The organism is Rhodoplanes azumiensis (assembly GCF_042682915.1).
Taxonomy (GTDB): domain Bacteria; phylum Pseudomonadota; class Alphaproteobacteria; order Rhizobiales; family Xanthobacteraceae; genus Rhodoplanes; species Rhodoplanes azumiensis.
Genome location: NZ_JBHUIW010000001.1, coordinates 113755 through 168628, shown reverse-complemented (window position 1 = coordinate 168628; position 54874 = coordinate 113755). Strand labels below are relative to the sequence as shown.

General features: G+C 71.4%; 54 protein-coding genes and 3 riboswitches (1 of these 57 cut by a window edge). Of the genes, 29 read left to right on the top strand and 25 right to left on the bottom strand.

Going from position 1 to position 54874, the window contains the following annotated elements; genetic code table 11:
• Positions 1-12 precede the first annotated feature (12 nt).
• Entirely contained in the window at positions 13-429 is a 417-nt protein-coding gene (locus ACFSOX_RS00775; RefSeq protein ID WP_378475888.1) for a DUF3830 family protein, read from the bottom strand.
• 188 nt (positions 430-617) lie between these two features.
• Between ACFSOX_RS00775 and ACFSOX_RS00770 the strand changes: the two genes are divergently transcribed.
• Positions 618-1325: a Crp/Fnr family transcriptional regulator gene (locus ACFSOX_RS00770; RefSeq protein ID WP_378475887.1), complete on the top strand. Its 708-nt coding sequence runs from the start codon at positions 618-620 to the stop codon at positions 1323-1325.
• A gap of 231 nt (positions 1326-1556) precedes the next feature.
• Positions 1557-1760, top strand: a complete 204-nt coding sequence (locus ACFSOX_RS00765; RefSeq protein ID WP_378475886.1) for a YgaP family membrane protein — start codon at positions 1557-1559, stop codon at positions 1758-1760.
• Positions 1761-2028: 268 nt separating this feature from the next.
• Here the strand turns inward: ACFSOX_RS00765 and ACFSOX_RS00760 are convergent, their stop codons facing one another.
• Together ACFSOX_RS00760 and petA are read right to left on the bottom strand one after the other, a co-directional pair.
• Positions 2029-2448 (bottom strand): NifB/NifX family molybdenum-iron cluster-binding protein, encoded by a 420-nt coding sequence (locus tag ACFSOX_RS00760; protein WP_378475885.1) that lies wholly within the window; start codon positions 2446-2448, stop codon positions 2029-2031.
• A gap of 1 nt (position 2449) precedes the next feature.
• Entirely contained in the window at positions 2450-2986 is a 537-nt protein-coding gene (gene petA / locus ACFSOX_RS00755; RefSeq protein ID WP_378475884.1) for a ubiquinol-cytochrome c reductase iron-sulfur subunit, read from the bottom strand.
• A gap of 236 nt (positions 2987-3222) precedes the next feature.
• On the opposite strand from petA, the gene ACFSOX_RS00750 reads away from it, so the two are divergent.
• Both ACFSOX_RS00750 and ACFSOX_RS00745 read left to right on the top strand, forming a co-directional pair.
• Entirely contained in the window at positions 3223-4203 is a 981-nt protein-coding gene (locus ACFSOX_RS00750) for a sulfurtransferase (protein WP_378475883.1), read from the top strand.
• Positions 4204-4275: 72 nt separating this feature from the next.
• Positions 4276-5469: a YbfB/YjiJ family MFS transporter gene (locus ACFSOX_RS00745; RefSeq protein WP_378475882.1), complete on the top strand. Its 1194-nt coding sequence runs from the start codon at positions 4276-4278 to the stop codon at positions 5467-5469.
• A 134-nt stretch (positions 5470-5603) separates the two neighbouring features.
• Here the strand turns inward: ACFSOX_RS00745 and ACFSOX_RS00740 are convergent, their stop codons facing one another.
• Together ACFSOX_RS00740 and ACFSOX_RS00735 are read right to left on the bottom strand one after the other, a co-directional pair.
• Complete coding sequence (locus ACFSOX_RS00740; protein ID WP_111357509.1) at positions 5604-5954, bottom strand: carboxymuconolactone decarboxylase family protein; 351 nt, start codon at positions 5952-5954, stop codon at positions 5604-5606.
• A 62-nt stretch (positions 5955-6016) separates the two neighbouring features.
• Complete coding sequence (locus ACFSOX_RS00735) at positions 6017-6220, bottom strand: YgaP family membrane protein (RefSeq protein ID WP_378475881.1); 204 nt, start codon at positions 6218-6220, stop codon at positions 6017-6019.
• 83 nt (positions 6221-6303) lie between these two features.
• Here ACFSOX_RS00735 and ACFSOX_RS00730 point away from each other — a divergent pair, with 83 nt between their 5' ends.
• The 3 genes from ACFSOX_RS00730 to ACFSOX_RS00720 are packed head-to-tail and all read left to right on the top strand — an operon-like array spanning position 6304 to position 11125.
• A complete protein-coding gene (locus tag ACFSOX_RS00730) occupies positions 6304-6699 on the top strand; it encodes an ArsR/SmtB family transcription factor (protein WP_378475880.1) in 396 nt (131 codons plus the stop codon).
• Positions 6696-7853 (top strand): efflux RND transporter periplasmic adaptor subunit, encoded by a 1158-nt coding sequence (locus ACFSOX_RS00725; RefSeq protein ID WP_378475879.1) that lies wholly within the window; start codon positions 6696-6698, stop codon positions 7851-7853. Before ACFSOX_RS00730 ends, ACFSOX_RS00725 begins: the two co-directional genes overlap by 4 nt.
• Before the next feature lie 32 nt (positions 7854-7885).
• Positions 7886-11125: an efflux RND transporter permease subunit gene (locus ACFSOX_RS00720; protein ID WP_378475878.1), complete on the top strand. Its 3240-nt coding sequence runs from the start codon at positions 7886-7888 to the stop codon at positions 11123-11125.
• A 151-nt stretch (positions 11126-11276) separates the two neighbouring features.
• Here the strand turns inward: ACFSOX_RS00720 and ACFSOX_RS00715 are convergent, their stop codons facing one another.
• Genes ACFSOX_RS00715 through cbiE form a run of 4 tightly spaced genes read right to left on the bottom strand, consistent with a single transcriptional unit; the run spans position 11277 to position 14978 of the window.
• Positions 11277-12596, bottom strand: a complete 1320-nt coding sequence (locus ACFSOX_RS00715) for a cobyrinate a,c-diamide synthase (protein ID WP_378475877.1) — start codon at positions 12594-12596, stop codon at positions 11277-11279.
• The gene (cobM, locus tag ACFSOX_RS00710) at positions 12593-13354 is read right to left on the bottom strand and encodes a precorrin-4 C(11)-methyltransferase (protein WP_378475876.1); all 762 of its coding nucleotides are present in this window, start codon (positions 13352-13354) and stop codon (positions 12593-12595) included. The genes ACFSOX_RS00715 and cobM overlap by 4 nt, the downstream gene beginning before the upstream one ends.
• On the bottom strand, positions 13351-13752 hold the full coding sequence (locus tag ACFSOX_RS00705) for a cobalamin biosynthesis protein (RefSeq protein WP_378475875.1): 402 nt from the start codon (positions 13750-13752) through the stop codon (positions 13351-13353). Before ACFSOX_RS00705 ends, cobM begins: the two co-directional genes overlap by 4 nt.
• Positions 13731-14978, bottom strand: coding sequence for a precorrin-6y C5,15-methyltransferase (decarboxylating) subunit CbiE (gene cbiE, locus ACFSOX_RS00700; protein ID WP_378475874.1), 1248 nt, complete (start codon positions 14976-14978; stop codon positions 13731-13733). The genes ACFSOX_RS00705 and cbiE overlap by 22 nt, the downstream gene beginning before the upstream one ends.
• Positions 14979-15143: 165 nt before the next feature.
• Positions 15144-15340: riboswitch (cobalamin riboswitch) on the top strand.
• Between the two features lie 335 nt (positions 15341-15675).
• Here cbiE and ACFSOX_RS00695 point away from each other — a divergent pair.
• The 5 genes from ACFSOX_RS00695 to ACFSOX_RS00675 all read left to right on the top strand — a co-directional run bounded on the left by ACFSOX_RS00695 (position 15676) and on the right by ACFSOX_RS00675 (position 21595).
• Positions 15676-16584: a methyltransferase domain-containing protein gene (locus ACFSOX_RS00695; protein ID WP_378475873.1), complete on the top strand. Its 909-nt coding sequence runs from the start codon at positions 15676-15678 to the stop codon at positions 16582-16584.
• Complete coding sequence (locus tag ACFSOX_RS00690; protein WP_378475872.1) at positions 16581-18770, top strand: TonB-dependent receptor; 2190 nt, start codon at positions 16581-16583, stop codon at positions 18768-18770. The genes ACFSOX_RS00695 and ACFSOX_RS00690 overlap by 4 nt, the downstream gene beginning before the upstream one ends.
• Positions 18771-18931: 161 nt before the next feature.
• A complete protein-coding gene (locus ACFSOX_RS00685; protein WP_378475871.1) occupies positions 18932-19756 on the top strand; it encodes an ABC transporter substrate-binding protein in 825 nt (274 codons plus the stop codon).
• Between the two features lie 91 nt (positions 19757-19847).
• Complete coding sequence (locus ACFSOX_RS00680) at positions 19848-20840, top strand: FecCD family ABC transporter permease (protein WP_378475870.1); 993 nt, start codon at positions 19848-19850, stop codon at positions 20838-20840.
• On the top strand, positions 20837-21595 hold the full coding sequence (locus ACFSOX_RS00675; RefSeq protein WP_378475869.1) for an ABC transporter ATP-binding protein: 759 nt from the start codon (positions 20837-20839) through the stop codon (positions 21593-21595). Before ACFSOX_RS00680 ends, ACFSOX_RS00675 begins: the two co-directional genes overlap by 4 nt.
• Before the next feature lie 2 nt (positions 21596-21597).
• Here ACFSOX_RS00675 and ACFSOX_RS00670 read toward each other — a convergent pair whose 3' ends face one another.
• Complete coding sequence (locus ACFSOX_RS00670) at positions 21598-22113, bottom strand: bifunctional adenosylcobinamide kinase/adenosylcobinamide-phosphate guanylyltransferase (protein ID WP_378475868.1); 516 nt, start codon at positions 22111-22113, stop codon at positions 21598-21600.
• A gap of 164 nt (positions 22114-22277) precedes the next feature.
• Here ACFSOX_RS00670 and tcuA point away from each other — a divergent pair, with 164 nt between their 5' ends.
• Together tcuA and tcuB are read left to right on the top strand one after the other, a co-directional pair.
• Positions 22278-23615: an FAD-dependent tricarballylate dehydrogenase TcuA gene (gene tcuA, locus ACFSOX_RS00665; protein ID WP_378475867.1), complete on the top strand. Its 1338-nt coding sequence runs from the start codon at positions 22278-22280 to the stop codon at positions 23613-23615.
• Positions 23602-24723 carry a tricarballylate utilization 4Fe-4S protein TcuB gene (gene tcuB, locus ACFSOX_RS00660; protein ID WP_378475866.1) on the top strand — a complete coding sequence of 374 codons (1122 nt, stop codon included), beginning with the start codon at positions 23602-23604 and terminating at the stop codon, positions 24721-24723. The genes tcuA and tcuB overlap by 14 nt, the downstream gene beginning before the upstream one ends.
• On the opposite strand, the gene ACFSOX_RS00655 is transcribed toward tcuB, so the two are convergent.
• Positions 24694-25737 carry a threonine-phosphate decarboxylase gene (locus tag ACFSOX_RS00655; RefSeq protein WP_378475865.1) on the bottom strand — a complete coding sequence of 348 codons (1044 nt, stop codon included), beginning with the start codon at positions 25735-25737 and terminating at the stop codon, positions 24694-24696. The genes tcuB and ACFSOX_RS00655 overlap by 30 nt on opposite strands.
• A gap of 184 nt (positions 25738-25921) precedes the next feature.
• Positions 25922-26166, top strand: a riboswitch (cobalamin riboswitch).
• A 77-nt stretch (positions 26167-26243) separates the two neighbouring features.
• Between ACFSOX_RS00655 and ACFSOX_RS00650 the strand changes: the two genes are divergently transcribed.
• From ACFSOX_RS00650 to ACFSOX_RS00635, 4 genes are read left to right on the top strand one after another with little or no spacing between them, the layout of a single operon-like run.
• Positions 26244-26942, top strand: coding sequence for an energy-coupling factor ABC transporter permease (locus tag ACFSOX_RS00650; protein ID WP_378476089.1), 699 nt, complete (start codon positions 26244-26246; stop codon positions 26940-26942).
• Positions 26939-27241 (top strand): energy-coupling factor ABC transporter substrate-binding protein, encoded by a 303-nt coding sequence (locus ACFSOX_RS00645; protein ID WP_378475864.1) that lies wholly within the window; start codon positions 26939-26941, stop codon positions 27239-27241. Before ACFSOX_RS00650 ends, ACFSOX_RS00645 begins: the two co-directional genes overlap by 4 nt.
• Positions 27225-27956 carry a cobalt ECF transporter T component CbiQ gene (cbiQ, locus tag ACFSOX_RS00640; RefSeq protein ID WP_378475863.1) on the top strand — a complete coding sequence of 244 codons (732 nt, stop codon included), beginning with the start codon at positions 27225-27227 and terminating at the stop codon, positions 27954-27956. Before ACFSOX_RS00645 ends, cbiQ begins: the two co-directional genes overlap by 17 nt.
• Entirely contained in the window at positions 27953-28813 is an 861-nt protein-coding gene (locus tag ACFSOX_RS00635; RefSeq protein WP_378475862.1) for an energy-coupling factor ABC transporter ATP-binding protein, read from the top strand. Before cbiQ ends, ACFSOX_RS00635 begins: the two co-directional genes overlap by 4 nt.
• Before the next feature lie 32 nt (positions 28814-28845).
• Here the strand turns inward: ACFSOX_RS00635 and ACFSOX_RS00630 are convergent, their stop codons facing one another.
• Positions 28846-30348 carry a cobyric acid synthase gene (locus ACFSOX_RS00630; RefSeq protein ID WP_378475861.1) on the bottom strand — a complete coding sequence of 501 codons (1503 nt, stop codon included), beginning with the start codon at positions 30346-30348 and terminating at the stop codon, positions 28846-28848.
• A 117-nt stretch (positions 30349-30465) separates the two neighbouring features.
• On the bottom strand, positions 30466-31089 hold the full coding sequence (cobO, locus tag ACFSOX_RS00625) for a cob(I)yrinic acid a,c-diamide adenosyltransferase (RefSeq protein ID WP_378475860.1): 624 nt from the start codon (positions 31087-31089) through the stop codon (positions 30466-30468).
• Positions 31090-31207: 118 nt separating this feature from the next.
• A riboswitch (cobalamin riboswitch) is annotated at positions 31208-31434 on the top strand.
• A 104-nt stretch (positions 31435-31538) separates the two neighbouring features.
• Between cobO and ACFSOX_RS00620 the strand changes: the two genes are divergently transcribed.
• From ACFSOX_RS00620 to cobJ, 6 genes are all read left to right on the top strand, one after another.
• Entirely contained in the window at positions 31539-32078 is a 540-nt protein-coding gene (locus tag ACFSOX_RS00620; RefSeq protein ID WP_378475859.1) for a DUF1636 domain-containing protein, read from the top strand.
• 5 nt (positions 32079-32083) lie between these two features.
• Positions 32084-33124 carry a cobalamin biosynthesis protein CobW gene (gene cobW / locus ACFSOX_RS00615; protein ID WP_378475858.1) on the top strand — a complete coding sequence of 347 codons (1041 nt, stop codon included), beginning with the start codon at positions 32084-32086 and terminating at the stop codon, positions 33122-33124.
• Between the two features lie 2 nt (positions 33125-33126).
• Positions 33127-36438, top strand: a complete 3312-nt coding sequence (gene cobN, locus ACFSOX_RS00610; protein WP_378475857.1) for a cobaltochelatase subunit CobN — start codon at positions 33127-33129, stop codon at positions 36436-36438.
• Positions 36439-36582: 144 nt separating this feature from the next.
• The gene (locus ACFSOX_RS00605) at positions 36583-37209 is read left to right on the top strand and encodes a precorrin-8X methylmutase (protein ID WP_378475856.1); all 627 of its coding nucleotides are present in this window, start codon (positions 36583-36585) and stop codon (positions 37207-37209) included.
• Between the two features lie 214 nt (positions 37210-37423).
• Entirely contained in the window at positions 37424-38149 is a 726-nt protein-coding gene (locus ACFSOX_RS00600; RefSeq protein WP_378475855.1) for a precorrin-2 C(20)-methyltransferase, read from the top strand.
• Complete coding sequence (cobJ, locus tag ACFSOX_RS00595) at positions 38146-38928, top strand: precorrin-3B C(17)-methyltransferase (RefSeq protein ID WP_378475854.1); 783 nt, start codon at positions 38146-38148, stop codon at positions 38926-38928. The genes ACFSOX_RS00600 and cobJ overlap by 4 nt, the downstream gene beginning before the upstream one ends.
• Here the strand turns inward: cobJ and ACFSOX_RS00590 are convergent.
• Both ACFSOX_RS00590 and ACFSOX_RS00585 read right to left on the bottom strand, forming a co-directional pair.
• Positions 38889-39680, bottom strand: coding sequence for a cobalt-precorrin-6A reductase (locus tag ACFSOX_RS00590; RefSeq protein WP_378475853.1), 792 nt, complete (start codon positions 39678-39680; stop codon positions 38889-38891). The two genes, cobJ and ACFSOX_RS00590, sit on opposite strands and share 40 nt — an antisense overlap.
• Positions 39681-40772, bottom strand: a complete 1092-nt coding sequence (locus ACFSOX_RS00585; RefSeq protein WP_378475852.1) for a cobalt-precorrin-5B (C(1))-methyltransferase — start codon at positions 40770-40772, stop codon at positions 39681-39683.
• Between the two features lie 76 nt (positions 40773-40848).
• Here ACFSOX_RS00585 and cobA point away from each other — a divergent pair, with 76 nt between their 5' ends.
• Positions 40849-41625: a uroporphyrinogen-III C-methyltransferase gene (gene cobA, locus ACFSOX_RS00580; protein ID WP_378475851.1), complete on the top strand. Its 777-nt coding sequence runs from the start codon at positions 40849-40851 to the stop codon at positions 41623-41625.
• Positions 41626-41835: 210 nt separating this feature from the next.
• On the opposite strand, the gene ACFSOX_RS00575 is transcribed toward cobA, so the two are convergent.
• The 8 genes from ACFSOX_RS00575 to soxY all read right to left on the bottom strand — a co-directional run bounded on the left by ACFSOX_RS00575 (position 41836) and on the right by soxY (position 50137).
• On the bottom strand, positions 41836-43098 hold the full coding sequence (locus ACFSOX_RS00575) for an FCSD flavin-binding domain-containing protein (RefSeq protein ID WP_378475850.1): 1263 nt from the start codon (positions 43096-43098) through the stop codon (positions 41836-41838).
• Between the two features lie 167 nt (positions 43099-43265).
• Complete coding sequence (locus tag ACFSOX_RS00570) at positions 43266-44534, bottom strand: FCSD flavin-binding domain-containing protein (protein ID WP_378475849.1); 1269 nt, start codon at positions 44532-44534, stop codon at positions 43266-43268.
• A gap of 161 nt (positions 44535-44695) precedes the next feature.
• Complete coding sequence (locus ACFSOX_RS00565; RefSeq protein ID WP_378475848.1) at positions 44696-45016, bottom strand: c-type cytochrome; 321 nt, start codon at positions 45014-45016, stop codon at positions 44696-44698.
• A gap of 113 nt (positions 45017-45129) precedes the next feature.
• Positions 45130-45909: a c-type cytochrome gene (locus ACFSOX_RS00560; protein WP_378475847.1), complete on the bottom strand. Its 780-nt coding sequence runs from the start codon at positions 45907-45909 to the stop codon at positions 45130-45132.
• Positions 45893-47185: a sulfite dehydrogenase gene (gene soxC, locus ACFSOX_RS00555; RefSeq protein ID WP_378475846.1), complete on the bottom strand. Its 1293-nt coding sequence runs from the start codon at positions 47183-47185 to the stop codon at positions 45893-45895. The genes ACFSOX_RS00560 and soxC overlap by 17 nt, the downstream gene beginning before the upstream one ends.
• A gap of 216 nt (positions 47186-47401) precedes the next feature.
• On the bottom strand, positions 47402-49102 hold the full coding sequence (gene soxB / locus ACFSOX_RS00550) for a thiosulfohydrolase SoxB (protein WP_378475845.1): 1701 nt from the start codon (positions 49100-49102) through the stop codon (positions 47402-47404).
• Between the two features lie 200 nt (positions 49103-49302).
• A complete protein-coding gene (gene soxZ, locus ACFSOX_RS00545; protein ID WP_378475844.1) occupies positions 49303-49638 on the bottom strand; it encodes a thiosulfate oxidation carrier complex protein SoxZ in 336 nt (111 codons plus the stop codon).
• A 43-nt stretch (positions 49639-49681) separates the two neighbouring features.
• Positions 49682-50137: a thiosulfate oxidation carrier protein SoxY gene (gene soxY, locus ACFSOX_RS00540; protein ID WP_378475843.1), complete on the bottom strand. Its 456-nt coding sequence runs from the start codon at positions 50135-50137 to the stop codon at positions 49682-49684.
• A gap of 468 nt (positions 50138-50605) precedes the next feature.
• Here soxY and soxA point away from each other — a divergent pair, with 468 nt between their 5' ends.
• A complete protein-coding gene (gene soxA / locus ACFSOX_RS00535; protein ID WP_378475842.1) occupies positions 50606-51529 on the top strand; it encodes a sulfur oxidation c-type cytochrome SoxA in 924 nt (307 codons plus the stop codon).
• An 8-nt stretch (positions 51530-51537) separates the two neighbouring features.
• The gene (soxX, locus tag ACFSOX_RS00530; protein ID WP_378475841.1) at positions 51538-52227 is read left to right on the top strand and encodes a sulfur oxidation c-type cytochrome SoxX; all 690 of its coding nucleotides are present in this window, start codon (positions 51538-51540) and stop codon (positions 52225-52227) included.
• Positions 52228-52318: 91 nt separating this feature from the next.
• On the opposite strand, the gene ACFSOX_RS00525 is transcribed toward soxX, so the two are convergent.
• A complete protein-coding gene (locus ACFSOX_RS00525; protein WP_378475840.1) occupies positions 52319-52903 on the bottom strand; it encodes a thioredoxin family protein in 585 nt (194 codons plus the stop codon).
• 120 nt (positions 52904-53023) lie between these two features.
• Between ACFSOX_RS00525 and ACFSOX_RS00520 the strand changes: the two genes are divergently transcribed.
• Complete coding sequence (locus ACFSOX_RS00520) at positions 53024-53611, top strand: hypothetical protein (protein ID WP_378475839.1); 588 nt, start codon at positions 53024-53026, stop codon at positions 53609-53611.
• Between the two features lie 149 nt (positions 53612-53760).
• On the opposite strand, the gene ACFSOX_RS00515 is transcribed toward ACFSOX_RS00520, so the two are convergent.
• A complete protein-coding gene (locus ACFSOX_RS00515; RefSeq protein WP_378475838.1) occupies positions 53761-54498 on the bottom strand; it encodes a cytochrome c biogenesis CcdA family protein in 738 nt (245 codons plus the stop codon).
• Positions 54499-54801: 303 nt separating this feature from the next.
• On the opposite strand from ACFSOX_RS00515, the gene ACFSOX_RS00510 reads away from it, so the two are divergent.
• On the top strand, positions 54802-54874 hold the start of the coding sequence (locus ACFSOX_RS00510; protein WP_378475837.1) for a thioredoxin domain-containing protein. Its footprint extends 326 nt past the window's final position; the window shows 73 of its 399 coding nt (coding positions 1-73); its start codon is at positions 54802-54804; its stop codon lies beyond the right edge, outside the window.

The following is a 54874-nucleotide window of genomic DNA, read 5'->3' as shown; positions in this document are numbered from 1 at the left end:
GCCGCGTCGCGATCACGCCTTCTCGAAGCGGATCGCCTGGGCGCCTTCCCACAGGGCGAGACGGCCGAGCTTGGGCAGGTCGTCGAGGTTCGACGTGATGGTGATGAAGTGGTTGCCGGCGAGCTGGCCGACCTTGCTGGCGAAGCGCACGCCGCCATAGGCGAGCAGAATCTCGGTCTCGCTGAGGCCGCCCGGATAGAGGATGAACTGGCCCGGCGCCGGGAAGCTCGTGTGGTTCTCGTAGTCGACCCCGAACGAGTAGTCGCCGAGCGGGATCCACACGCCCTCGCCGCTCCAGCGCACATGCACGACCTTGCTGACATAGGGCATGCGGCTCTCGAAGGCCGCGCAGGTCTTCGGCGCGGCGGCGCGCTCGAAGCGGGCGTCGAACGTGAACGGGCCGGCGGTGATCTTCAGGAGGTCGCTCATCGTCGCTAAAATCCGTGGAGGTTCTTTTTGCGGGGCGAGGCCGCGGGTGACGCCGCGGCCTCGCTTGGTAGCGGACCTTTCGGCCGGTTTCCAGCCCGGGGCGGCGGCGCCGACGGTGTCGGGTCGACCGGCGCGCTTGAGAGCGGCCGGGCCACACTGCTAGATCTGCGACCATGATGGACCGATCCGTGACCGACCGATCCGTGACCGACCGCGCCTTGCACCGGGACGACGCCGGCTGGATCACCCTGTTTCCGCCGCTCGCCGGCCTGCCGGCGGCGGAGCGCGAGCTGGTGGTGGCGCGCGCGGTCCCGGCGGCGCTGCCGGCCGGCACCACGGTGTTCGAGCCGCACCAGGCCTGCGGCGCCTTCCTGTTCGTCACCGGCGGCAGCGTGCGGGTCTACCAGCTCGACCAGGACGGCAACGAGATCGTGCTCTACCGGCTCGGGCCGGGCAGCATCTGCATCCTCACCACGATGGCGCTGCTCGCCGCCGAACGCTACAGCGCCTTCGCCGTCACCGAGACGCCGGTGACCGCGGTGGCGCTGCCGGGCGGCACCTTCGACGAGCTGATGGGGCGCTCCGGCGGATTCCGCAGCTTCGTGTTCCTGGCCCATGCCGAGCGGATGGCCGACCTGATGCGGGTCATCCAGAACGTCACCTTCGAGTCGATCCCGTCGCGCCTCGCCGCCCGCCTGCTGGCGCTCGCGGCCGACCGCAAGGCGTTGTCGATCACGCATCAGCAGCTCGCCGCCGAGATCGGCAGCGCCCGCGAGGTGGTGAGCCGGCATCTGAAAAGCTTCGAGAAGCGCGGCTGGGTGTCGCTCGCCCGCAACCGCATCGAGGTGCGCAACGCCGCCTCGCTGCGGGCCGCGGCCGGCGGCGCACCGGCCTGACGGGCCGGCGCCGGCGGGACACCGGTGGGGCGCGCGGGCGATTTCGTCGCAGCACCCGAAAAGCTGCCGCCGAAGGCGCCGATCTGCGCTAGACTATCGCCGTCGGAGAGATCACCGTCACGGTGGTTCGCCGGGTTCCCGACGTCACCGTGACTTCGTCACAGACGACAGGCGTGTTGCGCGCCTACGTCTCGGTCATCGAATTGCGTCGAACCGAGCGAGGGATACGACATGACGAAAAACATCGGAATGATGGACCGCGCCGTCCGCGGGATCGTCGGCATCGCCCTGATCTACTGGGCGTGGAAGGGCGGCGGCCCGACCTGGGCGTGGATCGGCGTGCTGCCGCTGGCGACCGCGCTGATCGCCTACTGCCCGGCCTACCCGCTCTTCGGGATCAACACCTGCGGCACCAAGGAGCCGGCCAAGCGCTGAGCCGTCCGCTGCGACGCGGTTTGCCACGAGCCGGCGCCGCAGACCCACGATCGCCGGGCGGGACCATCCCCCGCCCGGCGATTGTCGTTTCCGGGCCGCGTTGCCGGTCGTCCCGAAGCGGCGCGCAAGCACCGAGCCCGGGCTCCACCCCCTGTCTACCGTGAAGCGCCTGTCCAGAGCACATCGATTCCGGGCTCGCGAACCTGACGGTCCGCGGCCCGAAATGACGAGTGTTCAAAGTCGGGTTGGAGATCGATGTCCGGTCGCCTCACCCGCAGGTGCAGCCGCAGCCGCCATGACCGTCATCGTGATCGTGATCATGATCATGATCGTGATCACGGCCGCCGGCCGGCGCGAGCGTGCCGGACGCCCAGCGCGCGACCGCCGTGACCGGATCGCGCTCGGCGGTGAGCACTGCGGTAACGCCGTGCTCGGCGAGCCGGCGCACGAGGCCGGCGCCGGCGCTGCCGGCGGTCACGGCCTCGACCGCGAACAGCGGATGCGGGCCGTCGCAGGCGAACTCGTGCACGGTCAGCTCGGCCGGCAGATCGAGCCGTGCCACCTCGCGGGGCGGCGCATCGCCCTGCGTCTCGAACACCAGGAAGCGCCGCGCCTTGCCGGCATGGCCCGTCACGGTCGCGTAGTCGTCGCTCGCGACCGCGACGCGGGTCGTCGTCACTGCCGTCATCTCACGCCACCTCGCCGATGCGGATCGTCGTGTCGTTCACGAACGCATAGGGAGGCACCGGGAGGTTGAGCTGCGCCGGTCCGTGGCGGACGCGGCCGGAGGCGTCGTATTGCGAGCCGTGGCAGGGGCAGAACCAGCCCCCCCATTCGCCCTGCTTGCCGAGCGGGATGCAGCCGAGATGCGTGCAGCTCGCGAACACGACGAGCCACTGCTCGCGCCCCGCCTTCACGCGATCGGCGTCGGACTGCGGGTCCATCAGCTCGGACGGCTTCGTCGCCTGCTCCTTGGCGATCTCGTCGGGGGTGCGGTGACGGATGAAGATCGGCTTGCCGCGCCAGAAGATGCTGATGATCTGGCCCGGCGCGATGGCGGCAAGGCCGATCTCGATCGGCACGCCGGCCGCGATCGTCGAGCGGTCGGGATTCATCTGGTCGACGAGCGGCCACACGGCGGCGCCGACGCCGACGGCGGCGACGCCCCCGGTGGCGAGATAGAGAAAGTCGCGACGATTGGGATCCGAAGCGGCAATGCTGGTCATGAGGATGTCCTCGTCGGCGCACGCTCTTGCGCGCGCGGCAATAGGTATCGAATGTCTGTTATGTAATAACGTGAATATGTTCCGTCAACCGCAACGGTCGTTATGGATCATATCCCAGTACGGACCTTTATGGGCCATATCCGCGACGACTCGGCTGATCTCGATCAACGACCGGGCGCCGCGACTGCGTCATGGCTCGCCCCACTCTCCACAGCACGAGGATCGTCGTGCATTCGATGACGCGCTTCCCTCTCCTCCTCGCATCGGTGCTTCTCGCGTCGCTCGTCCTCTGCTCGCTGCCGGCCTCGGTCGTCCGGGCCGACCCGGTGGTCGTCGACGCGCCCGAGGTCGTCGCCGCGATGGCGCGCGGCGCGATCGTCTGGGACGCGCGTGACGCGGCGGCGTTCCGCCAGGCCCACCTGCCCGGCGCCGTCCACGTGCCCGAGGCGGAGCGCGCGCTGCGGCTGCCGACCGTGCAGGAGTTCGCGGAGCTCGTCCGGGTCGAGCGCAACTTCTCCGAGGCCGGGCTCGACCTGACGCGCGAGATCGTCGTCTATGCGCATCGCGGCAGCCCGCTGGCCTATGCGGCCTTCGCGGCCGCGCAGTATTTCGGTGCCCGCAAGGTCGTCGTGTTCCACGACGGCATCGATGGTTGGCACGAGGCGGGCCGGCCGCTCGAAGCGGGCGACGTGCGGCGCCCGCCCGTCGCGGTTCGGATCGCCCCCGACCCGCGGCTGTCGGTGACCACCGACGAGCTGAAGGCGCGGCTCGGCCGGCCCGACGTGCAGATCGTCGACGCTCGCACGCCGGCCGAGTTCGCCGGCCGCGATGTTCGCGCGCCGCGCGGCGGCCACGTGCCGGGCGCGGTCAGCATTCCCTACGAATGGAACTGGGTGGATCCCGACACGGCCGTGAAGCTGGCGCGGCGCCAGGCGAGCGACACGCGCGGCATGGCGCTCAAGCCCGTCGACGACCTGAAGCGCCTCTATGCCGGGCTCGATCCGGACAAGGAGACGATCGTGTATTGCCAGACCGGCGGCCGCGCCTCGGAGACCTTCGGCCTCCTCAAGGAGCTCGGGTTCCGGAACGTGCGATTGTACAAGCTGTCGTGGTCGGCCTGGGCGGCGCGCCCCGACACCCCGGTCGAGACCGGCGAGGGCCCGCAGGTCTGCTGCGCGACCGGCCTCCTGCCGGCGGACCAGCGTCCGGTGCCCTGAGCGCCGGCGACAATCGGGTTCCAGGTTAGCCGAGTCTCCCCTACAGTCCCGGCCCCGCCGGCCGGAGACCGCATGACCGAGACGCCCCCCGCACCGCCGCCACGCACCGCGTCGGCGATCCTCGCCGCGCTCGCGGCCCTGTTCGTCGGAGTGGGGCTCGCGCGCTTCGCCTACACGCCGCTGCTGCCCGCCGTGGTGGCGGCCGGCTGGTTCGGGCCCGACCAGGCCGCTTATCTCGGCGCCGCCAATCTCGGCGGCTATCTTCTGGGCGCGATCGCCGGCCGTCGTCTGATGGCGCATGCGTCGCGCGCCGCCCCGCTCCTGATGCTCGCCACCGCCGCCACCTTCCTGGCTTGCGCCGCGCCCCTGCCCTTCTGGTGGTTCGTGCTGTGGCGATTCGTGTCGGGCCTCACCGGCGGCGCCCTGATGGTGATCGCCGCGCCGGCCGCGTTGCGCATCGTGCCGCCCGCCCGCCGCGGCCTCGCCGGCGGGCTGATCTTCGCCGGCGTCGGGCTCGGCATCGCCGGCTCCGGCATCCTGGTGCCGTTACTCCTGACGGTCGGGCTCGGCGCCGCCTGGGCGACGGTCGGCGCGCTCGCCGTCGGCGTGACGGTCGCCACCTGGCGCGGCTGGCCCCCCGACATCGCGATGTCGCGCGGGGACACGGTCGCGGCGACGACCGGTCGGCCGTGGCCGCTCTCCGCCACGGTGCTGATCGTCGTCTACGGCGTGATCGCCGCGGGGCTGGTGCCCCACATGGTGTTCCTGGTCGACTTCGTCGCCCGCGGGCTCGGCGCCGGCATCACGGCGGGCTCCGGCTGGTGGGTGGTGTTCGGGGCGAGCGCCACGGTCGGCCCGGCGATCTTCGGGGCGCTCGCCGACCGCATCGGCTTCGACAACGCGCTCGCCTGCGCGCTGACGCTGCAGATCGGCGCCATCGGAGTGCTGCTGATCTCGACCGGTCCACTGGCGCTCGCCCTCACCAGCGTGGTGGTCGGCGCCTATGTGCCGGGCTCGGCGCCCCTGGTGCTCGGGCGGCTGCGCGAGATCTTCCACGATCCGGTGCGCCAGCAGATCGCCTGGAGCCGCGGCACCATCGTGTTCTCGCTCGGCCAGGCGGGCTCCGCCTGGCTGCTGTCGGTCGTCTTCGCCCACACGGGCGACCACCGCGTGCTGTTCGGATTCGGCGCCGGCGCCTTCGCGCTGGCGCTGCTGCTCGACCGGGTGGCGGCCGTGATCGACGCGCGGCGGCGGCACACGGTCTGAGGAAGGCCCCGGCCGGTCATTCCGGGGCGCTGCGGAGCAGCGAACCCGGAATCCAGCGACACGCGCCCGAGATCACCGTTGGAGTCCGGGTTCGCGAGCCGTCGGCCCGCGCCCCGGAACGACACCGACCGGCCTCAATCCTTCTTCGGCGCGATCTGACCCCAGGCCTCGACCGCGTGCGAGGCGTACATGACGCTCGGGCCGGCGCCCATGTAGACGGCCATACCGAGCGTCTCCATCAGCTCCTCCTTGGTGGCACCCTGCTCGATCGCCGCCTTGACGTGGAAGGCGATGCAGTCGTCGCAGCGGATCGCGACCCCGATGGCGAGTGCGATCAGCTCCTTGGTCTTGGTGTCGAGCGCCTTCGGCGCGAGCGCCGCCTGCGCCATCGCGGAAAAGCCCTTCATGACGTCGGGGGCGCCGCCGCGCAGATCCTTCAGGCTGACGCCCAGCTCCTTCATCAATTCGGGCCAGTTGGTCTTCACGACTGTTCTCCTCGAGTCTTCTTCGAACGCTTGTCATGCCGGCCCGCCGACCGGCGCCGTCGTCACTGGAACGCGCAGCCGGTCCGGATCCCGACCTTCTTGAACACGATAGCGGCCGGGCAGAAGCCCGTGAACGCCGCCTGCAGCATGTTGGCTCCGACGAAAACGGTGAGCAGCAGCCACCACGGGCTGACCCAGTGCGCCAGCGCGACGCTGACGAGGACCATGAGTCCGGCAAAAGCCAGAACGGCGCGATCGACCGTCATGAGGGAAACTCCTGATCTTGTTCGGCGCCGCAGGTCGCGATCGCCTGTTGCCTTCATATCGTCATTTGCATATATTCGCAACCATGAAACAACACGGTATCGAGTCCCCGACCGATCCCCTGTTCGCCGCCGGCGAGGCGTGCACGCTGCTGCGCGCGCTGGCGAGCCCGCACCGGCTGATGATGGTGTGCGCCATGCTGGACCGCGAGCGCTCGGTCGGCGAGCTCGCCGAGGCGCTCGGCATGCGCATCGCCAACGTCTCGCAGCATCTCACGCTGCTGCGCAAGGACGGCCTCGTGACGGCGCGGCGCGACGGCCAGACGGTCTGGTACGCCATCGCCAGCGAGCCCGCCCGCGAGCTCATCACCGCCCTGCACGGCATCTACTGCACCACGGCGATGGCGGGCCGGCCGCCGGACGGCCCGTCGCCGGTCGCTGCCGGCAAGCCCGTTCGCCCGACCAAGAGGATCGTTCCATGACCGTGTCCGGGACCGCCCCCGACGCCCCCCGCACCTGCCGGTTCCGTCCGCGTCCGGCCGCCGAGCCGGCGACGACCGCCAGCGAGCGCGCGCCGCTGCGCCTCGCCGATCCGGACGCGTCGCGGCTCGGTGACACGGGCGCGTCGCGCCTGGGCGACAAGGAGCGCGCGGTGGTGCGGGCCTTCGTTCTCGCGCTTCTGCTCGGCGGAGCGGCGACCTCGACCCAGGCCGGTACCCTGACCGTGGCGGCGAGCGCCGCGGCCGACGAGAAGGCCGTGTTCGCCACCGTCGAGAGCGCCAACGTCGTGCCGGCCCGCGCTCGCATCGGCGGCACCGTGGTGCGGCTCGCGGTGAAGTACGGCGACGAGGTGAAGCAGGGCCAGACCGTCGCCGTGGTCGGCGACGACAAGCTGATGCTGCAGACACGTTCGCTCGACGCCCAGATCGCCGGGCTCGAAGCCCAGGTGTCGCAGGCGACCATCGATCTCGAGCGAACCCAGAGCCTGTTCGACAAGGGCACGGTGGCGCGCTCGCGGCTCGACGAGGTGCGCACCGCCTTCAACGTCGCCGACAACGCCCTCAAGGCGCGCCGGGCCGAGCGTGCCGTGATCGAGCAGCAGCTCGCCGAGGGCACCGTGCTGGCGCCCACGGCCGGCCGGGTGCTGAAAGTGCCGGTGACGCCCGGCACCGTGATCCTGCCGGGCGAGGCGGTCGCCCAGATCGCCGAGGCGAATTTTGTCCTCCGCCTGCGGGTGCCAGAGCGCCACGCCAAGTTCCTCAAGGCCGGCGACCCGGTGCGCATCGACGGCGAGGCGCTCGGCCGCGGCGAGGCGACGTTCGGAAAAGTGCGGCTGGTCTATCCACAGATCGAGGATGGCCGCGTCGTCGCCGACGCCACCGTCGACGGGCTCGGGGACTATTTCGTCGGCGAGCGCATCCGGGTCTGGGTGTCGGCCGGCGAGCGCACCGCCGTCACGGTGCCGGCCGCCGCCGTGACCACGCGGTTCGGGATCGACTATGTGCGGCTTGCGCGCGACGGCGGCACGATCGACGTGCCGGTGCAGCGCGGTCGCACCGTGCGCCGGCCGGGCGAGCCGGACGCGGTGGAGATCCTGTCCGGGCTCGTGCCCGGCGACCGGCTGGTGACGCCGTGACCGACCGCGTACCCGCGTCCGAGACAGGTTCGGTGAATCTCGGCATCTCCGGCCGGCTGACCAAGGCGACCATCCGGTCGCCGCTGACGCCCTTGTTCCTTATCGCCTCGCTGGTCGCCGGCCTGATGGCCCTGCTCGCGATTCCGCGCGAAGAAGAGCCGCAGATCAGCGTGCCGATGGTCGACATCCGCATCAATGCCGACGGGCTCAAGGCGCCGGACGCGGTCGAGCTGGTCACCAAGCCGCTGGAGACCATCGTCAAGAGCATCGACGGGGTCGAGCACGTCTACAGCCAGACCCAGGACGACCGGGTGATGGTGACGGCGCGCTTCCTGGTCGGCACCAAGGCCGAGGACGCGATTCTTCGCGTGCACGAAAAGATCCGCGCCAACTACGACCGCATGCCGGCCGGAATTCCCGAGCCCTTGATCGTCGGTCGCGGCATCAACGACGTCGCCATCCTGGTGCTGACGCTGGCGCCCAAGCCGGCGGCGGCCGACCGCTTCACCGACAAGGATCTCTACGAGCTCGCCGACAAGCTGCGTGCCGAGCTGGTGAAGGTCGACAATGTCGGCCTGACCTACATCGCCGGCGGCAATCCGCAGCAGATCCGGGTCGAGCCCGACCCGGAGAAGCTCGCGCTCTACGGCGTGACGCTCTCGCAGCTCGTCGGCAAGGTGAAGAACGCCAACCGCTCGTTCCTGGCCGGCAGCGTGCGCGAGGCGGGCTCCATGCGCACCGTCGCGGCCGGGCAGACGCTCGCCGGTGTGCCCGACATCGGCCTGCTGCTCGTGACGACGCGCGACAACCGCCCCGTCTATGTGCGCGACCTCGCCTCGGTCGTCGTGGGCCCGAGCCCGCGCGAGGCGCGCGTGTGGATGGACACCGAGGATCCGACCGTCTCGCATCAGACCGCGGCCGAGCGCGGCTTCGTGCGGACACCCGCCGTCAGCGTCGCCTTCGCCAAGCGGGCCGGCGCCAACGCCGTCACGGTCTCGGCCGATCTGCTGAAGCGGCTCGACGGCGCCAAGGCGCGGCTGATCCCCGAGGACGTGACCGTCACGGTGACGCGCGACTACGGCGAGACGGCGAGCGCCAAGGCCGACGAGCTGTTCTTCCATCTCGGCCTCGCGACCGTGTCGATCGTCGTGCTGATCGCGCTCGCCATCGGCTGGCGCGAAGCGCTGGTGACGGCGGTGGTCATCCCGATCACCATCCTGCTGACGCTGTTCGCCGCCAACCTGATGGGCTACACGATCAACCGCGTGAGCCTGTTCGCCCTCATCTTCGCCATCGGCATCCTGGTCGATGACGCCATCGTGATGGTGGAGAACATTGCCCGCCACTGGGGCATGGGCGACGGAAGGGCGCGCGAGCGCGCCGCCGTCGAGGCGGTCGCCGAGGTCGGCAACCCGACCGTCATCGCCACGCTGACCGTGGTCGCGGCGCTGCTGCCCATGCTGTTCGTGTCGGGCCTGATGGGGCCGTACATGGCGCCGATCCCGATCAATGCCTCGGCCGCCATGCTGTTCTCGTTCTTCGTCGCGGTCGTCGTGGCGCCCTGGCTGATGCTGAAGCTGGCGCCGCGCGGACCCGTGACGGCGCATGCGCACGGTCACAACGGCGGCCGCCTCGGCGGCGTCTACCGGGCCTTCGCGACGCCGGTGGTCAAGAACCGCACCACCGCGTGGATCTTCCTCGGCGGCGTCGGGCTCGCGACGATCGCGGTGTGTGGCCTGTTCGCGACCCGCAGCGTCACCGTCAAGCTCCTGCCCTTCGACGACAAGTCCGAGCTCGCCGTGCAGGTCGACCTGATCGAGGGCGCGAGCCTCGAGGACACCGAGCGCACCCTGTTCGACATCGCGGCGGTCGCCCGCACGATCCCCGAGCTGCGCGACCTGCAGGTCTATGCCGGCACGGCGGCGCCGTTCAACTTCAACGGCCTGGTCCGCCACTCCTATTTGCGCGAGTCCCCCGAGCTCGGCGAGGTGCAGCTCAACCTCGCCCCCCGCCACGATCGCAAGCGGCCGAGCCACGCCATCGCGCTCGACCTGCGCGAGAAGCTGAAGGCCGTGACGCTGCCGAAGGGCGCTGTCATGAAGGTCACCGAGGTGCCGCCCGGCCCGCCCGTGCTGGCGACGCTCTTGGCCGAGATCTACGGCCCCGACTCCACGACCCGGCGCGCCGTCGCGCAGGAGATGAAGCGGCTGTTCGCCGAGGTGCCTTACGTGGTCGACATCGACGACTCGATCGGCATGCCGCGACCGCGCTTGCGCATCGCGCTCGATCAGGATCGGCTCGAGTTCTTCGGCGTCGAGCAGGGCGACGTCTACGACGCGCTGCAGACCCTGCTCGGCGGCACGACGGTCGGTTACTCGCATCGCGGCGAGGACAGGAACCCGATCGAGATCGCGGTGCGGCTGCCGAAGACCAAGCTCACCTGGAGCGAGGCCTTGGCGTCGACCCCGATCCCGGCCAACACGGTGCCGGGCAACAAGGCCTGGGTCGAGCTCGGCGACGTCGTGCGCGTCACCGAGGAGGCCGGTTCGCCGCTGATCTTCCGCCGCGACGGCCGCTTCGCCGACATGGTCCAGGCGGAACTGGCGGGCGCATACGAAGCGCCGATCTACGGCATGCTGGATGTAGGCAAGCGCATCGATGCGCACGACTGGAAGGGCCTGCCGAAGCCCGTCGTGCTCCTGCACGGACAGCCCGCCGACGAGAGCAAGCCGTCGCTCCTGTGGGACGGCGAGTGGGAGATCACCTATGTCACGTTCCGCGACATGGGAGCGGCGTTCGGCGCCGCGCTGGTCGGCATCTACATCCTGGTGGTCGTCCAGTTCGGCAGCTTCCGGCTGCCGCTCGTGATCCTCACGCCGATCCCGCTCACCCTGATCGGCATCGTGATCGGCCACTGGCTGCTCGGCGCCGCCTTCACGGCGACCTCGATGATCGGCTTCATCGCGCTCGCCGGCATCATCGTGCGAAACTCGATTCTGCTGGTGGACTTCATCCGGCACGGCGCCGGCGGGGGGAAGACGTTGCGCGACATACTGCTGGAGGCCGGCGCGGTGCGGTTCAAGCCGATCCTGCTCACCGCGCTCGCCGCGATGATCGGCGCCGCCACCATCCTGCTCGACCCGATCTTCCAGGGGCTCGCGATCTCGCTCCTGTTCGGCCTCGCCTCGTCGACGCTGCTCACCGTGCTGGTGATCCCGGCCATCTACGTGGTGCTGCGCGACGCCGACGCGGTGGTCGAGCCGACGGTGTGAGACGTCGAAGCGCGCTCCATAAAACAAGACCCGTCATGCCCGGCCTTGCGCCGGGCATCCACGTCCTTTTGGCCTGCCGTAAACAATAGCGTGGGTGGCCGGGACGAGCCCGGCCAAGATGAGCCGGGGATTCTGCGCGCGCTGCGAACGATCACCCGCGATCGATGACGTGGAAGAACGTGCCGGTGACGTCGCCGCGCCGCGCGCCGCTCTCGGCCACGCGATCGCCGGTCGCGTCGAAACAGTCGGCGAGCGGATCGTCCGAGCACGCGAGCGTCGTCGCGTAGTGGAACTCGTGCCCGTAGAGCGTCGCACCGGCGGCGCCGAGGATACCGTCGCTCGTCAGGACCGCGCGGCGGTAACCGAGGTGCAGCTTCCGCGTCGCGAACGACGTTTCGAGGCCGAGCAAACCCAGCATCGCGTGGCGGGCACCCTCGGCGTCGACCAGCCCCTGCCCCAGCACCATGAAGCCCCCGCACTCGCCGTGGAGTCTTGTTCCGCGCTCGGCCGCCGCCCGCATGCCCGTCTTGAATCGTCCTGCCGCCGCGAGCGTCCCGGCATGCAGCTCCGGGTAGCCGCCCGGCAGCCACACGGCATCGGCGTCCTGATAGGGCGCCTCGTCGGCGAGCGGCGAGAATGGAATAATCTCGGCACCGGCGCGACGCCACGCCTGCAGAAGATGTGGGTACATGAACGAGAACGCGGCATCGCGGGCGAGCGCGATCCGCTGGCCGGGCGGCGGGAGCGACGCCGGGTCGACATCCTCCGACGTGATCACGCCGGGGCGTGCCGCCGCGACGATCCGGTCGAGATCGAGCCGGGCCGACACCATGTCGGCGATGCGGTCGAGATGGGCGTCGAGATCGTCGCGCTCGACCGCCTGCACGAGACCGAGATGGCGCTCCGGCAAGGCGAGCCGGTCGTCGCGAAACACCGCGCCGAGGACCGGGATGCCGAGCGCCTCGATCGGCGGGGCGATCAGGGCGAGGTGGCGCACGCTCGCGACGCGGTTGAGGATCACGCCGGCGATGGTCACGTCGGCGCGGTAGCGGACGCAGCCGAGCGCGACGGCCGCCGCCGTCTCGGTCTGGCCGGCGACGTCGAGCACCAGCAGCACGGGCCAGCCGCTCAGCGCCGCGATGTCGGCCGAGGCGCCCCGCCCCGCCTGGCCGGCCGTCGCGACGCCGTCGAACAGCCCCATCACGCCCTCGACGATCGCGAGGTCGGCCCCCGGCCCGGCCTCGTTCACCAGCCGGCGCAGCAGTGCCGGCCGCATCGCCCAGCTGTCGAGATTGAGGCTGTCGCGCCCGGCCGCGGCCGTGTGCCAGGCCGGATCGATATAGTCCGGCCCGCACTTGAACGGCTGCACGACACGCCCGCGGCGGCGCAACGCCCGCATCAGCCCGAGCGCGATGGTCGTCTTGCCTGAGCCGGAGCGCGGCGCCGCGACCAGCAGGCCGGGGATGCTCATTCGCCGCGTCCGCGAAAACGGCGCTGATAGTCGACGCTGTAGAGCGCGCTCTCGCGCACCAGCTCGCCCCCGAGCGCGGCGCCGACCAGCACCAGGGCGGTGCGCTCCATCGGGCTTTCGGCCGCCTGCGCCACGATGGTGCGCAGCGTCCCGCGCAGAATGCGCTCGTCCGGCCAACTCGCGCGGAACACGATCGCGACCGGGCAATCCTCGCCGTAGAACGGCGTCAACTCGGCGACCAGCGTGTCCAGCACATGGATCGACAGGTGGATCGCGAGCGTCGCCCGCGTCGCCGCAAACGCCGCGAGGCTTTCGGTCTCCGGCATCGCCGAGGCGCGGCCGGACGTGCGGGTCAGCACGACGGACTGGGCGACCTCGGGCAATGTCAGCTCGCGCCGGAGTGCGGCGGCCGCCGCCGCGAAGGAGGGGACACCGGGCGTCACGGTGTAGGGGATGCCGAGCGCATCGAGCCGGCGCAGCTGCTCGCCGAGCGCGCTCCACACCGAGAGATCGCCCGAGTGCAGCCGCGCGACGTCCTGCCCGGCCTCGGTCGCCTTCACGAATTCTCCCGCGATCTCGTCGAGCGCCATCGGCGCCGTGTCGACGATCCGGGCGCCGGGCGGGCAGTGGTCGAGCAGCGCCTTCGGGACCAGCGAGCCGGCATAGAGGCACACCGGGCAGCGTCCGAGCAGATCACGTCCGCGCACCGTGATCAGGTCCGGCGCGCCGGGGCCGGCGCCGATGAAATGGATGGTCACGGGCCGTCTCCGATGGCGAGGGCGCAGGTCGCGCGAGCGGTCGCGACGCGCGGGCCGAGCAGCGTCGCGTTTCGTCCCGCGGCGGCGAGCGCCGCCGCCTCGGCGACCGAAGCCACACCGACCGCGGCTTCGACGCGGCCCGAGCGGGTGAGCACGCGGTCGCCGACGCGGTCGAGCTCCGCCGGCGTGCAGGCGAACAGCGGCACGCCGAGCGTCGCGGCCGCGGCCCGGACCCCTGCCTCGTCGGCCTTGAAGGCGGCCGTCGCCAGCGCGGTCAAGCTGCCGATATCGACGCCGTAGGCCTTGGTGGCGAGCTGCACGGCCTGCACGATGTCGGCGGCCGAAGTCCCCTTGCGAAATCCCACGCCGGCGACCGTCACGGCTTCCTCACCCGCCATTGGGTGACCGGCATGGCCGGCCGCCAGCCCGTCATGGTGCCGACCGGCTCGGCGCGCGCCACCTGGAGGCGCAGGAGCTCGCCGCCGTGCTGCGCATGCAGGGCGAACAGCCGCGCCTCGGTCTCCAGCGCCACGGCGTTGACGACCAGCCGCCCGCCCGGCTTCAGGGCCGACCACACCGTGTCGAACACGCCGTCGTCGGAAAAGCCGCCGCCGACGAACACGGCGTCGGGCACCGGCAGGCCGCTCAGCGCCTCCGGCGCCCGCCCCTCGACGATGCGCAGGTCCGGCGTGCCGAGCGCCGCGGCGTTGCGGGCCGCCCGCGCTGCCCGCTCGGGGCGCTCCTCGATGCCGATCGCCTTCATGGCAGGATGCCGCAGCAGCCATTCGATCGCGACCGAGCCGGCGCCGAGCCCGACGTCCCACAGAAGCTCGCCCTGGCGCGGCGCCAGCGCGGCGAGCGTCACGGCCCGGATGTCGCGCTTGGTGAGCTGGCCGTCGCTCTCGAACAGCGCGTCGTCGAGCCCCGGCGCGAGCGGCAGGACGGTCGCGTCCGGCCCGGCGATCACCTCGAGGCCGATCAGGTTGAGCGGGTCGATGGTTTCCAGATCGAAGCTGGCCGCCGGCGCGTGCCGCACGGTCTCGCGCGGCCCGCCGAGCGCCTCCAGCACATGGATCCGGCTGTCGCCCAGGCCGCGCGCCACCAGCAGATCCGCGAGCTTTCTCGGTGTCGTCTCGTCCCAGGACAGCGCGAGAATTTTCACACCCGGCTGAAGGTGGCGGATGATCGTCTCCAGCGGCCGGCCGTGCAGCGTCACCGGCGTGAGATCGGGCAGCGACCAGGCGAGCCGTGACGCCGCGAGGCTGAAGCTCGACGGCTGCGGCAGACTCAGAATCTCCTCCGGCGCGACGATCCCGGCCAGCATGCGGCCGACGCCGTAATGGAACGGGTCGCCGCTCGCCAGCACGACGACGGGGCGCCCGCGGTGCGCGACGATCTCGGGAAACGCCAGCGTCATCGGTCGCGGCCAAGCGAGCTTTCGCCCGTTGATCAGCTCGGCGGCGAGCGCCAGATGTCGGTCGCCGCCGACCACCAGGGCGGCCGAGCGCACCAGCGCCTTCGCCGCCTCGGTCAAGCCGTCGACGCCGTCCTCGCCGATGCCGACCAGCGCCAGCCAGCGGGCGGGCGCCTCGGACGACACTGTTTCGAGCGCGTGGAGACTCACCGTCGCGTCCTCGGTCTTTCGGACCCGCCGTCTCGGCGAGACGCGGCCCGGTCGGCGGACTGATACGGGCGCGCCGCGCGGGCCGTCAATGCGGGGCGCCCCGTGCCGGGTCTGCCACACATGGGGAGAAAGCACCCGCCCGAATTGACAGCCGGATTAGCCGGCCTCTACCCTGCCGGCGACGGTTCCCTCACGGGATCAAAAGGGAACACGGTGACGGCGCAGGCCGGATGCCGTGGCTGCCCCCGCAACTGTGAGCGGCGAGTCTTTCGTCATTGGTCCACTGGGGCTCTCGCACCCGGGAAGGCGACGGAAGGCGGCGACCCGCGAGCCAGGAGACCTGCCGTCAGCCGTGGTCACACGCGGAGCCGTCGGTCGGGGTGTGCCGAGGGTGGCCGAGCCGGACGTGCCTCGCACGGTCGGACCGACCTCGTCGCGGTGACGTGCCACGACCCGCCGCGAGGTGATTCTCGTGCCCGCCCGACCTCACGCGCCGCATCCCGGCGCGATCTCTCGTCGTTTGTCTCTCCCGCCCCGTCTCTCCCCGCCAGCCGAGGTGTCGCCCGGCCGCCCTCCCGTCGCCCGCCGCGCGCGACGCCCCGGCTCCGTGGTTGACACTCCCGCAATATGTAATGTTATTACATCTCATATCGCGCTTGGCCACGCATCGACGCGCAGGGCCGTGGTGGGGACCATCATGACACGGAGCTTCGGATTGTCGCCGGCCTCGCGGGGGGCCGGTCCGCGGCTGCGCACCCGCCTCGGCCATGCCTGCTGTCCGCCGGCGGCGCCGTCCTGCACGGCCGCCGAGCCCCACACCGACGCGACGCCGTCGACCTCATCCGCCCCCTGCCCGCATTATCGCTCTGCCGACGAGACCCACATACCCATCGACCCCCTCGGCCTCTACGCGGCCGGCATCGACGCCTCCGACTACGTCGCGAAGGTCGCCCCGGTCGTCCGCCGCCATGTGCCGACGATCGGCGATCTCCTCGACATCGGCGCCGGCGGCGGCCAGCTCGGCGGTGCGCTGCGCGATCCTGCCGCCGCGTGGACGGCGGTCGAACCGGCGCCCGTGATGCGCGCCCGGCTCGCCGCACTCGACGACGGCCCGGTGGTCCACGGCTGCGACTGGCAGGACGCCGCCCTGGCCCGATGCGGTTTCGACACCGTGCTGGCCGCCAACATCCCGGCCCCGATGACGACGCCGGCCGCGTTCCTCGCGCGCTGCCGCGCCTGGGCGCGTCGCACGATCGTCTGGATCGTGCCGGCCCAGCGTGGTCCGCGCGGCCTCTGCCTCGCTGCCTGCCTGCCGCCGGACTGGCACGGCGAGGACACGACGCCGGGCATCGACAAGGTGCTGGCCGGACTCGCCTCGGAAGACCGACCCGACGTGATCGACGAGGTGGCATGGACGTTCGCCCTGCCGGTCGACGATCTCGGCGCGATCGCGACCCATCTGGCCGACCGCCTCGGCTTCCCACCTGATGATCCGAGACGTCCAGCGCTGCTCGACCATCTCGACGCGCAGCTCATCCACGGGCCGGACGGGCCACGCCTCGAAGTGGAAAAAGTTTCGGCCGTGCTGGTGTGGAGGGTCGCATGACCGCGTTCGTTCGTCGCGCCGGCACGGCCGGCCTCGCCGCCCGGGTGGGCCTCGCCGGCGCCGCGCTGTCGCTCGCCATCGCCGAAACGGCACAGGCCCAGAACGTCGCCCTCGACGAGCTGGTCGTCACCGCGACCGGCCGGCCGGAGCCGCGCGAGCAGATCCCCGAGACCATCCAGGTGATCGATCAGGAGAGGATCAAGACCTCGGCCGCGCGCTCGGTGACGGATCTGCTCGCCGAGAACGCCGTCGGCTTCTTCAGCGAGTGGAGCCCGGCCCAGACCTCGATCAACATCCGCGGTGCGGCGAGCGACGGCCAGGGGCGCGACTTCAAGGGCCAGGTGCTGGTGCTGATCAACGGCCGGCGCGCCGGCACGGCCAATCTCTCCAAGCTCTCCTCCAACGACGTCGAGCGCATCGAGGTGGTGCGCGGCCCCGCCTCGGTGCTCTACGGCAGCCAGAACATCGGTGGCGTCATCAACATCATCATGAAGACCGGCCGCACCGCGCCCGGCACACTGCTCGAGGTCAGCGGCGGCTCGTTCGGCCAGCTGCGCGGCAAGGCGCAGAACGGCGGCGTCTACAAGGAGGTCGACTGGTATGTCGGACTCTCCGGCGGCAAGAGCGACAATTACCGGGTCGGCGGCGGCGCCAAAGAGCTGAACACGTCCTGGCAGCGCGCCGGCGCGTCCGGCGCCTTCGGCCTGCAGATCGATCCGAACCAGCGCCTCGACATCGCGATCCGGACCGACGGCATCTACGACGCCGGCTTCCGCGGCTCGACCGCCAACATCTTCTCGCGGGACGATCGCTGGAACCGCTCGCTCGACGTCGTTTGGGACGGCAAGGTGCCGGACGGCTGGGCGCGCTGGATGCTGCAGACCTACGCGGTGTCCGACGTCGACGTCTTCAAGTGGGCGTCGCCGACCATCGCCAGCGGCAGCACCCCGGTGAAAGGCACGTCGAGCGACCGCAACGAGCGCCATCTCGACATCGTCGGCACCCGCTTCGTGCCGCGCGTCACCCCGTGGAGCGGCAACGAGCTGATTTTCGGCCTCGACTGGGAGAACAGCTGGCTGCGCTCCGACCGCACCCGCGTCTATCTGCCCGGCAGCCCGATCGCCTCGCAGGGCCAGATCGCGCCCTACGACTACAATCAGACCGAGGCCGTGTGGGCGTTCTACACCGAGGACTCCCAGAAGCTCTTCGACGACCGCGTCGTGGTGCGCGGCGGCGTGCGCCAGACCTACGGGCAGACCTCGCTCGATCCGACCCCCAATCTCGCCGCGCAGCGCAGCCGCACCGCGGATTATCAGGCGACAACCTACTCGGCCGGCGCGACCTGGAAGATGCTGGACTGGTGGTCGTGGCGCATCGGCACCTCCACGGGCTTCCGGGCGCCGACCGCCACGGAGCTCGCGGCCGACTTCACGGCCGTCGGCGGCGGCCGCATCTTCGGTAATCCGGATCTGACGCCCGAGACGGCCGAGCAGTACGAAGTCGGCACCACCTTCATGCGGAGTGGCTGGCGGGTCGATCTGGCGCTGTTCCAGAACACCATCTCGAACCGGATCACGACCAAGTCGCGCACCGGCGTCGCCAACACGTCGGACTACATCAACAACCCGGGCGACATCGTCGTGCGCGGCATCGAGCTGCAGGCCGACGCCGACATGTTCAAGGTGCTCGACCGCGATCCCGGGACGTGGCGCTGGAGCCTGTGGGCGAACGGCGCCTACAATTTCGAGATGCGCGACGAGGGCGCGACCGCCGCGGCCGGCACCGACAAGGCGACCCGCATGTACCAGTACCAAGCGGCGGTCGGCACCCGCTTCGGCCAGACCGGCGGGCCGTGGAACGACTGGCTGGTCCAGATCACCGGCGTGTTGCGCGGGCCGATGTGGTACGCCAGCGAGGAGTATCTCCTGATCCCGGGCCAGGTGCGCAACACCACGGTCTACCGCAAGGATCCGTTCTGGGTGTGGAACTTGCGCGGCGAGATCGCCCTCTCGGCCAGCGTGAAGCTCTTCGCCACCGTCAACAACCTGTTCGACGTGAACGAGAACCCGATCTTCCTCGCGCTCGACCAGACGCCCTGCATCGCCGATCCGAAGTGGCAGAACGGCGGCTGCGGCACCTCGATGCCGGGCCGCGAGATGCTGGTCGGCCTGCAGGCGAGGTTCTGATGCGGCGGACGACGCGCCGTGAGGCGCTGAAGTTAGGCGCCTTTGCGGCTTTTGCCGCCGCGGCGGTCGTCGGCGCAGTCGGCCCGGCCGGGGTCGCCCCCGCCTCGGCCGGGTCGATCCCGCCTCCGGACGGTCCAGTCCCGACGCCGGACGGACCGATCGTGCTCGTCGATGCGTTCGGGCGAACCGTGGTGCTGCCCTGGCCGGCGCGGCGCATCGTCACGATCTTCGCCTCCAACACCGAGATGGTGGCGGCGCTCGGGCTTGCCGACCGCATCGTCGGCATCGAGGCCTACACGCGCCATCCGCCCGAGGTGCTCGACCGGCCGCTGGTCGGCGGCCGGCTCGGCTTCTCGGTCGATGCCGTGGTGGCGCAGCGCCCGGATCTCGTCGTGGTGACACCGTCGCGCCAGGCGGCGCATCAGCTCGTCGATCCGATGGAGCGGATCGGCGTGCCGATCCTGGTGCTGATGCAGCGCAGCGTCGCCGAGGTGACGGCGAACATCCGGCTGCTCGGCCGCGCCGCCGGCGTGCCCGAGACGGGCGAGACCGTCGCGACACGGCTGGAGACGCGCATCGCGCAGGTGACAGCGCGGCTCACGGACCGGCCACGCCCGCGCGTGATCATGATCACCGGACGGCTCGGCAACGGGCTCGTCCTGGTGGCGCGGCCCGGCACCTACACGGCCGACGCGGTCGCGCTCGCCGGCGGGCGCTTCGGCCTCGACGAGCGGCTGACGCTGTCGCAAGTCTCGGCCGAGGCGGTGCTGCGCGCCGACCCCGACGTGCTCCTGTTCGCCGGCCGCGCCGAAGACCTCGCCGAACTTGCCAGCCGCATTGGCTGGCGCGACATGCGGGCGGTGCGCACGGGCCGCGCCTTCACGGTGCCGCGCGCGGAGTTCCTGATCCCGGGACCGCGAACCGTGGACGGCATCGTGAGACTCGCCGCCCTGCTCCACCCGGATGCGTCGGAGCAGATACGGTGAGAAACTCTGCGAAAAGCATCTCGGCGTCATTCCGGGGCGCACCGAAGGTGCGAACCCGGAATGACCACCGATACGCTCGGCCGGTCGCATCATGAGTGCGCGCGCGATGCCGTTCGCGGGCCTCGTCGGCGCGCTGCTCGTGCTGATCGGGCTCGGCCTGTGCGCCGGCCACGACTGGGCGAGCCCTTCGGATCTGATCGCCGCCGTCACGGCGCCCGAGACGTTGCGGTCAAAGCTGCTGATCGACTGGCGCCTGCCGCGGGTGCTCGCCGCGGCGTGCTGCGGCGCCCTGCTCGGGCTCGGCGGCGCCATCTTCCAGGGCGTGTTCCGCAACCCGCTGGCGGAGCCCTATCTGCTCGGCTCGGCCGGCGGCGCCGCGCTCGGGGCGAGCGTCGCGCTGCTGGTGCCGCTCGGCCTGCCGCCGGCGCTGGTGCTCGCCGTGCTGGCGTTTCTCGGCGCCTGGGGCGCGACCGTGATCGTGATGGCGATCGCGAGGCTCGCCGGCACGGTCGACGCGGCGGGCCTCCTGCTCGCCGGCGTCGCGGTGGCGGCCGTGCTCGGCGCGCTGCGCTCGTTCCTGATGCTTGCGCTGTCCGACGACACCGTGAACCTGCAGGTGGTGCTGAGCTGGATTCTTGGGGGCGTGCAGACGCCGTCCCGGCCCGTGCTGGCCGGCCTCGCCGCGGCGACGCTCGCCTGCACGGTCGCGACACTGCCCCTCGCCCGCGGGCTCGATCTCCTCGGCCTCGGCGAGACCATGGCGGCGGGCTTCGGGCAGGACGTGCGGCGCTTCGTCGACGTCGCCGTGCTGGTCGGCGCCGCCGTGGTGGCGCTCGCGGTGGCGTTCAGCGGGCTCGTCGCCTTCGTCGGGCTCGCCGCTCCCCATGTGGCGCGCTGGCTGGTCGGGCCGATGCACCGCGCCCTCCTGCCCGCCTCGGCGCTGACCGGCGCCGCCCTGGTGACGGCGGCCGACGCGCTCGCCCGCGCCGCCCTTCCGCCCGCCGAGATTCCACTCGGCCTCGTCACGGCGCTGGCCGGCGGGCCGTTCTTCATCGTCCTGTTGGCGCGGCAGCTCCGGCGATGACGACGCTCGCGCTTCACGACGTCACGGTCGAGCGGCGCGGCGCGCGGCTCCTCGCCGGAGTGAGCCTCGCGCTGCCCGCGACCGGCGCGGTCGCCATCGTCGGCCCGAACGGCGCCGGAAAATCGACATTGCTGCGCCTGCTGGCCGGACAGGCCGAGCCGAGCAGCGGCATGGTGCGGCTCGGCGACACGCCGCTCTCGGCGCTGCGCCCGCGCGAGCGGGCGCGATCCATCGGCTACGTGCCACAGCACTTCGCGCCGCACTGGAACCTCAGCGTGACGGATCTGGTCCGGCTCGGGGCCGAGCGTGGCGGCGGCGCTGTCGCCGGGCGCAGCGTCGCAGACGTGATCGCGGCGCACAATCTCGTCACGCTTTGCGCCCGGCGCTGGTCGGCGCTGTCGGGCGGCGAGCGCGCCCGCGTGCTGCTCGCCATGGTGCTGGCCGTCGATCCGCCGATCCTGCTGGCCGACGAGCCCGGCGCCAGCCTCGACATCCGCCACCGCTTGGCTCTGGTCGAGACACTCGCGGCACGCGGCCGCGACCGCCTGTGCGTCGTCGTGATGCACGACCTCGATCTCGCCTTCCGGCACTTCGACCGGATCGTGCTGGTCGATCGCGGCCGCATCGTCGCCGACGCGACCGCCGACGCGCTGTTCGAGGATCCGCGCCTGGACGCCGCCTTCGGGGTGCGCTTCGTGCGGCTCGCGACAGAGCACGGCCGCCTGCTGCAAGCGGCCGGCGCCCCGCCGCCGTAAATCTACTTCAGCCGGACCGGGCAGCCGGCGACCATCAGCCAAGCTTCGGTCGCGGCTGCGGCGGTCCGTTGCCCGAGGAACCCGGCGAGGTCGCGAAACCGCCGCAGCGCCGGTTCCATCGGCACCGGGCTCCAGCCGATCTCGTCGCCGATGACGACGACGGGCCAGGGCATGGCGCGGAACGCGGCGAGCTCGCGGCTCCAATCGTCGAGCACCGCCTCGTCGCGGTCGAAGCGGTCGGCGAGCCACAGCACCAGGCTGTCGATCACCACGCCGGTCGGCGGCGGATCGAGTGCCGCCAGCGCCGCGGAGATCGAGGCCGGCGCTTCGAGCGTGCGCCAGGTCGCCGGCCGCTCGGCCTGGTGGCGGCGCACCCGCGCGGCCATCTCGGCATCGGCCGGATCGCGCCGATAGGTGGCGACGAACACCACGGCGTCGCCGAACTCCATGGCGATGTCGACGGCGCGCCGGCTCTTGCCGCTGCGCACCGGCCCGGTGAGAAAGATCAGATCGCCCACGCGTCCCCCGGAATCGTGCCGCCGCCCGCGCCCTTGATGCACGATGGGCGACCGGGCGCAAGGCGGCCAGCCCAGCAATCCGGCTTGCGCTCGCCCGGGCTCGCGCGTTGACAGGGCGGCGAGCCGGTTCCTATGAGGGCGCCCGCGCCGCCCTTTGGAGAATCATGACCGACCTCACCCCCACCCGGTTCGACGTTCTGGTCGCCGGCGGGGCCGCCGCGGGCTTGTGTGCCGCCATCGCGGCCCGGCTCGCCGGTGCGTCGGTGCGGCTCGTCGAGGCGGCTCCGGCGGCGCTGCGCGGCGGCAACACGCGGCACGCGCGGAACTTTCGGATCGCGCATGGCGGCCCGGCCGCATACGTCCCGGACAGCTACCGGCCGGAGGAGTTCCTCGCCGACCTGCTGCGCGTCACCGGCGGCGACATCGACGAGGCCCTCGCCCGCACCCTGATCCGCGCCTCGGCCGGCATCGCGCCGTGGCTCCTCGCCGCCGGCGTCCGGCTCCAGGCGCTCGACCGTGGCGTTCTTCCGTACTCGCGCCGCACCGCCTTTCTGCTCGGCGGTGGCAAAGCGATGGTGAACGCGCTCTATGCCACCGCGAAGGAGCTCGGCGTCGTCGTCTCCTACGACACCGCGCTCGTCGCGCTGCATCCGCACGAGCACGGCTGCGAGGCCGTCCTCGAAACGGCCGTGGAGCGCGAGCCGATGGTCGCCCGCGCCGTGGTGGTGGCGACCGGCGGCCATCAGGCGGATCTGGCGCAGCTCCGCGTCGATCTCGGCCCGGCGGCGGACCGCATGGTGGTGCGCGGCTCGCCCTATTGCACGGGTCGCGGCCTCGATCTGCTGCTCGGGCTCGGCGCCGAGCCGGTCGGCGACCGGGCGAGCGCCCATCTGGTCGCCGTCGACGCCCGCGGACCGCGCTTCGACGGCGGCATCGTCACCCGCATGACCGGCATCCCGCACGGAATCGTGGTCGACCGCACCGGCCGGCGTCTCGCCGACGAGCGCGCCGACACCCGCCGCACCCACTATGCGCAATGGGGACCGCGCATCGCCGCCTGTCCGGACCAGCTCGCCTATCTGATCGTCGACCAGGAGGGACTACGGCGCGTCGGCCCGACCGCGCTCGCCCCGGTCACGGCGCCGTCGGTCGCCGAGCTGGCGCGCCGGCTGGAGGTCGATCCGGCGGCGCTCGAGGCGACGGTGCGGACCTTCAACGCCGAGGCGGCGGACCGCGAGCCGGCGGTGCGGCCGCTCGCGGCGCGGCCGCTCGCCGCCTGGCCGCTGCTGCCGGGCCTCACTTTCACGCATTTCGGTGTCGCCGTGGACACCGGCATGCGGGTCCGGCTGCGCGGCGGCCGCCGCATCGAGCGGGTGTTCGCGGCCGGCACCACGATGGCGGCCAACGTGCTGCGGCACGGCTATCTGGCCGGGCTGGGCCTCACCCTCGCCGCCGTGTCGGGCCGGATCGCCGGCGAGGAGGCCGCCCGTGCCGCCGCGTGAGGTCGCCGACGAGGTCGAGCGGGTGCTGCGGCTGTGCAGCGCCTGCATGTATTGCGACGGCGTCTGCGCCGTGTTCCCGGCGATCGCCGGCAAGGCGACCTTCTCGCTCTGCGACGTCGCCCATGTCGCCAATCTCTGCCACGCCTGCCGCGGCTGCTGGCATGCCTGCCAATACGCGCCGCCGCATCCCTTCGCCGTCAATGTGCCGCAGACGCTCGCCACCGCGCGTCGCCACTCCTACGCGGACTTCGCCCGGCCGCGCTGGCTGGCCGCGGCGTTCGGGCGGCGGGCCTGGACGGTCGCGGCCGCGGTGGGCGCGGTCACGCTCGCGGCGCTGCTCCTGGTGGTCCTCACGGTGCCGCACGAAACCCTGTTCGGGGAGCATCGCGGCGGCGGTGCGTTCTATCGGGTCGTGCCGTGGGGCGTGATGACGACGGCCGCCGGCCTGTCGTTCCTGTGGGCCGTGACCGCCATGGCGGCGTCGACGATGGCGTTCTGGCGGGCGATCGCGCCGCCCGCGTCGCGCCGGGTCGTTCGGCGGGCGCTGTGGCCGGCGGTGGTCGACATCGTGACGCTGCGCAATCTCGGCGGCGGCGGCGCCGGCTGCAACGACGTCGACGGCCGTTTTTCGCGCGAACGGCGCATCGCCCATCATGTCATGGTCACGGGCTTCGCCCTGACCATTCTCTCCACCGTGTCGGCGGCGCTCTGGCATCACGTCGCCGATGCGCCGGCCCCCTACCCGTTTTTGAGCCTGCCGGTGCTCGCCGGCACGATCGGCGGCGTCGCGATGCTGATCGGCATCGGCGGGCTCGTGTCGGTCGAGCGGCGCGCCGACACGGCGGCGACCGAGCCGGGCGAGACGCGGCTGAACCTGATCTTCCTGGGGCTGCTCGGGCTCGTCGCGGCGAGCGGCCTCGCCGTGCTGGGGCTGCGCGAGACCATGCTGATGGGCGTGACGCTGACGCTCCATCTCGGCCTGGTCACCGGCTTCTTCCTGGTGCTGCCGGCGAGCAAGATGATGCACGCGCCCTTCCGCGCGGCGGCGCTGCTGCGCGCCGCCATCGACCGCGTCGCCTCACCGCCCCGGCGCAGCGGCGGCGAGTGAGCGGCACGCCGCGGCGAGCCGCGCGAAGGCGGGCTCGTCGGCCGGCAGACCGAAGCGATAGCGGTTCGGCGTGTGCGGGAACCCGCGCACCAGAATGCCGGCATGCGCGAGGGCGTCCACGAGATCGCGGCCCGGCGGGCCTTCGGCGAGAACGAACAGGTCGGTGCCGCCGAGGATGCGCAAGCCGCCGCCCGAGAGAATTCCCTCGAGCCGGGTGCGGTCGGCGGCGAGACGTTCGCGCATCGTCGTCGTCCAGGCCGTGTCGAGGAGCGCGGAGGCCGCGATCGCGCAGGCCGGTCCCGACACGGGCCAGTCGCCGAGCCGCCGCCGCCACGGCATCGCGGCCCGCTCCGCCACCGCGACGAAACCGACGCGCAGGCCGGCGAGTCCGAAAAACTTGCCGAGCGAGCGCAGCACCACGACGCCGTCCGGCAGCCGGTCGGCGGCGAGCAGCGACAGCTCGGGCGCGACGTCGGCGAAAGCCTCGTCGACGATCAGCTTGCGCCCCGCCCCCGTCCACGCCTCGGCGAAGGCGAGGAGGTCCGCGCGCGGCACGGCCGCGCCGTCCGGATTGTTGGGGTTGACCAGCACGACGACGTCGAGGTCACGAGCCGCCGGATCCGGCAGGGCCGGCAGCGGCCGCACCGTGGCTCCGGTCTCCTCCCAGGCGGCGGCGTGCGACGAGTAGGTGCGGCCGACGACGCCGACCCTGAGGCGCGGTCCGAGAACGACCGGCAGCAGCCGGATGGCGAGCTCGCTGCCCGGCACCGGCAGCAGCGCCGTGCCGGTCGGTCGCCCATAGGCCGCCGCGGCGGCATCGGTCAGCCGGTCGATGTCGCGGCCGAGCGGCAGCCGGCGATACGTCTCGGGGTCGACCGCCGGCACCGGATAGGCGTGCGGATTGATGCCGGTCGACAGGTCGATCCACGGGGTCGGTGCCTCCGGATAGAGTCGCTCGGCCTCGTCGACACGCCCGCCGTGCCCGCGCAGGATCGCCTCGTTCCTCGGCTGCATCGGTCCGCCCAATCGGTCGCCTCAGATCGATCTGCCCGTTTCGGCCGCGGACTTCGGTCCGGCGACGGCCGTCGCGGCCGGCGAGGCTTAGCCCGGCGCCCGGCGCGGTGCAATCGGCTGACCGCGTCGCCGCCGATACGGGCGAAACCGGACGGCCGGATGCTTGCGCCGGAACCCGCCGTGCGCCTAATGTCGCCGCGATGGTTCCTCGCGCCGTCGGTCCGGCGCGGGGTGAAAAGGGAATGCGGTGCGGCGCCCGCGGGCGCTCAGGCCGCAACTGCCCCCGCAACTGTAGGCGGTGAGGCTCTCGCGCGGGTTCGTCACTGGCCGCAGTCTCCCCCTCCGATCGGGACTGCGCGACGGCCGGGAAGACGGCGCTGGAGCCGGCGAGCCGCGAGTCAGGAGACCTGCCATCGAGGTGGCGTGCGCGAATGGTTCCGGGCGGGGTGTTCCGGGGCCTGACGAGGCGCACGCGCAGCCGTCGGGAGGGTTTTCGCGTGCACATCATGGAAGGCTATCTGCCGGTCGGCCACGCGGCCGGTTGGTTCGCGGTGTCCGCACCGTTCGTGATCGCCGGGGCGGTCCGGATGCGGCGCATCCTGCGGGACGAGCCGCAGACCAAGATGATGCTCGCGGCGGCCGGCGCCTTCACGTTTGTGATGTCGGCCCTGAAGATCCCGAGCGTCACCGGCTCGTGCTCGCACCCGACCGGCACCGGGCTCGGCGCCATCCTGTTCGGCCCCGCCGTGATGGCCGTGCTCGGGACCATCGTCCTCGTGTTCCAGGCACTGCTGCTCGCCCATGGTGGCCTGACGACGCTCGGCGCCAACGTGTTCTCGATGGCGATCGTCGGGCCGTGGGTGAGCTGGTCGGTGTGGCGGCTGGCGCGCAGGCTCGGCCTGGGGGCCAGCGTCGCGGTGTTCTGTGCCGCCATGCTGGGGGACTTGTCGACCTATCTCACGACCTCGGTGCAGCTCGCGATCGCCTATCCGGACGCGAGCTCGGGCGTGCTCGGTGCCGTCGCGAAATTCGGCGGCATCTTCGCCGTCACCCAGATCCCGCTGGCGATCGCCGAGGGCCTCTTGACCGTGGTGGTGATCAACGCGCTCGAGGCCTCGCCGGGCCTGCTCGCCGAGATGCGGGGCGAGATGCGCGCTGGCTCGCGCGAAGGCGCGCACGGGCTCGCCGGAGGGACCGAGCGATGATCTCCAAGCGATCCTCGTGGCTGCTGATCGCGCTCGCGGCCGCCATCGTCGCCGCCCCCCTCCTCCTGCCGGGCATCGAGGGCGAGTTCAAGGGCACCGACGATCAGGCGGCGAGCGCCATCGCCGAGGCGCGCCCCGGCTACGAGCCGTGGTTCAAGCCGCTGTGGACGCCGCCCAACGGCGAGATCCAGAGCCTTCTGTTCGCCTTGCAGGCGGCGCTCGGTGCCGGCGTGCTCGGTTACGTGATCGGCCGAAGGCACGGCCGATCGTCCGCATCCGACAATGTCTCCCGTCGATAGGGCGGCCCACCTCAACCGCTGGCGGTCGCGCTCGCTCGCCGAGAAATCCGTCCTGGCCTTCGGTATGATGGCGTTCGCCCTCGTCTTCCCGCCGTTCCCGGTCGCTCCGGTGGTCGCCGTCGTGATGACGGCGGCGACGCTCCTCGGCGCGCGGGTGTCGCCGCGAACCTGGCTCGCCTGCGTGGCGGCGCCCGTCGGCTTCCTGCTGGTCGGATCGCTGTCGCTCGCCCTGCAGGTCGGCGACGGCGGCATCGGCCTCGCGCCGGACGGCCTGGCGACCGCGGCCGGAACGACGGCGCGCGCGCTGGCCTGTGTGACGGCGCTTCTGTTCCTCGCCCTGACGACGCCGGCGACCGATCTGGTCGCCGGGGCGCGCCGTCTCGGCCTGCCCGGCGAGATCGCGGAGATCGCCCTGCTGACGTATCGGTTTCTGTTTCTTTTCGGCGCGACTGCGCTGGCCATGGACGCGGCCCAGGCGGCGCGTCTCGGTCACGCCGGCGCCGGCCGCCGGCTGCGCTCGCTCGGCCTGCTGATCGCCAATCTGCTGCCGCGATCGCTTTATCGGGCGCGGCGCCTGGAGGTCGGCCTCGCGGCGCGCGGCTGGACCGGCGAGATGCGCGTGCTGTCGCGTCGGACTCCGGTCTCCCGGCCGGTGCTCGCGCTGATCGTCGCGATCGAGGCCGGGGTCGCCGGGCTGGGGTTGTGGGCGCGGTGACCCTGCTCGAAACGCAAGGCCTGACCTACGCCTATCAGGACGGCGGCCCGGCCTTGTCGGACCTCGATCTCGTCGTGCGGCGCGGGCGACGCCTCGCCATTCTCGGCCCCAACGGCGCCGGCAAGACGACGCTGCTCCTGCACCTCAACGGCACGCTGCGGCCGCAGCGCGGCCGGGTGCTGCTCGACGGCGCGCCGGTCGGATACGCCCGCGCCGACCTGACCGCCTGGCGCCGCCGCGTCGGGCTGGTGCTGCAGGACGCCGACGATCAGCTGTTCGCCGCGTCTGTCGAAGAGGACGTGTCGTTCGGGCCGCTCAATCTCGGCCTCGCCGACGACGCGGTGCGCCGCCGCGTCGCCGATGCGCTCCAGGTGATGGGCATCGCCGATCTCGCCGAGCGGGCGACCCACTTGCTCTCGTTCGGCCAGAAGAAGCGCGTCGCCATCGCCGGCGCCGTCGCGATGCGGCCCGAGGTACTGCTGCTCGACGAGCCGACCTCGGGCCTCGACCGCGCCGGACGCGACGGGCTCCTGGCCGCCCTGCAGGCGCTGCACGCCGCCGGCGCGACGCTGGTGTTCGCCACCCACGACGTCGACCTCGCCTACCGGCTCGCCGACGACGTCGCCCTGTTCGCCGACGGCAAGGTGCTTCGCCAAGGTCCGGCCGAGGCGGTTCTCGCCGACCGCGCCGCGACGGCGGCGGCCGGGCTGGAGCCGCCGTTCCTCTTGTCGCTCGGCCTCACGGCGCGAGCGGCGGGAGTTCTCGGCGCCACCGATCCCCTGCCGAAGACCCGCGAGGCGGCGCTGGCGCTCGTCGAGCGGAGTTGGCGGAAGGGTGCGTCGGGTTCGACGGAATAAGCCCGCGTCACCGAGGCTTCGAAACCCTCGCGTCAGCGGGCGAGCGCCAGCAGCGCCTCGATGTCGACGTGCTGCTCGAGATGCGCCGCGAGCGCATCGAGCGTCTCCTCGACCATCGCCTCGTAGGCGAGGCCGCCCTGCCCGGCCGGCGCGCCGAGGCGGGCGAGCCAGGCGGCGCGCTGGCGATCGTCGGCGAAGAAGCCGTGCACATAGGTGCCGGCGACGCGGCCGTCGGCCGACACGGCGCCGTCGTCGCGGCCGCCGGCCGGACCGCCGCTGCGCGGGTCGTCGAGCCGCACGAGCGGCCGGGCCGTACCGGGTCCGATGGTGCGGCCCATGTGCATCTCGTAGCCGGCGAGCGGCACACCGTCGGCGACGGTGCGGCCCGTCACCGCGACCAGCGACTTGTCGCCGGTCAGCGTCGTGATCACGTCGAGGAGCCCGAGCCCGACCGCCGCGCCGGGCGGGCCTTCGACGCCGTCCGGATCGTCAATCTCGCGGCCGAGCATCTGATAGCCGCCGCACAGGCCGAGCACCCGGCCGCCGCGACGGACATGCGCCAGGATGTCGACATCCCAGCCGGCGGCGCGCAACGCCGACAGATCCCGGATGGTCGTCTTGGCGCCCGGCAGGATCACGAGGTCGGTGTCGGCCGGCAGCGGCGCGCCGTTGCGCAGCAGGACGAGATCGACGGCGGGCTCGAGCCGCAGCGGGTCGAGGTCGTCGAAGTTGGAGATCGACGGCAGCACCGGCACGGCAATGCGCACCGTTCCGGCTTTCACCGAAAGCGGCGCGGCGGTCCCGGCCTCGAGCCCGAAGATGTCCTCGGCGGGCAGGCGGTGGGCGTCGCGGAAATGCGGCACGAGGCCGAGCGGCGCCCATCCGGTTCGTTGTGCGATGACCGCCATGCCGGCGGCGAACAACGCCGGGTCGCCGCGCATCTTGTTGACGAGGAAGCCGCGGATCAGCGCCGCATCCTCGGGCTCCACGACGGCCGCGGTCCCGACCAGGCTGGCGATGACGCCGCCGCGGTCGATGTCGCCGATCAGCACGACGGGCACGTCGGCGGCGCGGGCGAAGCCCATGTTGGCGATGTCGTTCGCCCGCAGGTTCACCTCGGAGGCCGAGCCCGCGCCCTCCACCAGCACGATGTCGGCGTCGCCGCGCAGGCGTGAAAAGCTGTCCAGAACATGCGGCAGAAGCTCGGCTTTCCGCGACTGGTAGTCCGTCGCCCGGGCGGTGCCGAACACCCGCCCCTGGACGACGATCTGGGCGCCGGTCTCGCTCTGCGGCTTCAGCAGCACCGGGTTCATGTGCACGGACGACGCGACGCGGGCGGCGCGCGCCTGCAGGGCCTGGGCGCGGCCGATCTCGCCGCCGTCGGCCGTCACGGCGGCGTTGTTCGACATGTTCTGCGGCTTGAACGGCCGCACCTTTAGGCCGCGGCGGGTGAGCAGCCGGGCCAGCCCGGCGACGATCAGCGACTTGCCGACGTCCGAGCCGGTGCCCTGAAACATGAGGGCGCGGGCCGTCATGCGCGTTCCACGGGCGGCCGGCGGGCACGGTCATTCCGGGACGGCGCGCAGCGCCGGGCCCGGACTCCAGTCCCGAGCGCTCCGTTCACTGCCGGCATGCCACCCGGTCCGCCACGCTCAAAACTCGATCCCGGCCTGGGTCTTCACGCCGGCCTTGAAGTGGTGCTTGACCATCGTCATGTCGGTGACGAGGTCGGCGGCCTCGACGAGCGCCGGCTTGGCGTTGCGGCCCGTGACGGCGACGTGGAGGTCGCCTCGGCGCGCCGCGAGCGTCGCCACCACCTCCTCGACCGGCAGGTAGTCGTAGCGCAGCGCGATGTTCAGCTCGTCGAGAATCACCAGGCCGAAGGCCGGGTCGGCCATCAGCGCCGTGGCGATCTCCCAGGCGGCCCGGCAGGCCGCCATGTCGCGCGCCTTGTCCTGGGTCTCCCAGGTGAAGCCCTCGCCGGCCGTGTGCCAGACGACGCGGTCGCCGAACACCGCGAGGGCCGTCTTCTCGCCAGTCGGTCGGCTCTTGATGAACTGGACGACGCCGACCCGCCCGCCATGGCCGAGCACCCGCAGCGCCAGCCCGAAGGCGGCCGTCGACTTGCCCTTGCCGGTGCCCGTGTGGACGAGCAGCAGCCCCTTCTCGACCGTCTTGGAGGCGATCTCGGCATCCTGCAGGGCCTTGCGCTTCTCCATTTTTGCGCGGTGGCGCGCGGCTTCTTCGGGCGTGGGGGCGTCGGCGGTCTCGGTCATCGGAGTCCTCGTCGGGGTGGCGACAGGACCACAGGGCGTCCGCTCGGGCAACCGCCGGATTGACAGGGCGGCACTTCCGCCGCACAGATCCTGGCGCCGACGGTGTCCCGCCCGCCGGGACGTTTCCGCATGCCGCGAAACGCCTTGCTGGTCGGACAAGAGGGAATATCGGAGGCGGCGAGCCGGGACACCCGCGAGACGGGCAACCGGGTCGGCGCCGTGCCGGAGCTGCCCCCGCAACTGTGAGCGGCGAGCCTGCACCGTAGCCACTGGGGGCGGTCCCCGGGAAGGTGGTGCCGGCAGCGACCCGCGAGCCAGGAGACCTGCCGTCGCCTGCCACTGACGCCGTTCCGGGCGGGGTGTTCCGGAGCGAATGTCGGCCGAACGGAGTGCAGGTCCGCTCGCCGCACGTCTCGGGGGATTCGTCTCCTGTCGTCGACGAGTGACCCATGGAGCCAGCCGACCCGGTCGATCCCGCCGTCATGGCGTCCGCCGCACCGTCCCCCGACATCCCGTCGCCCGGCGCGACACCACCCGGCGCGACACCGCCCGGCGCGACGTCGCCCGGCACGACGTCGTCCGCCGCCCGACCGGCCGCGGCCGGCGAGCCCACGATGTTCGTCTGCGTCACCTGCCGGATCTCGGAGGACGAGGAGGTGCGCTCGGGCCAGCTGCTGCACGACGCCCTGGCCGCCGCGCAGGCCCGGGCCACCGCCACCGAATCCGACGGCACCGCCGGCCTCCGGATCGTCCCGTCCGAATGCCTGTCGAACTGCAACCGCGCCTGCACGATCGCGCTCGCCGGCCCGGGCCGCTGGAGCTACGTCCACGGCGACCTCACCCCGGACCACGCCGACGACGTCCTGCACTTCGCCGACCGCTGGGCCGCGTCCGCCAAGGGCCTCGTCGCCTGGCGCGAGCGCCCGCTGATCATCCGCAAGAGCGCCGTCGCGCGCATCCCGCCACTGCCGGCCGCTCAGGAGCCCTGACCACGATGTCGCTCGAGAAAATCCCCGTCACTATCGTCACGGGCTTCCTGGGCGCCGGCAAGACCAGCCTGGTGCGCCACCTGATGGAGAACCCGGGCGGCCGGCGGCTCGCCGTGCTGGTCAACGAGTTCGGCGACGTCGGCATCGACGGCGACATCCTGAAAGGCTGCGCCGACCCGAGCTGCCCCGAGGACGCGATCGTCGAGCTGACCAACGGCTGCCTGTGCTGCACGGTGGCCGACGCGTTCGTGCCGACCATCCAGGCCCTGCTGGCGCGCCGACAGCCGCCCGAGCACATTCTCATCGAGACCTCGGGCTTGGCGCTGCCGAAGCCGCTCCTCAAGGCGTTCGAGTGGCCGGACCTGCGCACCCGCATCACGGTCGACGGGGTGATCACGGTCGCCGACGCCGAGGCGGTGGCGGACGGCCGCTTCGCCCCCGACCTCGCAGCCGTCACGGCGCAGCGCGAGGCCGACGAGACGATCGACCACGACACGCCGCTCGGCGAGGTGTTCGAGGATCAGGTCGCCTGCGCCGACATCGTCATCCTCAACAAGGTCGACCTCGTCGACGCGCAGGCGCTGGCCGCGGCGCGCGACACCGTGCAGGCCGAGATGCCGCGCCGGATTCCGGTGATCGAGACGCAGGAGGGCCGTGTCGATCCGCGCGTCGTGCTCGGGCTCGGCGCCGCCGCCGAGGACGATCTCGCCGCCCGCCCGAGCCATCACGAGCAGCACGGCGAGCACGACCACGACGACTTCGAGACCATCGTGGTGACGCTGCCGGATCACGCCGCCATCCCCGAGGTGGTCGCCAAGGTCGAGGCGATCGCCCGCGACCACGGCGTGCTGCGTGCCAAGGGCTACGTCGCGGTGCGCGGCAAGCCGATGCGGCTTTTGGTGCAGGGCGTCGGCACGCGGGTGCGGGCGCAGTTCGACCGGCCGTGGGCGGCCGACGAGCCGCGCGTCTCGCGCCTCGTCGTCATCGGCCAGAAGGGCTTCGACCACGCCGCCGTCACGGCGGCCCTGCAGCGCGAGCCGGTCTGACGATGCACATCCTGTTCCGCGAGACGCACGGCCTCGAGGAGGCGGCGACGGCCGAGGATCTCGGCCACGCGCCCGCCGATCTCGTCGTCCTGTCGTTCGCGGACAGCGACCTCGGCGCCTTCGCGGCCGGCTGGCGGGCCGGACGCGAGGAGCTGCCGAGCCTGCGTCTCGCCAATCTGGCGCGGCTGCAGCATCCCCTCTCGGTCGATCTCTACATCGAGAGGACGCTGTCGCACGCCAAGGGCATCCTGATTCGGCTTTTGGGCGGGCTCGACTACTGGCGCTACGGGGTCGAGCAGGTGCAGGCCGCCGCGGCGCGGAACAACATCGCGCTGGCGATCGTCCCGGGCGACGGTCGCCCCGACCCGCGGCTCGACGAGGCCTCCAACGTCCCCGTCTCGACGCTGCGCCGCCTGCAGACGCTGTGCGACACCGGCGGCGCGCGCGCCGCGCAGGGTGCGCTGGCGCAGCTCGCGCTCGCCTGCGGCCTGTGGGCCGTGCCGATCCTCGGCGTGCGCGCCCTGCCCCGCCACGGCTTTTTTCCCGGCGATTTTTCGGCGTGCCCGGTCGATGCGCCGTGCGAGGGGGACGCGCCGCGGGCGCTCGTCGTGTTCTATCGCGCCATCCTCGCCGCCGCCGACACGGCGCCCGTCGAGGCCCTGATGGCGGCGCTGAAGGAACGCGGCGTGACACCGGTCGGCATCTTCGTCGACAGCCTGAAGGAGCCGGAGACGCGCGCCTGGCTGCGTGATCAGCTCGCCCGCATCGAACCCGACGTGATCGTCAACGCCACCGCCTTCTCGGCCCGCGACGCCGACGGTGGACCGTTCGACGCCGTCGATGCGCCCGTCCTCCAGGTGGCGCTGGCCGCCTCGTCCCGGAAGGCGTGGGCGGCGTCGGAGCGGGGTCTGTCGCCCTCCGACCTCGCCATCCACGTGGTGCTGCCCGAGGTGGACGGCCGCGTCTTCTCCGGCGTCGTCTCGTTCAAGGAGCCCGAGCCGATCGATCCCGACCTCGGCTTCGCCCGCGTCGTCCATGCGCCGCACGGCGAGCGCGTCATCGCCGTCGCGGCGCGCGCCGTGGCGCTGGCGCGGCTGCGCCGCACCGCCCGCGCCGATCGCAAGCTCGCGCTGGTGCTGTCGGCCTATCCGGGCCGCGACGACCAGATCGCCCATGCGGTCGGGCTCGATGCGCCGGAGAGCGCCGTCGCGGCCCTGTCCATGCTGGCCGCCGCCGGGTACGGCGTCGGCGATCCGCCGCGTGATCACGCGATGCTGATCGCCCGCCTTCTGGCGGAGGAGATCTCCTGGCCGCTCGCCGACTACGAGGCCGCGCTGGCGGGGCTGGATCCGGCTCTGCGCGCCGAACTGATGACGCAGTGGGGCGCCCCCTCCGACGACCCTTCGGTGCGCGACGGCCGGATTCACTTCAGGGCCATCCGCTGCGGCAACCTGATCGTCGCGGCCCAGCCCGAGCGCGGCAGTCGCGCCGAGCGGGCGGCCGCGTATCACGACGCGCGGCGCGCCCCGCGGCACGGCTTCGTCGCGTTTCACCTATGGCTGCGGCAGGTCGCCCGCATCGACGCGCTCGTCCACATGGGCGCGCACGGCACGCTCGAATGGCTGCCCGGAAAGTCGGTCGCACTGTCGGGCGCCTGCTGGCCCGACGTGCTGCTGGGGCCGACGCCCGTCGTCTACCCCTTCATCGTCAACGATCCCGGCGAGGCGGCGACGGCGAAACGCCGGCTCGGCGCCGTCACGATCGGCCACATGACGCCGCCGCAGCGGCAGAGCGCCGTGCCGGAGCGCCTGCACACGGTCGAGCGGCTCCTGGACGAGTACTCCAACGCCGACGGCCTCGACCCGCGCCGCCGCGAGCGGCTGGCGAAGGACATCGTGGCCGCCGCCAAGGAAACCGGGCTCGACCGCGACACCGGCATCACGGACGACACGAGCCCGCAGGAGGCGGTGACGAAGCTCGACGCCTTCGTGTGCGACGTGAAGGCGACGCAGTTCTCCGACGGCCTGCACGTGTTCGGCCGCGTGCCGGTGGTGCCCGACGACGACGGGCTCCTCGGCGACATGCCGTTCGCGGACTGCGCGGCGGCGGAGCGAACCAGTCTGCTCGCCGCGCTCGATGGGCGCGCCGTGGCACCCGGGCCGGCCGGCTCGCCGTGGCGCGGGCGGCGCGACGTGCTGCCGACCGGCCGCAACCTCTTCACGGTCGATCCGCGCGCGGTGCCGAGCCGCGCCGCCGCCGACCACGGCGCCCGCCTCGCCGACGCGCTGCTGACACGCCACCTGCAGGATCACGGCGAGTATCCGGGCTCCGTGTTGGTGGATCTGTGGGGCTCGGCGACGATGCGCACGGCCGGCGAGGAGCTCGCCATGGCGCTGCGGCTGATGGGCGTGGTGCCGACCTGGGACACGACGTCGGACCGCGTGTCGGGTTTCGAGATCCTGACATTAGCCCAGCTAGGCCGTCCCCGCATCGACGTGACACTGCGCATCTCCGGGCTGTTCCGCGACGTGTTTCCGAGCCTGCCGGTGCTGTTCGAGCAGGCCGTCGCCGCGCTCGCCACCCGTGACGAGCCGGCCGAGGAGAATCCGTTCCGGACCTCGGTTGGCCCGCGGGTCTTCGGCCCGGCGCCGGGCGCCTACGGGGTCGGGGTCGCCGAGACCGTCGACGACCTCACGCCCGAGAGCGTGGCGGCGGCGGCCGAGGCGTGGCTCGCCGGCAGCGCCCATGCCTACGGACGCCACGACGGCGTTTTCGCCCGCGACGCGCTGGAGGCGCAGGTCGCGGCGGCCGACGCTTTCGTCCACACCCAGGATCTGCCCGAGACCGACCTCCTGATGGCGCCCGACTACGCAGCGCACGAGGCCGGCTTCGCGGCCGCCGCGAAGACGCTCGGCGCGACGCCTGCCCTCTATCACGCCGACTCGGCGCGCGCCGACGATCCCCGCATGCGCACGCTGCGCGAGGAGATCGCCCGGGTGGTGCGGGCGCGCGCCACCAACCGGACCTGGATCTGCGGGCAGATGCGCCACGGGTTCCGCGGCGCCGCCGAGATCGCCTGGACGCTCGACCAGATGGCGCTGTTCGCGCATCTCGCCCAGGCGGTGCCGCCGCATCACTTCGATCTCTATTACGACGCGACGCTCGGCGACGACCAGGTGCGCGACTTCCTCGACAGCGCCAACCCGCGTGCCGCCGAGGCGATGCGCCGGCGCTTCCGCCAGCTCGTCACCGCCGGCCACTGGACCACCCGGCGCAACAGCGTCATGGACGCGATCGCGGACGACGGTCGATGACACGAGACCTGATCACGACTTCACCGGTCAGTCCGGGCCGGCGCGAAGGGCCGGACCCGGAATCAAGCCACGACTTCCGACGTCGCGGCTGGATTTCGGGTTCGCACCTTCGGTGCGCCTCGGAATGACGACAAAGGCTTGTGCATGACCCTCGTCTACGAGAAGGACGGGGCGGCGATCTATCGCCGCTCGTTTTCGATCATCCGGGCCGAGGCCGACCTCGCCCGCTTCTCGCCCGAGGAGGAGAAGGTCGCGGTGCGGGTGATTCATGCGAGCGGCATGGTCGAGGTCGCCGCCGATCTCGTCTTCTCGCCCGGCGCCGCGGCGGCGGCGCGCGCCGCGTTGCGGGCCGGCGCGCCGATCTTCTGTGACGCCCAGATGGTGGCGCACGGCGTCACCCGGGCGCGCCTGCCGGCCGACAACGACGTGATCTGCACGCTCTCGGATCCGGCCGTTCCGTTGCTGGCGGACAAGCTCGGAACCACCCGCACGGCGGCCGCCATGGAGCTGTGGCGCGACCGGCTCGGCGGCGCGGTCGTCGCGATCGGCAATGCGCCGACCGCGCTGTTCCGGCTGCTGGAGATGCTCGACGAGGGCGCCGAGAAGCCCGCCGCCGTCATCGGCATGCCGGTCGGCTTCGTCGGCGCTGCGGAGTCGAAGGAGGCGCTGATCGCCGACGGCCGTGTCCCTGCGATGATCGTGCGCGGCCGCAAGGGCGGCAGCGCCATGACGGCCGCCGCCGTCAACGCGCTCGCGAGCGACCGGGAATGAGCGGCCTCATCACAACACCTAATCGTCTCGAGCCGACATTGACGCAGAGCGCCAGCGCTCCCTCTCGCGCGCGGGGAGAGGGTCGGGGTGAGGGGGCGCCTCCGTATCCTCGAAACGCCCCCTCACCCGGATTCCGCGCGTGCCGCGCGGAATCCGACCTCTCCCCGCGTGCGGGGAAAGGTTTAAGGACCGCCGTCGCTGTGGAGATCGAACCATGACCGCCACCGTCTACGGCGTCGGGCTCGGGCCGGGCGATCCCGAGCTGATCAGTGTGAAGGCCGACCGGCTGGTGCGCGGCGCCGCCGTCGTCGCCTATTTCTGCAAGGCCGGGCGGACCAGCAACGCCCGCACCATCGCGGCCGGGCTCTTGTCGCCCGACGTGGTCGAGATCGCGATGGCGTACCCGGTGACGACCGAGATCGCCTTCAAGGATCCGGCCTACAACGCCGCCCTGAAGGAGTTCTATCAGGACTGCGTCGCCCGCCTGACGGCCCAGACCGACCAGGGCTGCGACGTGATCGTGCTGTGCGAGGGCGACCCGTTCCTCTACGGCTCGTTCATGCATCTCCACACCCGCCTCGCCGGCCGCGTGCCCGTGGTCGTCGTTCCCGGCATCCCCGGCATGGCGGGCTGCTGGACCGCGACGGGCGCGCCGATCACCTGGGGCGACGATATTCTGACGGTGTTGCCCGCGACGCTCGACGAGGCGACGCTGGTCGACCGCCTGGGCCGGGCCGACGCGCTGGTGATCATGAAGCTCGGAAAGAACCTCCCAAAAGTGCGGCAGGCCCTCACGCGCGCCGGCCTGATCGACCGCGCCGTCTATGTCGAGCGCGGCACCATGGCGGGCGAGACGGTGATGCGCCTCGCCGACAAGCCGGACGATGCCGCGCCCTACTTCTCCATGGTGCTGGTGCACGGCGAAGGGCGGCGGCCATGAGCGACGCTGCGCCCGCGGGGTCGCTCGTCGTCGCCGGGCTCGGACCCGGCGACCCGCGCCTGACCACGCCGGAGGTGACCGACGCGCTCGCCGACGCCACCGACCTGATCGGCTACGGCCCCTACATCGCGCGCGTGCCCGACCGGCCGGGCCTCGCCAAGCACGGCTCCGACAACCGGGAGGAGATCGACCGCGCCCGCCATGCGCTGACGCTCGCGAGCGCCGGCCGTCGCGTCGTCGTCGCCTCGTCGGGCGATCCCGGCGTGTTCGCGATGGCGGCGGCCGTGCTCGAGGCGGTCGAGCACGGCGACCCCGCGTGGCGCGAGCTCGACCTGCGGGTGCTGCCCGGCGTCACGGCCATGACGGCGGCGGCGGCGCGGGCCGGTGCGCCGCTCGGTCACGACTTCTGCGCCATCAATCTCTCGGACAATCTGAAGCCCTGGGCGCTGGTGGAGAAGCGCCTGCGGCTCGCCGCCGAGGCCGACTTCGTGATCGCGCTCTACAATCCGGTGTCGAAGGCGCGGCCGCATCAGCTCGGCCGAGCGCTCGACATTCTCCGCTCGCTGCGCGCACCGACGACGCCGGTGATCTTTGCGACCGCGGTGAGTGCCCCGCAGGAAACGATCGACACGGTGCCGCTCGCCGAGGCCGTGGCGTCGCGCGCCGACATGCGCACTCTCGTCATCGTCGGCTCGTCGCAGACCCGTCTGATCACGCGGACGGGCGGGCCGGCCTTCGTCTACACGCCGCGCTCCGCACCGGCCGAGGCCGCGTCGTGAACACCCCCGCCGGCGAGCCAGGCCAGCACGGCCGCGACGGTCTCGACCGTGGGCCGTTGCGGGATTTTTGGTCGCCGCACCATCACGACCGGCAGGCCGAGATCGCGGGCGGCGAGAAGCTTCGCGACCGCCGCCGTGCCGCCGGCGTTCTTCGACACGACGAGCTCGCTGCCGTGCTGCTGCATGAGCGCACGATCGCCGTCGACATCGAACGGCCCGCGCGCCACCACCACGGCGACGTTCGGCAACGGCAGGTTTTCACGCGGCGCATCGACCAGGCGGATCAGATAATGGTGCTGCGGCTTTTGCACGAAGGCATCGAGATGCAGTCGGCCGATGCCGAGGAAGACGCGCCGCGGCGCCTCGCCGACCGCCGCCACGGCATCCTCCAGCGTGTCGACCTCGATCCAATGGTCGCCCTTCTCGGGCCGCCACGGCGCCCGCTCCAGCGCGACCAGCGGAGTTTTCGTGGCCGCGCAGGCGGCGACCGCGTTGCCGCTCATCTGCGCCGCGAACGGATGCGTCGCGTCGACGACGCGGTCGATCGTTTCGGCGCGCAGATAGTCGATCAGCCCCGGCACGCCGCCGAAGCCACCCACCCGCCAGGGCACCGGCACGGCGATCGGGTTCTCGGTACGCCCCGCATAGGACAGCACGGCGTCGATCCCGGGCGCCTTCGCCAGCGCCTCGGCGAGCCGTCGCGCCTCGGTGGTGCCGCCGAGGACCAGAATCTTCTGCCGTCGGGCCGCCATCTATCCCCTCACCACCGGCGTGCGGGCGAGCAGCTCGCCGGTCCGACCGAAGACCGCGACGTCGAGGCCGACCTCCGTGCCGCGCAGCAGCTTCGCGCCGGTCTGGACAGCACGCGCCGCGACCATGGCCGCGATGTCGATGCCCTCGGCCTGCGTTCGTTGCAGAGCCTCCAGCGCCGTGTTGGCGCGGCGGATCGCCTCGACCAGGGCGCCCGACGCGCCCGCCTCGGCGGCGAGCCGGGCGAGGTGGGCGAGATCGACCTCGCCGGCGCGCGAATGGAGGTCGAGCAGCCCTTGCGAGAGCTTGGTCATCTTGGCGAAGCCGCCCGCGACGGTGACGCGCGCGACCGGGTTCAGGCGCACATATTTCAACAGGCCGCCGACGAAATCGCCCATGTCGATGAGAGCGATCTCGGGCAGGCCGTCGAGCGCCGCGATGGCGGTCTCCGAGGTCGAGCCGGTCGCGCCGGCGATGTGCGACAGGCCGGCCGCCCGGGCGACGTCGACGCCGCGATGAATCGCGTGGATCCAGGCCGCGCAGGAGAACGGCACCACGATGCCGGTGGTCCCGAGGATCGACAGGCCGCCGACGATGCCGAGCCGCGGATTCAGCGTTTTCTGCGCGAGGGCTGCGCCGTCGGGGATGGAGATCTCGACCACCACGTCGCCGGCCGCACCGGTCGCGGCGCAGGCCTCGGCGACGGCCGTGCGGATCATGGCGCGCGGCACCGGGTTGATGGCCGGCTCGCCGACCGCGACCGGGAGGCCCGGCCGCGTCACGGTGCCGACCCCCTCGCCCGCCCGGAACGTCACGCCGGTGCCCGGCGCACCCGGCCGCACCGTCGAGACGATCACGGCGCCATGCGTCACGTCGGGATCGTCGCCCGCGTCCTTCACCACGCCTGCGCGCGCGAAGCCGTCCCCCGACTCGCCGAAGGCGAGCGAGAAGCTCGGCCGCTGGCCGCCCGGCAGCGTCACGGCGACCGGGTCCGGCAGCGTGCCGGTCGCCAGCGCCTCGACGGCGGCACGCGTCGCCGCGGTCGCGCAGGTGCCGGTGGTCCAGCCGGGCCGCAGCGGTCTTTCCCCGTTCATGCCGGCGACTATAGGCGGGTCGCCGCAGCGTGTCAGGACGCTTGCCATGCAAGACCCTGTCATACAAGACCCGGCCATGACTGACGATCCCGACGACCATGCCTGTGCCGGTCACATCGCGCTGGTCGGGGCCGGGCCCGGCGATCCGGACCTGTTGACGCTGCGCGCCGTCGACCGCCTGCGCGCCGCCGACGTGGTGCTCTACGACGACCTCGGCAGCGCCGGCGCCCTCGTCCATGCCCGCGAGGACGCCGAGCTGATCTCGGTCGGCAAGCGCGCCGGCCAGCACGCGCCCAAGCAGGCCGAGGTGAGCCGGCTGATGGTCGCCTATGCGCGGCTCGGCAAGCGGGTGGTGCGGCTGAAGTCCGGCGACCCGGCGATCTTCTCGCGCGCCGACGAGGAGATCACGGCGGCCCGCGAGGCGGGCCTCGCCATCGAGATGGTGCCGGGCGTCACCTCGGCGACGGCCGCCGCGGCGCATCTCGGCACGGCGTTGACCAAGCGGCTGGTCGCGCGGCGCGTGCAGTTCATCACGGCCCACGAGGTGACGGGCGGCCTGCCCGACGACCTCGACCTCGCGGCGCTGGCCGACCCGGCGGCGACGACCTGCGTGTTCATGGGCAAGGCGACGTTCCCGGCGCTCGCCGAGAAGCTGTTCGCCATCGGCCTGTCGCCCGACACGCCGGCCGCCGTGGTGGAGAGCCTCGGCAGTGATCCGAAGACCATGACCGGCACGGTCGCCACCATCGCGGCGCGCCTGCGTGATGCCCCGCCGGCCGGGGCGTGCATGATTCTCTACGGGGCGGCGCTGGCCGGGGTGATGGTGCCAGCGGAAGCAGCCGACCGATCCTGATCAGCTCCGGACGGCAGGGCAATTACGACGTCTCCCGCGAGGAAGCCTCGCAGAATTACGCGGTCGTCCCGGGGCGGCGCGAACGCGCCGAGCCCGGGATCCATACCCCCTGGCTTTCGTGAGCCATTTCTTTCGTGAGCCGTCATCGCCGGACGTATGGATCCCGGGCTCGCGGACCTGCGGTCCGCGCCCCGGGATGACCGGAATCTGTCACCCGAAGATGTCGGTCGTCATGCCGCGATACCAGCCGACCGCCTCCTTGGCCTGCTTCTCCCGCAGCTCCGGCGACTCGTCGCGCTGCGACGTGTAGGGGTCGAGCATCACGATCTTGCCGTCGCGCGGCTCGTAGCGGGCGCCGTTCTTGATCGCGTCGTCGGGCGCGATGGTGCTCCAGCAGTGATTGGTGAAGCGCACCGGCACCAGCCGGGAGCCCAGCAGCTCGTGGCGGACGATCATGGCCGTGTTCTTCGCCTCGTTGTTGGCGGCGAAGCCCGACTTCGGAAAATCCCCGCCGATCGCCGCGTCGCCGATCACGTGGATGCTCGGATCGACGAGCGACTTCATGGTGCCGGCGTCGACCGGGCACCAGCCGGTCTCGTCGGTGAGGCCGGCGTCGCGGCCGAGCCGGCCCGCCTGCTGCGGCGGGATGACGTTGACGAGCGCCGCCTTTTGGGTCTCGAGGTCGGTCGTCACGGTCATCGACTTGGGATCGACCGACTTGATGCCGCCGTGCATCTTGGGATCCTGCCACTCGATCACGCCCGGATAGTGCCGCGCCCAGCCGTCCTCGAACAGCGGCTGCATGGCAAAGTGATCCTTGGCGTCCAGGATGACGATGCGGGCGTCCCTGACGCCGCGCCGCTTCAGCGCCAGCGCCATCATGGAGGCGCGCTCGTAGGGCGCCGGCGGGCAACGATAGGGCGTCGGCGGCGCGACGATCACGATCAGGCCGCCGTCCTCGACCGCGTCGAGCTGGCGCTTGAGCAGCAGGAGCTGATCACCGCCGCGCCAGGCATGCGGCATGCGCTCGGCCGCCTCGATAGAGTAGCCGGGCACGTCGCCGTACTTGAAGTCGATCCCGGGCGAGACGATCAGGCGATCGTAGGGGATCTGGGTGCCGTCGGCGAGGCGCAGGCGTCTCGCGCTGCGTTCGATGCCGGCGACCCGCTCGAACACCAGCTTGACGCCGCGCCCCGCGAGGTTGTCGTAGCCGTGGACGAGCTGCTCGTAGGGCTTGAGCCCGGCGAGGAACAAATTCGACGTGAACGGGGTGACGAACTGGCGGCTCTGCTCGACCAGAGTCACGTCGAGCTCGGCGCCGGTGGAGACCAGATACTTGGCCGCCGTCGCCCCGCCCGCCCCGCCGCCGACCACGACGACGTGCGGCTTGATCTGGGCGATCGCGGGCGCGGCGAGCGCCGGCGCCGCCAGGGCACCCACGGTTCCGCGCAGAAGAGTTCGTCGGTCGATCACGGCACCTGTGCCCAGATCCCCGGCAGTGCGAGCAACGCTGCGGCCCACGCTGTGCTCCCCGGCGCCCGGAAGCGTCGCCGAGCTCGACCCGGCGATCCATCCGAACGATCAGCAGTCCTTGCGGCGATGGATGGCCGGGTCGAGCCCGGGCATGACGGCAGACGGCCTCACCCGAAGATGTCGGCGACGATGCCCTTGTACCAGCCCATGTTCTCCTCGCTGGTCTGGCGCCGTTCGTCCTTGCTCTCGCCGGTCTTCGAGACGAAGCCCTCGACCTCGGCGATGGCGCCGTCCTTGGCCTCGTAGCGACCGCCGATCTTGACCGTGTCGTCGGGCGCGAGGATCGACCAGCAGGTGTTGGAGTAGCGCGCCGGGAAGGTGCGGGCGCCCGCGAGCTCGCCGCGCACCGCCATCGCCACCACCTTGGCCTGGCTGTTGGCCGCGAAGGCCGACTTCGGCATCGCCCCGGCGATCGAGGCGTCGCCGAGCACGAAGATGCTCGGATCGTTCGCCGACTTCATGTTGGTCGGATCGATCGGGCAGTACCCGGTGGCGTTGGCGAGCCCGGCGTCGCGGGCGATCTTGCCGGCCATCTGCTTGGGAATCACGTTGACGAGATCCGCCTTGATGCTCTCGAGGTCGGTCGTGACCGTCATGGTCTTGGGATCGACCGACTTCAGGCCGCCGTGCATCTTGGGGTCCATCCACTCGATCATGCCCGGATAATGGTTCTGCCAGCCCTCCTGGAACAGCGCCATCTTGGAGAAGCGGTCCTTCGGGTCGATCACCACGATGCGCGACTTGCCATGGCCCTTGGCCTTGAGCACTCGGGCCATGCAGGAGACGCGCTCGTAGGGACCGGGCGGGCAGCGATACGGGTTCGGCGGCGCGATCATCACGATGGTGGCGCCGTCCTGAAGCGCATCGAGCTGCTTCTTGAGGAGCTGGGTCTGCGGCCCGGCTTTCCAGGCGTGCGGCATCACTTCAGCGGCCGCCTCGGACCAGCCCGGCACCGAGTCGAAGTCGAGGTCGATTCCGGGCGCGACGACGAGGCGGTCGTAGGGCACCACGCTGCCGTCGGCGAGCCGCACCTCCTTCTTGTCGCGATCGATGGTCGTGGCCGCCTGATCGACCTTCTTCACGCCGGCAGCGCCGAGATTGTAGTCGTGCGCGATCGACTCCCACGGCCGGTAGTCGCCGAGATAGAGATTCGAATGGAAGCAGGTGATGAACTTCTTGGCCGGCTCGACCAGCGTCACGTCGATGGCGCCGTTCGAGTCCTTGGCGACGTAGCGCGCCACGGTCGCGCCGGCCGGTCCCCCGCCGACGACGACCAGGCGCGGCTTCGCCTGCGCCCGCAGCACGGCCGGCATGGCGAGCACGCCGGCGCCGGCCAACAGCGCAGTGGAGAAATGGCGTCGCGTCATGGAAATCATGGTGTCCTCCCTGGAATTCCGCTTCTGCTCCCGACTCCGGCTCTCGTTTGCCGGCGTCAGCAATTGTTCGTTGCACTCCGCGCTCGCGTCTCTAACTCTCCCCGCGTGCGGAGAGGTCATCCCGGTGCCGTTTCGCGAGCTCGGTTGACCCGCTTCGACCTCTAGTCCGTCCGCGGCTTCAGGCTGCCGAAATAGGCGGCGAGCGCCGCGATCTCGTCGTCCGTGAACTTCACCGCGATCGAGCGCATCACCGGATTTTCCCGCGTCTTGTCGCGGTACTGTCCGAGAATCTCGACGAAGCTCTCCTCCGGCCAGCCGACGATCGGCGGGATACCGTCGTAGCGCCCGCTGATCTGGTGGCAGGTGACGCATTCCGACGACAGATACTCGCCGAGCTCCCGATCGCCTTTCAGCCGGTCGGCCGCCACGGCGCCAGCGACGACCGCGAGCGCCGAGGTCAGGACGGCCGTAGCCGCGACCATCGCGACCGTCGCGATCGTCCAACTCGCGACTGTCGGACTCGCGACCGCCGGACTCGCAACCACCGAGGTCACGGCCGTGACGTGCGCGACCGGTGCCGGGGGACGCCGCGGCATCATTCGACCCGCGGTCCCTTGCCGTCCTCCGGCGTCACGTCGATCGCCCGGGCGCGGCCGAGGATCCTCGGCGCGCCGGCCGCACAGTTCGTCATGCACGGCTCCTTCTTCCAGAACGCCTTTTCGGACACCTCACGGTCGTCGTCGAAGAAATTCGCCTCGTTGGCGAGCTTCACGGTCGGGAAGTTCTTGTCGGAGATTTCCTGATCCTGGTCCGTGATCACGTCGTTCAGATAGAGCAGATAGGCGACGATCGAATACAGATCGTCTCCCTCCAGCGACTGCGCATTGCCGAACGGCATGGCACGCCGGACATAGTCGATCACCGTGGAGGCGTAGGGCCAGTAGGAGCCGATCGTCTTCACCGGATCGTGAGAGGCGAGCGTGCCGGCGCCGCCCGCCAGCACGGGCCAGCGGCCCGTGCTCTCGCCGAACTCCCCGTGGCAGGCGGCGCATTGCGCCACGAACAGCTCCTCGCCCTTGCGGGCCGTGCCCTTGCCCGGCGGTAGCCCCTGCCCGTCGGGCCGCACGTCGATGTCCCAGCCGGCGATCTCCTCCGGCTTCGCCTCGCGGCCGATGCCGTAATGCACCTTCGCGGGTGCGGCAGCGGCGGCCGATGCGGCCGCGGTCTGCGCGGGCGCGGACTTGGCGGCCGCATCCTTGCCGGTCGGCTTGGCCGGGAGCTTGCCGCTCTGCGCCATCGCGAAGCCCACACCACCGATCACGGCCGCGGCCAGCAGGGCGGCGGAAAGAACGGTGACCTCACGCGATCTCGACATTTTCCACCTCGCCCTCCGGCGACACCCGCCAGGTCTGGATGCCGTTGTTGTGATAGACGGAGTTGACACCGCGAACCTTGCGCAGCTCGTCCTTGGTGGGCTGCACGTAGCCGGTCTCGTCGATGGCGCGCGACTGCAGGAACAGCTCCTGCCCGTTCCAGTCGAACTCGGCATAGAAACGCGCCATCGACTTGTCGAGCACGGGCCCGTCGAGCTGGGCGGTGCGCCAGTTGCGGCCGCCGTCGAGCGACACGTCGACCCTGGCGATCTTGCCCCGCCCCGACCAGGCGATGCCGGAGATGACGGTGAAGCCTTGTCTGTGCTTGAGCGGCGCCTGCGGGCTCGGATTGGTGATGACGGACTTGGCGTCCATCACATAGGTGAAGCGGCGCGCCTTGCCGTTCTCCAGGAGATCCGTGTACTTCGACGTCTCCTCGCGGTGGTGCCAGGGCTGGTCGCCGACCTCGATTCGGCGCAGCCACTTCACCCACATGTTGGCCTCCCAGCCCGGCACGCAGATGCGCACCGGGTAGCCGTTCTCCGGGCGCAGTCGCTCGCCGTTCATGCGGAAGGCGATCAGGCAGTCGTCGAGCGCTTTCTGGAGCGGCAGCGAGCGCGTCATGGCCGCCGAGTCGGCCCCCTCGAGAAGAAGCCACTTCGCGTTCGTCTTGAGGCCGGCTTCCTCCAAGAGCACCCGCAGCGGCACGCCCGTGTACATGACGTTGTGGATCATGCCGTGGGTGAACTGGCAGGCGTTCATCTGTGCGCCGCGCCACTCCATGCCGGAGTTCGCCGCGCATTCGGCGAAATAGATCCGGTTGGTGCGCGGAAAGCGCTCTAGATCCTGGAGCGTGAACATCAGCGGCTTGTCGACCAGGCCGTGGATCATCAGCCGATAGTCGTTCGGATCGAGCTCGGCGATGCCCGAATGGTGCCGCTCGAAGCACAGGCCGTTCGGCGTGATGATGCCGTCGAGCTCGTGCAGCGGCGTGAACGACACCGAGCTCTCGCGCGAGGCGGTGAGCCACTCGACGTCGCGCCGGATCACGTTCGCCTCGTGCTTCGACGGCTTGCCGTAGGCCCGTACCGCGACGCCGTCGCCGAGCGTCTTCGACCACTCGGGCACGTTGGGAGGCAGGTTGGCCGGGTTGCCGGGCTCGGTCGCGGCCGCCTTGCCGGCCGCTCCCGCCACGGCGGCGCCGCCGAGCGCCAGGCTCTTGCCGAGCAGCGAGCGCCGCGACAGTCCGGCGTCACGATCAGGAGTCTTGTTCAGCATTCCCGCTCTCCGATTTCTTGCTCCGACCACCTGTGCGCCCCGTGTTCACCTCTCCCCCCATGCGGGAAGAGGTCGGATGTCAGGCGCATGCGCGTCACATCCGGGTGAGGAGGCGTCGCCGCGAGTCTCGGCCTCGTGGAGGCGCCTGTTCATCCCGACCTTCGCCCCGCAAGCGGGGACCAGCAGCGCAGGCGTCGTGCCTCCGACCACGCCGGCTCACGCCCCGAGTATCTTCACCGTCGAGGCGCCGGTGGGCGCCACGGTCTGCGTCTTCTTCAAGTGATCGAACACCACGTCCCAGATCGCCGGGCCTTCGGTGCCCTCGTTGACGCTCGCCCAGCCGGCGACCGTGTACTCCTTGTCCGCCGCGAGCGGCTGGCCGGTGCGGCTCAGCACGAGGTCGCCGATGCGGCCGCCGATCGGCTTGCCGACGTCGATCGTGTAGGAGAGGCCGCCGACCCGCACCATGTCGCCGCCCTGCTGCAGATACGGGTCGGGATTGAAGATGTTGTCGGCGACGTCCTCGAGCACCTCCTTCAGGCGGGCGCCCGTCATGGTCATGCGGTAGGCCGCCGGATAGGTCATGGCGGTGGCGTTGTAGACGTCCTCGCGGGTGATGCTCTGACCCGCCAGCAACGTCGGTCCCCAGCGGAAGCCCGGCGACAGCGCGATCTCGGCGTCCCGCTCGGCCAGGAGCGCGTCGCAGATCACGTCGTCGAGCGTGCCGTTGAAGTTGCCGCGCCGGTAGAGCGTGGTCGCGGTCTTGCCGACCACCTCGCCCAGCATCGCTTCGTGCGGTGCGCGATGCTTCGCGATCGCCGCGGCCACCGCGGCATCGGGCGTGATCACATCGGCCAGCACCGGGATCAGCTTGTGGCGGACTCCCTTCACGGCGCCGTCGCGCACGTCGAGATCGATGCGCGAGACGAACTTGCCGTGGCTGCCCGAGGCGATGAGAATCGTCTTGCCGACCTGCACGGGCGCCGGCAGGGCGTCGTGGGTGTGACCGGTGAGGATCACGTCGATCCCGCTCACCCGGCCGGCGAGCTTGCGGTCGACGTCGAAGCCGTTGTGCGAGAGCAGCACGACGAGCCCGGCGCCGGCGGCGCGCGCCTTGTCGACCTCGGCCTGCAGCTCCTTCTCGCGGATGCCGAACGACCAATCTGGGATCATCCAGCGCGGATTGGCGATCGGCGTGTAGGGCAGCGCCTGGCCGATCACCGCGACCTTGACACCGCCGCGCTCGACCATGGTCGAGCCCTTGAACACCTCGTCCTGGAACTCGCTCTCGCGGACGTTCTGGCACAGGAACGGGAAGCCGAGCGTCTCGACGATCGCCTTGACGCGCTCGGCGCCGAGCGTGAACTCCCAGTGGGCCGTCATGGCGTCCGGCTTCAGGAGCGCCATGCAGTCGACCATGTCTTGGCCTTTGGTGGCCATCGACGTGAAGGAATTCTGCCAGGTGTCGCCGCCGTCGAGCAGCAGCACGCGGTCGCCGCGCTCGGCGCGGATCGCGTTGACGATCGTGGCAACGCGATCGAGGCCGCCGACCCGGCCGTAGCTCTTCGCCAGGGCCTCGAAGTCGATGTCGGCGAGCGCATAGGCGAGCGGGCTGCCGGCCGGCACCTTGTAGGCGTCGAGCAGCGCCCTGCCGGTGACGTGCGGCGGCACGCCCTTCGCCTCGCCGACCCCGAGATTGACGGTCGGCTCGCGGAAATACACCGGCTTGAGCTGCGCATGGATGTCGGTGACGTGCACCAGCGTGACGTTGCCGAGCGGCTCGAATGCCAGGAGGTCGGCCTGCGTCACACGCTGCTGCGCGAGCGCCCGGGTCGCTCCCCCGGCCCCGATGCCCGCGCCGGCCAGCACGGCGGCCAGGGCGGCGGAGTATTGCAGAAGATCGCGTCGCGTGGTCATCGATGGCGTCCTGGATGCCTCATGGGCGCATGTCATGGGCGCATGTCATCGCCGCATGTCATGGGCGAATGTCATGAGCGCACGTCCCCCGCACCGGCGCGAGGCACGCCGGTGATCCCGAGGATGTCTCGAACGATCGGTTGCGGCGGGCGACGGCCCGACGTCGTCAGGTGCCCGTGCCCCTCAGGTCAGCGCGACCGTCAGGTCACCGTGATGGTCTCTTCGCCGACGATCTTGCTGCCGTCGTCGTCGATCCAGGCGAGCACGACCTTGCCGCTCTCCTCGGCCCGGAACTTGAACTGCAGGTAAGGGTTGGCCGAGACGGCCGGCTCCAGATCGGCGGCGAAGACCGGCTTGCCGTTCACCTCGCAGGTGAACTTGTTGATGATCTTGCGCGGGATGACGTTGCCGTCCTTGTCCTTGCGCTGACCCGACTCCATGATGTGGGCCACCAGGGCCTTGACCTCGACGAGGTCGCCCTTCTTGGCCTCCTTCTTGTCGAGACGGATACGCGGCTTCGGCGCGGGTGTCGCCATGACGTTCTCTCCCAATTATTCGGAATGACGAGCCGGAGCCTGATCAGCCGCCGCAGCCGCCGATCGTGACCTTCACCTGCTTCGTGTCCATGAACAGCGATCCGTCGTTCATCTTGGCGACGGCGATCACGTTCTGGGTCTCGGCGAGGCGGATGCGGGTCGCCGCCTCGGCGACGCCGGAGCGCGGAGAGAAGTGGAAGGTGGCGATGCCGCCGCGCGGATTGCCGTCGGCGACGATCAGCACGTCGGTGACGTGCGAGGCGTCGGTCATCGGGCTCTCGACCGTGAAGGCGAGCGGCACCGTGTTCCCGTTCTCGGCGATGTCCGGCAGGTCGAGCTTCACCTTGCCCTTGGTCGGCGTCTTGCCGCCCGTGAACGCCTTGACGAGATCGTCGGCGTCGTTCTTGGCGAAGGCCGGTCCGGCGCCACCGAGGGCCACCGCCGCCACCACGCCGGCGCCCAGCGCGAACGCCTCGCGTCGGCTCACTGTCGTCGTCATCGAGAACCTCTCCTCATGGTCGACGGCCCCGCCGGGCCGACTGTCCCGAACGCGACGACTTACGGTCGCCGCGGCACCCGGTCACGAACCCACGCGGCCTGGGAGCTGCGCGGTCAGCGACCGAAACGGTCACGCACCGAAACCAGTCCGTCACGGAATTCCGAGGAGCAGGCGAGCACATGATCTGGCGATCGATGGCCCGCCGTCGCGCCGTCCGGGATCCGCCTCCTCCATACATTCATTATTTTGAAACTTCTCTACCCGGTCCGGCCGGATCGTGCAATAGGCGAAATGGCTAATCACGACGCAAATGTTGTTGCATCGCAGCGAAACACAGGACGTTCTTCCTCTCCTGTGCCTCGGGACAGAAAAAACGCTTTTCATTCGGCTTCGGGAATATAAGCTGCGCCTTGCAGGCATTCCAGAAGACCGGCACGACCGGCCGCCGCACTCATCGTCGGAGGAACCATGAGCCCAGGAAGTTTCGCCCTGGCGCGTGCCGTCGTCACGGCCGCGTCGGTCGCGGTGACGCTGTCGGTCGCCACCGCCCAGCAGACCCCCGCCCCCCAGCCCCCCGCTCCCCAGCCCCCGGCCGCCGCCCCGTCCGCGGCCACGCCTGCCGGATCGACCCCGGCCGCCGAGGAGGACGCCGACAAGCTCCTCGAAAAATACCGGGCCATGATCTCGGACCCGATGTCGAACCCTGGCTATCTCGCGGTCGATTCAGGCGAGACGCTGTGGTCGACGGCGCGCGGACCGAAGAACGTCACGCTCGAGACCTGCGACCTCGGCAAGGGGCCGGGCAAGGTCGACGGCGCCTATGCCGAGCTGCCGCGTTTCTTCGCCGATGTCGGGAGGGTGATGGACGCGGAATCGCGCATCCTGTGGTGCATGGAGACCATCCAGGGCATCGACACGACGCCGATCCGCAAGAAGCCGTTCGCCTCCTCGGGCGGCAACCCGGCGACCGAGATCGAGGCGCTGGTCGCCTTCGTCGCGAACAAGTCGAACGGGATGAAATTCGCGGCCAAGATGGAGCACCCGAAGGAGCGCGAGGCGGTGGCGCTCGGCGAGGCGTTGTTCTACCGGCGCTCCAGCATCAACGACTTCTCCTGCCAGACCTGCCACGGTCAAGAGGGCCAGCGCATCCGCCTGCAGACCCTGCCGTTCTTCGACAACCCGAAGGCCGCGCAGGCGACCATGGGCTCGTGGCCGACCTATCGGGTGTCGCAGGCCTCGCTGCGCACCATGCAGCACCGCATCTGGGACTGCTACTGGCAGATGCGCATGCCGGACGTCGGCTACGCCTCCGAGGTGACGGTCGCGCTCGCCGCGTATCTCACCAAGCGGGCGGAAGGCGGCGCCATCGAAGTCCCGTCCATCAAGCGCTGAGGCCTCCGATGACCAGACTGTCCTTCGCGGCCTCGGCCGCCGCAGCGGTCGCGACCGCTCTGCTGATGTCCAGCCCCGTCCCTGCCGCCGACGACCCGTCCACCACGGGCACCGGAACCGGTGCCGCGGCCCCGGCCGCCGTCGAGGTCGCGCCGGGCATCACCCGCGAAAGGCTCGAGCAGGCGGTCGCGGCCGCCTGGAAGAACCTGCCACCGGATCTCGCGGCGCGCGTCGTCCAGGACGAGACGATGGCGCTCTGCTCGCAGTACCGCAATCAGCCGCCCCAGGCCGTCGCCGACGCGATCCTGGCCCGCGAGAAGCAGAACGTCACCTATCCGGCGGACGGCAAGTATCTGGGCAGCTGGAAGAACGGCGAGAAGCTCGCGCTCTCCGGCTTCGGCGGCCGCATGGGCGACAATCCGAAGCAGGCGAACGGCGGCAACTGCTACGCCTGCCATCAGCTCGCCCCGACCGAGATCAGCTACGGCACGCTGGGGCCGAGCCTTCTCGGCTACGGCAAGCTGAAGGGCACGACGCCGGAGGCCCAGAAGGAGGTCTACGAGCGGGTGTTCAACGCCCAGGCCGTGTTCGCCTGCTCCAACATGCCGCGCTTCGGCCACAACAAGTTCCTGACCATCGAGCAGATCAAGGACGCCGTCGCCTTCCTGCTCGATCCGGACTCGCCGGTGAACAAATGAGGACGGAACCGCCCTTGTGATGATCCGCGCCGGCGCGGCGCGTTCCTGCCCTCTCCCCGCACGCGGGGAGAGGTGAAGATCACGCCGATCTTCACGCCCCCTGGGCGCGGAGATAGTCGCGCAGCGTGCCCTTCTCGTAGGCCTTCTCGGCGACGAAGCGGAAGAGCGCCACGAAATGCTTCGGCTCGAGATAGCCCTGGGCCCGCGCCACCTCGCGCTCGCGCGGCGCCTTCGCCTTCATGGCGTCGACGCTCTCGCCGAAGAACTGGAAGGTCGGCGTGAAGCGCACGCCGTATTTCTCGGCGAGCCGGCGCTCGGAAAGCGTCTCGCCGTCGAGGTCGACCACCTTGCGGTCGCCCGCGACGTTGAGCTGGAGAACCTCGAAGTTCTTGCGGATGTAGCTCGCGATCTCCGGATCGCCGAGGTTCTTGATGTGGGTCTCGCGGCAGTACGGGCAGCCGCGCAGCTCCCACATCACGGCGAGCCGCTTGCCGTTCTGCTGCGCGAGCGCGACGTCGTCCGCCAGTTCGAGCAGGCTCTGCAGGAACCACTCGACATGTGGCAGGCCGTCCTCGTTGAGCTTCAGCTCTTCGGCACGAAGGCGCGCCGGGGACAGGGCGGGACCGGCGAGCGCCGCCGCGATCAGCACACGACGTGAGAGCATCGACGACAGCATGGACGTTTCCTCATGAGCGTTTTTCATACGTTACCGCGATTTCGAACTCTCTGCACCATCGTGGGCCTGGCTCACGCGATCCTGATCACGAGCGCAGACCCGAGGCCGACCGGCGGCGCGATGGCGCAAGCGCCGAGCGTCGCCGTCGACGAGACCGTCCTGGCCGATCGCCGGCTCGCCGCCGGCTACCTGCGGACCGGCAACGGCGACCTCGCGGCGCTCGCGCTCGAACGCCTGCAGAAGGCCCTGCCCGCCCCCTACAAGGACCGCGTCGCGACGGCGCTGTCGGCGATCGACGCCGGCGATCTCGCGGCCGCCGCCGCCGCGACCGAGGCGCTGGCCGCCGATCTCTCCGTGGCACGCCGCGCCGCCGGCACCCGCCTGCTGGCCGACTGCGTGCGCGAGCTCTCCGACACGTTCGCGGCGCTCGACCGGCATCGCACCAAGCCTCCCGATCTCGCCGATGCGGCGACGGGCGCGGCGATCACGACGGCCGCGACGGACAGCGACGCCGCCTTCGCGCGGTGCGACACCGAGGCGCCGGCGCCCGTGAAGGCCGACGCCGACTTCCGCCGCATCGTCGACGGCGCCCGCGCCTCGCTCGCCCGCGTCCCCGAGGCCGTCGCGGCGCGCGACGGCGATCTCCTTCACCGCTTCCTCATCGAGCTGCGCGCCTACGAGCAGATCCTGAAGTTCCGCCACGGGTGAGGCCCACGCTGACGCGGCCGACATCGTCGCCTTCGTCACGGCCGGATTCGTCCCGGCCATCCACGATCTTGCGTTCGGCAAATCAGGACGGACGTGGATGCCCGCGACGAGCACGGGCATGACGGGCCGGGACCGCGGTCCGCACGCCCTCATCCGATCTTCCCGAGCGCCGGGATCGTCTCCAAGAGCCAGCCGGCGATGTCGGCCATGGTGCCGGTGAAGATCAGCACACCGGTGATGATCAGGAGACCGCCGATCACCTTCTCGACGGCGCCGAGATGGCCGCGGAAGCGCTTCAGGAAGCCGAGGAACGGCCGCACGAATACGGCCGCTGCCAGGAACGGCAGGCCGATGCCGGCCGCGTAGGCGGCGAGCAGTCCGGCGCCCTGCCCGGCCGAATCCTCGGCGCCGGCGATCAGCAGGATCGAGGCGAGCACCGGGCCGACGCAGGGCGTCCAGCCGAACGCGAAGGCGAGACCCATCACGAAGGCGCCGAACAGGCCGGCCGATTGGCCGCCGAGCCCGAACCGCGCCTCGCGGTAGAGCAGCGGAATTCTGATCAAACCGACGAAGTGCAGGCCGAGCACCACGATGATCACGCCGGCGACGCGCGACAGGACCGTCAGGTGATCGGTCAGCAGACGGCCGAGCAGCGAGGCGCTGGCGCCGAGCGCGACGAACACGGCCGAGAAGCCGGCGACGAAGAACAAGGCGCGCAGGAAGGCGCGTGCCGTGGTGCCGGGGCGCGGCTTGTCGCCGGCCAGCTCGTCGAGCGAGGTGCCGGCCAGCCAGGTGAGATAGGGCGGCACCAGCGGCAGCACGCAGGGACTGAGGAACGACAGCAGGCCCGCCATGGCGGCGGCCGCGAGCCCGACCTCGAGCGACATCGTACCCCCCTGTCCGGCCGCTTCTTGTCCCCGCGGCACTCGTGCTTCGTGACTTGTCATTCCGGGGCACGGCGGCGCCGCGAACCCGGAAACGAGCGGCGAGCTCCGCGTTCGTGCCTGGATTCCGGGTCCGGCACTGTGCGCCGGCCCGGAATGACCGTGACGATCTGCCGGGAGCAATCGCGTCGGCATGGTGACGCGAAGCCGGCGGCGTTGCAATCATTCGCTATCGTGCATTCTTGATGGCGCGGCTCGGTGCTCGTTCGCATGCACGACGGCGCACCGTCGTGTTATCCTGCCGGCATGACGACCCGACACCCGACCCGCCGCACCGCCCTCCGGCTCGCCGCAGCAGCGGCCGCCACGACGGCCGGCC

What these genes read in the sequence shown, in the direction of transcription:
- ACFSOX_RS00775 (WP_378475888.1), bottom strand. Translation starts at nt 429, where the DNA reads ATGAGCGACCTCCTGAAGATCACCGCCGGCCCGTTCACGTTCGACGCC.
- ACFSOX_RS00765 (WP_378475886.1), top strand. Translation starts at nt 1,557, where the DNA reads ATGACGAAAAACATCGGAATGATGGACCGCGCCGTCCGCGGGATCGTC.
- ACFSOX_RS00760 (WP_378475885.1), bottom strand. Translation starts at nt 2,448, where the DNA reads ATGACGGCAGTGACGACGACCCGCGTCGCGGTCGCGAGCGACGACTAC.
- petA (WP_378475884.1), bottom strand. Translation starts at nt 2,986, where the DNA reads ATGACCAGCATTGCCGCTTCGGATCCCAATCGTCGCGACTTTCTCTAT.
- ACFSOX_RS00750 (WP_378475883.1), top strand. Translation starts at nt 3,223, where the DNA reads ATGACGCGCTTCCCTCTCCTCCTCGCATCGGTGCTTCTCGCGTCGCTC.
- ACFSOX_RS00745 (WP_378475882.1), top strand. Translation starts at nt 4,276, where the DNA reads ATGACCGAGACGCCCCCCGCACCGCCGCCACGCACCGCGTCGGCGATC.
- ACFSOX_RS00735 (WP_378475881.1), bottom strand. Translation starts at nt 6,220, where the DNA reads ATGACGGTCGATCGCGCCGTTCTGGCTTTTGCCGGACTCATGGTCCTC.
- ACFSOX_RS00730 (WP_378475880.1), top strand. Translation starts at nt 6,304, where the DNA reads ATGAAACAACACGGTATCGAGTCCCCGACCGATCCCCTGTTCGCCGCC.
- ACFSOX_RS00725 (WP_378475879.1), top strand. Translation starts at nt 6,696, where the DNA reads ATGACCGTGTCCGGGACCGCCCCCGACGCCCCCCGCACCTGCCGGTTC.
- ACFSOX_RS00715 (WP_378475877.1), bottom strand. Translation starts at nt 12,596, where the DNA reads ATGAGCATCCCCGGCCTGCTGGTCGCGGCGCCGCGCTCCGGCTCAGGC.
- ACFSOX_RS00705 (WP_378475875.1), bottom strand. Translation starts at nt 13,752, where the DNA reads ATGGCGGGTGAGGAAGCCGTGACGGTCGCCGGCGTGGGATTTCGCAAG.
- ACFSOX_RS00695 (WP_378475873.1), top strand. Translation starts at nt 15,676, where the DNA reads ATGACACGGAGCTTCGGATTGTCGCCGGCCTCGCGGGGGGCCGGTCCG.
- ACFSOX_RS00690 (WP_378475872.1), top strand. Translation starts at nt 16,581, where the DNA reads ATGACCGCGTTCGTTCGTCGCGCCGGCACGGCCGGCCTCGCCGCCCGG.
- ACFSOX_RS00680 (WP_378475870.1), top strand. Translation starts at nt 19,848, where the DNA reads ATGAGTGCGCGCGCGATGCCGTTCGCGGGCCTCGTCGGCGCGCTGCTC.
- ACFSOX_RS00675 (WP_378475869.1), top strand. Translation starts at nt 20,837, where the DNA reads ATGACGACGCTCGCGCTTCACGACGTCACGGTCGAGCGGCGCGGCGCG.
- tcuA (WP_378475867.1), top strand. Translation starts at nt 22,278, where the DNA reads ATGACCGACCTCACCCCCACCCGGTTCGACGTTCTGGTCGCCGGCGGG.
- ACFSOX_RS00655 (WP_378475865.1), bottom strand. Translation starts at nt 25,737, where the DNA reads ATGCAGCCGAGGAACGAGGCGATCCTGCGCGGGCACGGCGGGCGTGTC.
- ACFSOX_RS00650 (WP_378476089.1), top strand. Translation starts at nt 26,244, where the DNA reads ATGGAAGGCTATCTGCCGGTCGGCCACGCGGCCGGTTGGTTCGCGGTG.
- ACFSOX_RS00645 (WP_378475864.1), top strand. Translation starts at nt 26,939, where the DNA reads ATGATCTCCAAGCGATCCTCGTGGCTGCTGATCGCGCTCGCGGCCGCC.
- cbiQ (WP_378475863.1), top strand. Translation starts at nt 27,225, where the DNA reads ATGTCTCCCGTCGATAGGGCGGCCCACCTCAACCGCTGGCGGTCGCGC.
- ACFSOX_RS00630 (WP_378475861.1), bottom strand. Translation starts at nt 30,348, where the DNA reads ATGACGGCCCGCGCCCTCATGTTTCAGGGCACCGGCTCGGACGTCGGC.
- cobO (WP_378475860.1), bottom strand. Translation starts at nt 31,089, where the DNA reads ATGACCGAGACCGCCGACGCCCCCACGCCCGAAGAAGCCGCGCGCCAC.
- ACFSOX_RS00620 (WP_378475859.1), top strand. Translation starts at nt 31,539, where the DNA reads ATGGAGCCAGCCGACCCGGTCGATCCCGCCGTCATGGCGTCCGCCGCA.
- cobW (WP_378475858.1), top strand. Translation starts at nt 32,084, where the DNA reads ATGTCGCTCGAGAAAATCCCCGTCACTATCGTCACGGGCTTCCTGGGC.
- cobN (WP_378475857.1), top strand. Translation starts at nt 33,127, where the DNA reads ATGCACATCCTGTTCCGCGAGACGCACGGCCTCGAGGAGGCGGCGACG.
- ACFSOX_RS00605 (WP_378475856.1), top strand. Translation starts at nt 36,583, where the DNA reads ATGACCCTCGTCTACGAGAAGGACGGGGCGGCGATCTATCGCCGCTCG.
- ACFSOX_RS00600 (WP_378475855.1), top strand. Translation starts at nt 37,424, where the DNA reads ATGACCGCCACCGTCTACGGCGTCGGGCTCGGGCCGGGCGATCCCGAG.
- cobJ (WP_378475854.1), top strand. Translation starts at nt 38,146, where the DNA reads ATGAGCGACGCTGCGCCCGCGGGGTCGCTCGTCGTCGCCGGGCTCGGA.
- ACFSOX_RS00590 (WP_378475853.1), bottom strand. Translation starts at nt 39,680, where the DNA reads ATGGCGGCCCGACGGCAGAAGATTCTGGTCCTCGGCGGCACCACCGAG.
- ACFSOX_RS00585 (WP_378475852.1), bottom strand. Translation starts at nt 40,772, where the DNA reads ATGAACGGGGAAAGACCGCTGCGGCCCGGCTGGACCACCGGCACCTGC.
- cobA (WP_378475851.1), top strand. Translation starts at nt 40,849, where the DNA reads ATGACTGACGATCCCGACGACCATGCCTGTGCCGGTCACATCGCGCTG.
- ACFSOX_RS00570 (WP_378475849.1), bottom strand. Translation starts at nt 44,534, where the DNA reads ATGATTTCCATGACGCGACGCCATTTCTCCACTGCGCTGTTGGCCGGC.
- ACFSOX_RS00565 (WP_378475848.1), bottom strand. Translation starts at nt 45,016, where the DNA reads ATGGTCGCGGCTACGGCCGTCCTGACCTCGGCGCTCGCGGTCGTCGCT.
- ACFSOX_RS00560 (WP_378475847.1), bottom strand. Translation starts at nt 45,909, where the DNA reads ATGTCGAGATCGCGTGAGGTCACCGTTCTTTCCGCCGCCCTGCTGGCC.
- soxC (WP_378475846.1), bottom strand. Translation starts at nt 47,185, where the DNA reads ATGCTGAACAAGACTCCTGATCGTGACGCCGGACTGTCGCGGCGCTCG.
- soxB (WP_378475845.1), bottom strand. Translation starts at nt 49,102, where the DNA reads ATGACCACGCGACGCGATCTTCTGCAATACTCCGCCGCCCTGGCCGCC.
- soxZ (WP_378475844.1), bottom strand. Translation starts at nt 49,638, where the DNA reads ATGGCGACACCCGCGCCGAAGCCGCGTATCCGTCTCGACAAGAAGGAG.
- soxY (WP_378475843.1), bottom strand. Translation starts at nt 50,137, where the DNA reads ATGACGACGACAGTGAGCCGACGCGAGGCGTTCGCGCTGGGCGCCGGC.
- soxA (WP_378475842.1), top strand. Translation starts at nt 50,606, where the DNA reads ATGAGCCCAGGAAGTTTCGCCCTGGCGCGTGCCGTCGTCACGGCCGCG.
- soxX (WP_378475841.1), top strand. Translation starts at nt 51,538, where the DNA reads ATGACCAGACTGTCCTTCGCGGCCTCGGCCGCCGCAGCGGTCGCGACC.
- ACFSOX_RS00525 (WP_378475840.1), bottom strand. Translation starts at nt 52,903, where the DNA reads ATGCTGTCGTCGATGCTCTCACGTCGTGTGCTGATCGCGGCGGCGCTC.
- ACFSOX_RS00520 (WP_378475839.1), top strand. Translation starts at nt 53,024, where the DNA reads ATGGCGCAAGCGCCGAGCGTCGCCGTCGACGAGACCGTCCTGGCCGAT.
- ACFSOX_RS00515 (WP_378475838.1), bottom strand. Translation starts at nt 54,498, where the DNA reads ATGTCGCTCGAGGTCGGGCTCGCGGCCGCCGCCATGGCGGGCCTGCTG.